Source organism: Ornithinimicrobium jinqii, from assembly GCF_045032595.1.
Taxonomy (GTDB): Bacteria; Actinomycetota; Actinomycetes; order Actinomycetales; family Dermatophilaceae; genus Ornithinicoccus.
In genome coordinates this window covers 56456-112491 of record NZ_JBJFZS010000018.1, presented here as the reverse complement: position 1 = coordinate 112491, position 56036 = coordinate 56456, and the positions used below count along the sequence as shown (strand labels likewise).

The following is a 56036-nucleotide window of genomic DNA, read 5'->3' as shown; positions in this document are numbered from 1 at the left end:
GCCTGCCGACGTTCGTGGTGCGGCTCGGGGACCACCCGGACCGGACGACCTGGGACCGCGCGCTCGCCGAGTCGATCGCGAGGCACGACCCCGCAGTCGTCGTCTCGGCGGGCTTCATGAAGATCCTCGGCCCACGCGTGCTCGAGCGGTTCACCGTGGTCAACACCCACCCCGCCCTGCTGCCCAGCTTCCCCGGCGCGCAGGCCGTCCGGGACGCACTGACCCACGGGGTGCGGGTCACCGGCTGCACCCTGCACGTGGTGGACGCCGGCGTCGACACCGGACCGATCGTCGCCCAGCGCGCCGTCGAGGTGGTGGAGGGCGACACCGAGGAGACGCTGCACGAGCGCATCAAGACGGTCGAGCGGACGATGCTCGTCGAGGAGCTGCCGCGCTTCGTGGAGCACTCCGCCAGACCCCACTAGACTGGCCGCAACACGACTGGCGCAGGTGGTCCACCACCGGGGAGTGACGTTCGTGGGCATCGTCCGCCTGGGTGCCCGCACGAGCAGTGCACCCGTCCCCGACGTGCCCCCAGGAGCGATCCGCCGTGACCCACACCCCCGACGTCACCCCCGACGCCACCACGACCGAGGCACGGCGGCCGCTGCGTCGCGCGCTCGTCTCGGTCTACGACAAGAACGGTCTCGCGGAGCTCGCGCAGGGACTTCACGCGGCCGGGGTCGCGATCGTCTCGACCGGGTCCACCGCCGGCCGCATCGAGGATGCCGGTGTCCCGGTGACCCGCGTCGAGGAGCTCACCGGCTTCCCCGAGTGCCTGGACGGCCGGGTCAAGACCCTGCACCCCCGCGTGCACGCAGGCATCCTGGCCGACACCACCAACGCCGAGCACCTGCGCCAGCTGTCCGAGCTCGGTGTCGAGCCCTTCGACCTCGTGGTCTGCAACCTCTACCCGTTCGTCGACACGGTCAGGTCCGGTGCCGAGCCCACGGAGTGTGTCGAGCAGATCGACATCGGTGGGCCGTCCATGGTCCGGGCGGCCGCGAAGAACCACCTGAGCGTCGCGGTGGTGACCAGCCCCACGGCCTACCCCGAGGTGCTCGAGGCGGTCGCCGCCGGCGGCTTCACGCTCGACCAGCGCCGACGGCTCGCGGCCCAGGCCTTCGTCCACACCGCGACCTACGACGTGCACGTCGCCTCCTGGATGGGCAACGTCGTCGCGGACACCAGCGACGGCACAGGCTTCCCGGCCTGGGTGGGCGCGACCTGGGACAAGAAGGCCGTGCTGCGCTACGGCGAGAACCCGCACCAGCGCGCCGCCCTCTACACCAGCGGGTTCCAGGCCGAGCCGGGGCTGGCACAGGCCGAGCAGCTGCACGGCAAGGAGATGTCCTACAACAACTACGTCGACGCCGACGCCGCGCTGCGGGCGGCGCACGACCACGGGGACCGGCCGACGGTGGCCATCATCAAGCACGCCAACCCGTGCGGCATCGCGGTCGGCAAGGACGTCGCCGAGGCCCACCGCAAGGCGCACGCCTGCGACCCCGTGTCGGCGTTCGGCGGCATCATCGCCACCAACCGGCGGGTGACCCTGGCGATGGCCGAGCAGGTCAAGGACATCTTCACCGAGGTCGTCGTCGCCCCCGGCTTCGACGAGGACGCCCTCGCGGTGCTCACCGCCAAGAAGAACCTCCGCCTGCTCCGCGCCGCCACGCCCGCGCGCGGCGGCATCGAGACCCGCCCCGTGTCCGGCGGGATGCTCATGCAGGTCGTCGACACGGTCGACGCGGAGGTCGAGGACGGCGGTGACGACGCGTCCCGCTGGCGCCTGGTGTCCGGGGAGGCGGCAGACGAGAGCACCCTGGTCGACCTGCAGCTCGCCTGGCGGGCTGTGCGCGCCACCAAGTCCAACGCCATCCTGCTCGCCCACGACGGCGCCAGTGTGGGGATCGGGATGGGGCAGGTCAACCGGGTCGACTCGTGCCACCTCGCCGTCAGCCGGGCGGGGGAGCGGGCGGCCGGCTCGGTCGCCGCGTCGGACGCGTTCTTCCCGTTCGCCGACGGGCTGCAGGTCCTGCTCGACGCCCGGGTCCGCGCGGTCGTCGCCCCCGGTGGGTCGATCCGCGACGACGAGGTCGTGGCTGCGGCCGAGGCCGCCGGGGTGACGATGTACTTCACCGGCACCCGCCACTTCGCCCACTGACCCGGTCGCTAGAGTCGCTCCCATGACCACCCTCGTCATCACCGTCGTCGGCGACGACCGCGCCGGCCTGGTGAGCGCCCTCGCCGACGCCATCGCCGAGCACGGCGGCAGCTGGGGACGCAGCCAGCTCGCCGAGCTCGCCGGCGTCTTCGCCGGCATCGTCACCGTCGACGTCCCGCCGGGCCGGGCCGAGGAGCTCACCGCCGCCCTCGAGCCGCTCGCCGGGGTGCTCGAGACGACCGTCCGGGAGGCCCCCGGCCCGCGAGGCGCGGCCGGCGGTCCAGGCGGCGACACCGGTGCTCCCGTCCTCCCGCGTGCGTCGTACCGTCTCGAGCTGGTCGGCAACGACCGGCCGGGCATCGTCCGCGACATCAGCGGGGTCCTGACGGCGCACGGCGTGAGCATCGACCTGCTGGACACCCGCACCGGCCCCGCTCCGATGGCAGGCGGCCAGATCTTCGAGGCGGACATCACGTTGCGCCCCTCCGAGCAGACCGACCTGACGGCACTGCGCGGCGCGCTGGAGGACCTGGCCGGCGAGCTCATGGTCGACATCACCCTCGAGACCGAGGGGGACCTGCCGTGAGCGCGACCGTGCTCGACGGCCGGGGCGTGCTCGCCACGATCAAGGACGAGCTGCGCACCCGGGTGGCGCGGCTCGCCGAGCTCGGCGTGGTCCCGGGCCTGGGCACCGTGCTCGTCGGGGCCGACCCCGCCAGCACCTGGTACGTCGGCGCCAAGCACCAGGACTGCGCGGACATCGGGATCTCCAGCCTGCGCCGCGAGCTGCCGGCCGACAGCGCGCTCGAGGACGTCCTCGCCGTGGTCGACGAGCTCAACGCCGACCCCGCCTGCACCGCCTTCCTCGTGCAGCAACCCACGGGACTGGACGAGTTCGCGATCCTCTCCCGCGTCCTGCCCGTCAAGGACGTCGACGGCCTGCACCCCTACAACCTGGGCTGCCTCGTCATGGGGCGCCCGGCTCCGCTCCCGTGCACCCCCGTGGGCGTCGTCGAGCTGCTCCGGCGGTACGACGTGCCGCTGGCGGGCGCGGAGGTCACCGTCGTCGGCCGCGGGCTCACCGTCGGTCGCCCGCTCGGCCTGATCCTCTCCCGGCGGTCCGAGAATGCCACGGTCACCCTGTGCCACACCGGGACCCGCGACCTGGCCGCCCACACGAGGCGCGCCGACGTCGTGGTCGCGGCCGCCGGCGTGCCCGACCTCATCACCCCCGACATGGTCAGGCCCGGGGCCGCGGTCCTCGACGTGGGCGTGGCCCGTCGGGACGGCAAGATCGCCGGCGACGTGCACCCGGGCGTGGTCGACGTCGCCGGCTGGGTCTCGCCCAACCCTGGCGGCGTGGGACCGATGACGCGCGCCATGCTGCTGAGCAACGTCGTCGAGGCCGCCGAGCGCGCCGCGGGGATCACCCCGGACGCGTGAGCCCCGCCCCCGAGCCGCACGGCCCGCTGGCCGACGACCCCGAGGCCGAGCGCCGGGCCGCGACCCTGCGCCAGCCGCTGGGCCTGTGGTGGCTGGGTGTGGTCGGGCTCGCCGTCGCGGGGGTGCTGCTGGTCACCGAGAACCTGCGCGCCTACGGGTATGCCGTCGGCGCGACCATGGGCGTGCTGGCCCTGGTGCGGGCGACGGTCCCCGAGGGCCGGGCGGGGGGCCTGGCGGTGCGGGGACGCTGGGTCGACGTGCTCACCCTGGCGCTGCTCGGCGGGGCGATCGCGGTGCTGGCCTCCACCCTGCGCCTGGGCTGACGACGACGGGCCCCTCCCGACCGGGAGGGGCCCGTCGTCGTGGGGTGTCCGGTCAGCCGATGAGGCCGAGCTCGGTGACGGCGTCGCGCTCCTCGGTGAGCTCGGCGACCGAGGCGTCGATCCGGCTGCGGGAGAAGTCGTCGATCTCCAGGCCCTGGACGATCTCGTAGCTCCCGCCGGAGGTGGTCACCGGGAAGGAGCTGATGACGCCCTCGGCCACACCGTAGGAGCCGTCCGAGGGCACCGCCATCGAGACCCAGTCGCCCTCCGCCGAACCCCGCAGCCAGTCGCGCGTGTGGTCGATGGTCGCGGACGCGGCAGAGGCGGCCGAGGACGAGCCACGGGCCTCGATGATCGCGGCGCCGCGCTTGGCGACCGTCGGGATGAAGGTGTTCTCCAGCCAGTCCTGGTCACCGACCGCCTCGGCGGCGCTCCTGCCGGCCACCTGGGCGTGGAAGAGGTCGGGGTACTGGGTCGCCGAGTGGTTGCCCCAGATCGTCATGTGCGTGATGTCGGTGACGGGCGCGCCGACCCTGGCCGCGAGCTGGGCGATGGCGCGGTTGTGGTCCAGGCGGGTGAGGGCGGTGAAGCGCTCGCGCGGGATGTCGGGGGCGTTGCTCATCGCGATGAGGGCGTTGGTGTTCGCCGGGTTCCCGGTGACGGTGATGCGGATGTCGTCGGCCGCGTGGTTGTTGAGGGCACGACCCTGACCGGTGAAGATCGCTCCGTTGGCCTCCAGGAGGTCGCCGCGCTCCATCCCCTTCGTGCGCGGGCGGGCACCGACGAGCAGAGCCACGTTGACGCCGTCGAAGACGACGTCGGGGTCGTCGCCGATCTCGATGCCGGCCAGCGTCGGGAACGCGCAGTCGTCGAGCTCCATGACGACACCCTCGAGCGTCTTGAGGGCCGGCGTGATCTCCAGCAGCCGCAGCTCGACGGGGGTGTCCTTGCCCAGCAGCTCCCCGGACGCGATGCGGAAGAGGAGGCTGTAGCCGATCTGGCCGGCGGCGCCGGTGACGGCGACCTTGACGGGGGTGCTCATGGGGAGGGTGGCCCTTCGCTCGGGGGGGTGGTGACAGCTGGTCCCGGCGTCCCTGTGGCGCCCGGGTCCGTCGCCTCGCACGCTAGCACCCGGCCGGGCGGGCGGCCGTGGCACCCGGTGCCCGTCCGGGCACGAGTGGCCGATCCCCCAGCAGCGGGTTACGGTTTCGGGCGGAGCAGGCAGGGACACCCGCGGGCGGAAGCCGCCCCGCCCCTGTCCGCCGGAAGGAGATTCGCATGGGATTCTTCGACAAGGTCAAGGACGCGCTCACGACCTCGGACTCCGAGCGGGTCGACAACGCTCGCGAGGACGCGGCCCGGGTCAAGGAGCAGGACGGGACGGACACGGCTGACGCGCAGCAGCGCGCCGACGAGGGTCAGCAGGCTGGCCAGGAGGCCGAGGCGGACACGGACAGGGCGGAGGAGAAGGTCGAGAAGACTCACCGGACCTACACCGTCAAGTCCGGCGACACCCTCTCCGGCATCGCCGCGCGGGAGGGCGTGAGCTGGCAGGAGATGGCGCGCCTGAACAACCTGGACAACCCGGACCTCATCTACCCGGGCCAGGTCTTCAAGGTGCCCCACGGCTGAGCATCGTTCCTGTGCCGCACCACGTCCCGCACCGGCCCGGTAGTGTGGCCGCGTGACGACCCCCGGATCCCCCGGCTCGGCGCGGCCCGGCAACGGCGAGCTCGCCGGCCCGGTCGTGGGGGTGGCCCTCCCGGTTCCCGAACCCTGGGGGAGCCACCTGCAGCGGCTGCGCCAGAACTACGGCGAGGACCGGGCCGCGCACATCCCGACCCACATCACGCTCATGCCCCCGACGCCGGTCGCGCCCGAGCAGGTGCTCCCCCTGCGCCAGCACCTCGCCGCGGTGGCCGTCTCCCACGCACCGTTCTCCGTGATGCTGCGCGGCACGGGCACGTTCCGCCCGGTCTCCGAGGTCGTCTACGTCCAGGTGGCGCAGGGCGTCTCGAGCTGCGAGCGGCTGGAGGGCGCCGTCCGCGCGGGACCGGTGGAGCGCTCGCTGGCCTTCCCCTACCACCCGCACGTCACGGTCGCCCACGACAACCCGGCGCAGGTCCTGGACCGCGCCTTCGCCGACCTCGCGGCGTTCACCTGCACGTTCACCGCCTCGTCCTTCCGCCTCTACCTGCACGGCGGCGACGAGGTCTGGAACGTGGTCCAGGAGTTCCAGCTGGGCGGATGACCTGGCCCCCTCCTGACGGGCGGCGTCAGGCGGCGCTGCGCGAGGTGGCGTGGATGGCCTCGGCGTAGTAGTCGAGCAGCTGGTCCACCAGCGCCGGCCAGGAGCGCTCGACCACGTGCGCGCGACCGGCCGCACCGAGCCGCTCGCGCAGCGCCGGGGCGTCGGCGCCCACGACGAGCGGCTGCACGGCGGCGGCCAGGGCACCGGGGACGTCCGGGTCGAAGAGGAAGCCGGTGCGCCCCACCTGGACGAGGTCGAGCGGGCCGCCCCGGGCCGGCGCGACGACAGGCAGCCCGGCCGCGGCAGCCTCCTGCAGGGTCTGTCCGAAGGTCTCCCGGGTGCCGGTGTGCACGAAGGCGTCGAAAGCGGCATACGCCCGGGCCAGGTCCATCCCCTCCTGTCGGCCGAGGAAGGCCGCCGAGGGAAGGAGAGCCTCCAGGGCCTCGCGGCTGGGCCCCTCGCCCACGAGCACCAGCCGGGTGCCCGGTGTGCGCGCCAGCTCGGCCAGGCGGTGCAGCTCCTTCTCGGGGGCCAGGCGACCGACGTAGCCGAGCAGCACCTCGCCGTGCGGCGCCAGCCGGCGCCGCAGTGCCGCCGTCTCGGGGTCGGCCCGGCGGGCCGGGTCGAAGAGGTCGGCGTCGACGCCGCGGCCCCACAGCGCGACCCGGGGCACGTCGTGCGCGGCGAGGTCCGCGAGGGCAGCGCTGGAGGGGGCCAGCGTGAGGTCGGCCTGCTGGTGGATGCGACGGATCCAGCGCCACACCGCGCGCGCCGTGACGTCGCCGGCCGGCCCCATGTGCTGCTTGATGTAGGACGGCATGTCGGTCTGGTAGACCGCGACGGAGGGGATGCCCAGCGCCCGCGCCGCCGTCAGCCCGCGCACGCCCAGCACGAAGGGTGAGGCCACGTGCATGACGTCGGGCCGGAAGCGGTGCAGCACGGTCTCCAGCTCGTAGGAGGGCAGCCCCACCCGGAACTGCCGGACCGGCACGCTGGTGACCGAGTGCACGGGGAAGCCGGCGTAGCGTTCCGGCGTCATCGTCGGGCTCCACGGGCTGGTGCCCGGCGCGACGACGAGCGCCTCGTGCCCCAGCGCGCGCAGGCACTCCAGCACCTTGCACACGCTCGTGGTGACACCGTTGAGCGCGGGCAGGAACGACTCGGTGACGATGACGACCCTCACGCGCTCCAGCCTCGGGGGCGGGGATGTGTCGTGGGCGACGTCGCGGGGTGTGTCGGGTGAGCGTCGGGTGACCAGATGGTGGCCGAGGGCGTCGCGGAGCCCCCGGGTGCGGGCAGGGACCGGGCGGTGGGCAGGAGCCGACGACGCGGGGGAGGGTAGGGCGTGCGCGTTCAGGTCAGGTCCTCCCGTCCGAGACGCTGCAGCGTGGCCACCACGCCACGGACGTCCTGACACCGCTCGCGCGTCGTCACCAGCAGCGCGTCGGGAGTGTCCACCACGACGACGTCGTCCAGGCCCAGGGCCACCACGGTCCGGCCGCCGTGGGCCGCGACGATCCCCGTCGAGCCCTCGTTGACCACGAGCCGCTCGTCCCCGAGCACGCGCAGTCCTGGCTGCGACCCGGACTCCGGCAGGAGGGTCGCGAGCGAGGCGAAGTCGCCGACGTCGTCCCAGGCGAAGTCGGCCGGGACCACCGACACCCGCCCGGCGGCGGCGGCCGGCTCGGCCACGGCGTGGTCGATCGCGATGCGGGTCAGCGACCCCCACCCGGCGTCGATCGTGGACCGGTCGGCGGCCATCCGGCGCAGGAGGGTCACCATCTCCGGGTGCTCCAGGGCGAGCAGCTCCAGGAGGGTGGTGGCACGCACGACGAACATGCCGGCGTTCCACAGGTGGTCCCCGGCCGCGACGTAGGCCCGGGCGCGCTCCGCGTCCGGCTTCTCCACGAACGCCTCGACGTGGCGCACGTGCGGTGCCCCTGGCACGTCCTGGGGGGCGCCCACCTGGATGTAGCCGAAACCGGTAGAAGGGTAGGTGGGTCGGATCCCCAGGGTCACCAGCGAGCCCCCGCGCGCCGCGTGGACCGCTTCACGGACGCAGGCCGCGAAGACGTCCAGGTCGCCGATCACGTGGTCGGCGGCGAACGAGCCGAGCACCGCGTCGGGGTCGCGGCGCTCCAGCACGGCCGCGGCCAGGCCGATCGCCGGCATCGACTCGCGCGGCTCCGGCTCGACCAGCAGGTCGGCCTCGGAGAGGTCCGGCAGCTGGGTCCGCACCGCGTCGGCGTGCCGGACACCGGTGACCACCACGAGCCGGCCGCCGACGAGCGGGCGCAACCGGTCGGCGGTCGACTGCAGCAGCGAGCGCCCGGTGCCGGTCAGGTCGAGCAGGAACTTGGGGGAGGAGGCCCGCGACAGCGGCCACAGCCGGCTGCCGACGCCCCCGGCCGGGATCACGGCGGTGAGGTCGTGCAGCGTCTGGTCCGCGGCGGCGCTGTCCCCTGATGGCATGACCGCCAGTCTAGGGTTGCGCCCATGAGTGCGTCCCGCGCCCCGCAGCCCCTCCTTGGGGCGATCACCGGCCTGGCCCGGCGCGGCGCGCACGAGGCGGCAGGCACGGCATACCTGCGGGTGGCCCGTCCCCTCCTGTGGCGTGCCGACGTCGAGACCGCGCACCACGGCGCCGTCGCCGCCGCCGAGCTGCTCGGGGCCACCTGGCCGGGGCGGGTGCTGGCCGGACTCGGCGGGTATGCCGTCGGGCCGGCAGGCGCGCCCGAGCCGGTCGAGCTGCTCGGGCTGCGCTTCCCGCACCGGGTCGGCCTGGCTGCCGGGATGGACAAGGACGGGCGCGGCGTGGCGACCTGGGCGGCGCTCGGCCTCGGCCACGTCGAGCTCGGCACCGTCACCGCGCTGGCGCAGCCGGGCAACCCCCGACCCCGGCTGTTCCGGCTGCCGGAGAGCCGCGCGGTGATCAACCGGATGGGGTTCAACAACGACGGGGTGCACGCGCTCGCCGGCCGGCTGCGCGCCGCGCGGGAGGCGGGGCTGGTCGGGGTGCCCGTGGGCGTGAGCATCGGCAAGAGCAAGGTGACACCGGTCGAGGACGCCGTGCAGGACTACCTCACCTCGGTGGCGGCGCTGGAGGGCCTGGCCGACTACCTCGCCGTGAACGTCTCCAGCCCCAACACGCCGGGCCTGCGCTCCCTGCAGGACGCGGGACCGCTGGCCGAGCTGCTCTCCGCGGTCGTCGGCGCTGCCGGCCGCGTGCCGGTCCTCGTCAAGCTCGCGCCGGACCTCACCGACGCCGCCCTCGACGAGGCGCTGGACGTGGCGCTGGCCGCCGGGGCGGGCGGGGTCATCGCCACCAACACCACGCTGTCCCGCAACGGGGTGGCCCCGCGTGAACGGACGCGGGCCGAGGCGGAGGCCGGCGGGCTGTCCGGGGCGCCGCTGACGCTGCGTGCGCGCGAGGTGGTGCGGCACGTCGCCGTGCACACCGACCTGCCGGTCATCGGCGTGGGCGGGGTGATGACCGGTGCCGACGCCCGCGCCCTGGTCGACGTCGGCGCGAGCCTCGTGCAGCTCTACACCGGCCTCGTCTACGCCGGGCCGACGCTGGTCGGCGACGCGGTCGACGCCGTCCGGGGGGCCGCCGGGGCCCGGGGGGCCGGTCAGTAGGCTTGACCCCATGTCAGAGGCGACGACGGAGTCCGGGCTGCCGATGAGGGCGGTCTACGGACCGGAGGACCAGCAGGGCTTCGACCCCACGACCGCGCTCGGGAAGCCGGGCTCCTACCCGTTCACGCGGGGGGTGTACCCGACGATGTACACCGGCCGGCCGTGGACGATGCGGCAGTACGCCGGGTTCGGGACGGCAGCCGAGTCCAACGCCCGCTACAAGGAGCTCGTCGCCAACGGCACCGGCGGCCTCTCGGTCGCCTTCGACCTGCCCACCCAGATGGGCTACGACTCCGACCACCCGCTCGCCTCCGGAGAGGTCGGCAAGGTCGGCGTGGCGATCGACTCGGTCGAGGACATGCAGGTCCTCTTCGACGGGCTGCCCCTCGACGAGGTCTCCACGTCGATGACGATCAACGCACCGGCCGCCTCGCTGCTGCTCATGTACCAGCTCGTGGCGGAGGGCAACGGCATACCCGCCTCGAAGCTGACCGGCACGATCCAGAACGACGTGCTCAAGGAGTACATCGCCCGCGGCACCTACATCTACCCGCCTGCCCAGTCGCTGCGGCTGATCAGCAACATCTTCGCCTACTGCCGCACCGAGATCCCGCGGTGGAACACGATCTCGATCTCCGGCTACCACATGGCAGAGGCGGGCGCGACGCCCGTGCAGGAGGTCGCGTTCACGCTCGCCAACGCCAAGGCCTACGTCCAGGCGGCGATCGACGCGGGCCTGGCGGTCGACGACATCGCACCCCGGCTGTCGTTCTTCTTCGTGGCCCGCACGACCCTGCTGGAGGAGGTCGCGAAGTTCCGGGCGGCCCGCCGGATCTGGGCGCGGATCATGAAGGAGGAGTTCGGCGCGCAGGACCCGAGGTCGCTGATGCTGCGCTTCCACACCCAGACGGCCGGGGTCCAGCTGACCGCGCAGCAGCCGGAGATCAACCTGGTCCGGGTGGCGCTCCAGGGCCTCGGGGCGGTCCTGGGCGGCACCCAGTCGCTGCACACCAACTCCTTCGACGAGGCGATCGCGCTGCCGACCGCCAAGGCCGCCCGGCTGGCGCTGCGGACCCAGCAGGTGCTGGCTTTCGAGACGGACGTCACCAAGACCGTGGACCCCTTCGCCGGGTCCTACGTGATGGAGGCCCTCACCGACGACCTCGAGGAGGCCGCGCTGGAGCTCATCCGCGCGGTCGACGAGCGCGGGGGAGCGGTGCACGCCATCGAGCAGGGTTTCCAGAAGGGCGAGATCGAGCGCTCGGCCTACGAGTACGCGCTGCAGATCGACACCGGCGAGCGGGTCGTGGTGGGTCAGAACCGGTTCACGATCGACGAGGAGGAGCACTACGAGCCGCTCCGCGTCGACCCGGCGATCGAGGCGCAGCAGGCCGACCGGCTGGCGCGGCTGCGCGCCGAGCGCGACGGCGGCGAGGTCGAACGGCGTCTTGACGCGCTTCGCGCCGCCGCCCGGGGCACCGACAACCTGCTCCCGCCGATGCGCGAGGCGCTGCGCGCGCGGGCGACGGGCGGCGAGGTGGCCGACGCCCTGCGGGAGGTGTGGGGCCGCTACGTCCCCCGCGAGACCTTCTGAGCAGTCAGCGGGGGTTGCTACCCTGGGAACCTCGGCCCGTCGTCGCTCCCCGATGCCGTCGTGGCCTACCCGTGAGGTCGGGCCCGCGGCCGGAGCGTGGCGCGGGCCACCCACCGACGACGAGACCGATGTGAAGTGACGCCTGTGACCGCAGAGACCACCCGCAAGCCGCGCCGCACCCCGGCCACCTCCGGGGGCGCCCCGCGGGGGGTCGGCGACGAGCAGGGGACGCGCGCCAGCGTCCTTCAGCGCATCGACGCCGAGGTCGACCGCCTGGCCGCGGAGCTGCAGGGGTGGCGCCACGAGGTCCACGCGCACCCCGAGCTGTCCTGGCAGGAGCTGCGCACGACCGCCCTGGTCACCGACGTCCTCACCCGCGCCGGCGTGAAGGTCACCTCGCTCCCGGGGACGGGCGCCATCGCGGACCTGGGCGCCCCCGAGCCCAGGGTGCGGATCGCGCTGCGCGCCGACCTCGACGCCCTGCCCCTGGACGAGGCCACCGGCTTGTCCTTCGCCTCCCGGACACCGGGCGCCTGCCACGCCTGCGGGCACGACGTGCACACGGTCGGGGTGCTCGGGGCGGGCCTGGCGCTCAGGGCGGTCGAGGACGAGCTGATCGCCGGCGGCATCGGTGTCCGCCTCGTCTTCCAGCCGGCGGAGGAGACGATCCCCGGTGGCGCCCACGCGGTGATGAAGCACGGCGGCATGGAGGGCGTCGACCGTCTGCTCGCCGTCCACTGCGACCCCTCGATCGACGTGGGCACCGTGGGGCTGCGCGTGGGGCCGATCACCGCCGCGTCCGACTCCGTGCACGTCACGCTCACCGGGCGGGGCGGGCACACCTCCAGGCCGCACCTGACCCAGGACCTCACCTTCGCCCTGGGCAAGGTCGTGACCGAGGTCCCGGCCGTGCTCTCCCGGCGGGTCGACCCGCGGGCCGGCACGACCCTGGTCTGGGGCGTCGTGCGGGCCGGCTCGGCCCCCAACGTCATCCCCACCCGGGCCGAGGCGCTGGGCACGATCCGGATGCTCGACGCGGAGACGTGGGACGCCACCGGTCCCCTCATCGACGAGATCGTCCAGGCCGTCGTGGCCCCCTACGGCGTGAGCGCGAAGGTGCAGTACGTCCGGGGGGTGCCCCCGGTCGACAACGACAACGCTGCGGTCGTCGCCCTGTCCAAGGCGGCGATGGCGCTCTTCGGGGTGGCCTCGGTCGTGCCGACGAAGCAGTCGATGGGCGGGGAGGACCTCGGCTGGTACCTCACCGACGTGCCGGGGGCGATGGCCCGGCTGGGCACCCGGACACCGGGCGGCCCGACCCACGAGCTGCACCAGGGCGACCTCGTCGTGGACGAGTCGGCGGTGCTCGTCGCTGCCAAGCTCCTGGCGGCCAGCGTCGTCACCTCGGTCGGGGTCGACGGGCTGAGCTGAGCCGGTCCACGCGCACCGCCCCCGTGACCACGGGGGCGGACGGGGTGCCTGTGACCGTGGGGACGAGGTCGGTCACCTTTTGGTCACCTTCGCGGTGCCGCGTGGCTACCGGGAAGTAGGGCGCGCTAGGATCGGCTCGTTCCACCCCACCTCATGAAGGAGTACCCCCTTGCGTCGGGTTCTGAAGCTCGCGGCCCTTGGTGCGGCCGCCTCCCTGGCACTCTCCGCGTGCGGCGAGGCCCCTGAAGACAGCGACACCGGTTCCCCCGGCGCCGCCACCAGCGACGGCGCGGACGCCACCGGCGCGGCGGGCGCCGAGGACTTCAAGGCCTGCATGGTCTCCGACTCCGGCGGGTTCGACGACCAGTCCTTCAACCAGTCGGGCAAGGAGGGGCTGGACCTCGCCGCCGAGGAGCTGAGCATCGAGGTTGTCGAGGTCGAGTCCCAGTCCGACGCCGACTACGCGACCAACGTCAACAACCTGGTCACGCAGGGCTGCAACCTGACGATCGGGGTCGGCTTCCTCCTCGAGGACGCGATCGAGACCGCGGCCACCGAGAACCCGGACACCAACTTCGCGTTGATCGACTCCGCGTTCTCCGACGCGAGCTTCGCGCCGATCACCCTGGACAACGCCAAGCCGATCCTCTTCAACACCGCCGAGGCCAGCTACCTGGCCGGCTACCTGGCCGCCGGTGTCACGGAGTCCGGCACGGTCGCCACCTTCGGCGGCATGCAGATCCCCTCGGTGGCGATCTTCATGGACGGCTTCGCCGACGGTGTGGCGAAGTACAACGAGGACAACGGCACCGACGTGCAGCTCCTCGGCTGGGACAAGGAGACCCAGGAGGGCGCCTTCTCGGGTGACTTCGAGAACCAGAGCCAGGGCCAGACCCTCACCGAGCAGTTCATCGCGCAGGGTGCCGACATCGTCATGCCGGTCGCCGGTCCCGTCGGCCTGGGCGCCGCGGCGGCTGCCTCGGAGAGCGACAACGTCAAGATCATCTGGGTCGACTCCGACGGCTACGTGACCGCGTCCGAGTACGCCGACATCATGCTGACCTCGGTCATGAAGCAGATCGGCCCGGCCGTCCAGGACACCGTCACGGAGACCTACGAGGGTGGGTTCACCAACGAGCCCTACGTCGGCACCCTCGAGAACGAGGGCGTCGGTCTCGCGGAGATCCGGGGCACCGAGGTGCCGCAGGAGCTCTCCGACAAGCTCGAGGAGTACACCCAGGCGATCATCTCCGGCGACCTGGTCATCGAGACGCCGAACGCCCCCGCCCAGTGACGCACCGCGTCTAGAGGCACAGGTACACGGAGCGGGCCGACCCCACCAAGGGCGGATCCCCTCTCTTTTCCCTCCTCGCATGCCCCACTCCCCCCCCCCCCCCCCCCCCCCCCCCCCCCCCCCCCCCCCCCCCCCGCTACGCTGTCCCCCCGTGACGTGCACACCACTCACCCACGACCCGTGACCGGGAGCGCCCTGCGATGAAGCTGGAACTGCGCGGCATCACCAAGGTGTTCGGCACCTTGGTCGCCAACGACCACATCGACCTCGTCGTCCAGCCGGGCGAGATCCACGCCCTGCTCGGGGAGAACGGGGCCGGGAAGAGCACGCTGATGAACGTCCTCTACGGGCTCTACGACCCCGACGGCGGGCAGATCCTGCTCGACGACCACCCGGTCAGCTTCGTGGGTCCTGGCGACGCGGTCGCCGCCGGCATCGGCATGGTCCACCAGCACTTCATGCTGGTCCCGGTCTTCACCGTGGCAGAGTCGGTCGCGCTGGGCTACGAGCCGACCGGGCCGGCGGGGATCCTCAACCTCGAGGAGGCCCGCGACCGGGTCCGGGAGATCTCGGGGCGGTTCGGCTTCGACGTCGACCCCGACGCGCTGGTCGAGGACCTGCCGGTCGGCGTGCAGCAGCGGGTCGAGATCATCAAGGCCCTGGCCCGGGACGCCAAGGTCCTCATCCTGGACGAGCCCACCGCCGTGCTCACGCCGCAGGAGACCGACGAGCTCATCGGCATCATGCGCGAGCTCAAGGAGTCGGGCACCTCCATCGTGTTCATCACCCACAAGCTGCGCGAGGTCCGGGCGATCGCCGACCGGATCACGGTGATCCGACGCGGCAAGGTCGTGGGGGAAGCCAGCCCCACCTCGACCGAGACCGAGCTCGCCTCGCTCATGGTCGGCCGCTCGGTCAGCCTCACCGTGACCAAGGACCCCGCGCGAACCGGTGACCCCGCGTTCGTCGTCGACGGGCTCTCGGTGATCAGCCCCGCCGGCGTCGTGCTCGTCGACGACATCTCCTTCGAGGTCCGCAGCGGTGAGATCTTCTGCCTCGCCGGGGTCCAGGGCAACGGCCAGACCGAGCTCGCCGAGGCCATCCTGGGCCTGGAGGAGGTCGACGGGGGACGGATGCTGCTGGCGGGCAAGGACATCGCCGGGATGTCGGTGCGCGAGCGGCTGCGGGCCGGCATCGGCTTCGTCCCGGAGGACCGGTCCACGGACGGCGTCATCTCCAGCTTCACGATCGCCGAGAACCTCGTGCTGGACCTCTACGACGCCGAGCCCTTCGCGCGCGGCGTGAGCATGCGCCCGGCCAAGGTCGCCGACAACGCGACCCGGCGGGCCGAGGAGTTCGATGTCCGCTACACGGACGTCCAGGACCCGATCTCCACCCTCTCGGGCGGCAACGCGCAGAAGGTGGTGCTCGCCCGTGAGATGTCGCGCTCGCTGCAGCTGCTCGTCGCCTCCCAGCCCACGCGCGGCCTGGACGTCGGCTCGGTCGAGTTCGTCCACCAGCGGATCGTCGCGGAACGCGACCGCGGCACGCCCTGCGTCATCGTCTCCACCGAGCTGGACGAGGTGCTCGGGCTGGCAGACCGGATCGCGGTCATGTACCGCGGGCGCATCGTCGGCATCGTCGACAACGTGCCCGTCGACGGAGCCTCGAGCGGCACCAGTCGCGACATGCTCGGGCTGATGATGGCCGGTGTCCCGCTGGAGGAGGCACGCACCCAGGCTGCCGAGCACCACTCGGTCCTGGGGCAGGCCGACCTCGACGGCGACGGCATACCCGACGCGCAGCAGCACGGGACGACCACGCACACGACCACGGAGGAGCGGCCGTGACCGACCACCCCAGCCAGTCCCAGGGCTCCGACGCCGGCCAGGGGCAACCGGCCGCCGCGGCGCCGCCGGCGGAGACCGGGACCGCCCCGCCCGAGGGCGGGGCCACGCACCGCGACGACGAGCGTCCGGGGGTCCTGCACCAGATCCTGTCCGGCAGCGCGCTGATGTCGGTCCTGGCGTTCGTGATGGCGCTGCTCATCGGAGGCCTGCTCATCGCCTTCGCCGACGAGGACACGAGGGCAGCGGCGACCTACTTCTTCGCCCAGCCCCTCGACACCCTGTCCGCGGGGTGGACGGCGATGACCGAGGCCTACGTGGCGATGTTCCGGGGCTCCGTCTTCGACTGGCAGGCAGCCTCCTTCGCGGCGGCGATCAAGCCGCTGACCGAGTCGATGGTGTTCTCCGTGCCGCTGATCCTCGCCGGCCTGGGCATCGCCGTCGGCTTCCGGGCAGGGTTGTTCAACATCGGGGCCCAGGGCCAGATCATCGTCGGCGCGATCGTCTCCGCGTACCTGGGCTTCGCGCTCGACCTGCCGCCCGTCGTCCACCTGCTGGTCGCGATCCTCGGAGGTGCCGTCGGAGGCGCCGTCTACGCCGGGATCCCCGGCGTGCTCAAGGCCAGGTTCGGCGCCAACGAGGTGATCGTCACGATCATGCTCAACTACATCTCCGTCTACCTCATCAGCTACATGCTCAAGCAGCCGAGCTTCAACCCGGGGCGCACCGGGCAGCGCAGCCCCGCGGTCTCCCCGGACGCGACCTACCCGTTGCTCGTCCCGGACTGGCTGATCCCCGGCAACACCTTCCGGCTGCACTGGGGGTTCGTGGTCGCGATCCTCGCCACGGCCTTCGTCTGGTGGTTGATCGAGCGGTCCACGATCGGCTTCGAGCTGCGGGCCGTCGGCTCCAACCCGGCCGCCGCCCGCACCGCAGGGATGTCGGTGGGTCGGATCACCGTCATCACGATGGTCATCGCCGGGGCGCTGGCCGGCCTGGCCGCCACCGCCCAGGTGCTGGGGACGGAACGCTCCCTCACCGCCGGGGTGGCCGCCTCCTACGGCTTCGACGCGATCACGGTGGCGCTGCTCGGCCGCTCCCGACCGTGGGGCACCTTCTTCGCCGGACTGCTCTTCGGGGCGCTCAAGGCCGGAGGCTTCCTCATGCAGTCGCTGACGTCCACGCCGATCGACATCGTGCTCGTCGTCCAGTCCCTCATCGTCCTGTTCATCGCCGCGCCGCCGCTGGTGCGCGGGGTGTTCCGGCTGCCCGACCCCGGGAGGCCCCGGGCCAGGGCCTCCCGTCCGACCACCGAGGAGGTCACGGCATGAGCGCCACCACCGAGCGTCCCCCGTCGCCCGTCCCCGGCGGTGGCTCCACCACGGCGACAGGGCCGACCGTGACCCGGCGCCGGGTCGGCCCGAAGATCCCCGTCGTCTACGCGTTGGCGACCCTGGCGTCACTGCTCGCGTTCGTGCTCAACACACCGGCCGACGCGAGGACGACCTACCAGGTGGGCTCGTCCGCCGAGTTCATCGCGATCCCCAACTTCGAGGTGCCCTCGCTGGTCGGCGTGCTCGTGCTCACGCTGGTGATGGCGGCAGCGACCGTGTGGGCGTTCCTGCTGATGCGCCAGGGCCGTCCGGCGCCCGGCTGGCTGCACGTGGTGGTGGGGCTGGCGCTCGTGCTGGCCTTCCTGACCTACGTCGGCGCCGGGCGGTCGACGGTGATCCCGATGATCTCGCTGCTCGCCGGGGCCCTGGCCCTGTCGGTGCCGCTCGTCTTCGGTGCCATGTCGGGCCTGATCTGCGAGCGCTCGGGGATCATCAACATCGCGATCGAGGGTCAGCTGCTCTTCGGGGCCTTCGCCGCCGCGGTCGTCGCGTCGGCCGCCGGCAGCGGCTACGCCGGCCTCGTCGCCGCGCCGGTCGCAGGGGCGCTGGTGGGTGCGGTGCTCGCGTGGTTCGCGGTCTCCTACCGCGTCAACCAGATCATCGTGGGTGTCGTGCTCAACACCTTGATCATCGGCCTGACCGGATTTTTCTTCTCCACGGTGCTCTCGGACGACAAGGCGCTGTGGAACACCCGCATGCCCCTGCCGCGCCTTCGGATCCCGGTCCTGGCGGAGATCCCGGTGCTCGGCCCCGTGCTGTTCAACCAGACCGTCCTCGTCTACCTCATGTACGTGCTCGTGGTCGCGCTGCAGTTCATGCTCTTCCGCAGCCGGTGGGGCCTGCGCACCCGCGCGGTGGGGGAGCACCCCAAGGCGGCGGACACGGTGGGCATCAGGGTCAACCGCACCCGCGTGTGGAACACCATCCTCGGCGGCGCGGTCGCCGGGCTGGGCGGGGCGTTCTTCACCGTCGGCTCCGGGCTGGCCTTCGGCCGCGAGATGTCCGCCGGCAACGGCTTCATCGCGCTGGCAGCCATGATCCTGGGCAAGTGGAACCCCAAGGGCGCCGTGCTCGCTGCGCTGCTCTTCGGCTTCTCCAAGAACCTGGGCAACGTGCTGTCGAGCATCGGCAGCGGGGTGCCCTCCGAGCTGCTGCTCATGCTTCCCTACCTCATCACGATCCTCGCGGTCGCCGGGTTCGTCGGCAAGGTCCGACCTCCCGCGGCCGAGGGCATCCCCTACACCAAGAGCTGAAGAAGGTATGCCGTGACGCCCCACGAGGTGGACTGGGACGCCCTGCACGGCGCGGCCGTGGAGGTCAGCGCCCGGGCCTACGTGCCCTACTCCCGCTTCCCGGTCGGCGCCGCCGGCCTCGTCGACGACGGGAGGGTCGTGCGCGGGTGCAACGTCGAGAACGCCGGCTACGGCGTGACACTCTGCGCCGAGTGCGGCATGGTCTCGGACCTGGTCGCCGGGGGTGGAGGGCGGCTGCTCGCCGTCGTCTGCGTGGACCGCGACGGCCGGGTCATCACGCCCTGCGGCCGCTGCCGCCAGCTGATCTGGGAGCACGGCGGGGCTGCGTGCCTGCTGCAGACGCCGCGCGGCGTGCTGCCGATGGACGAGGTGCTGCCGCAGGCGTTCGGTCCCGAGGACCTGGCGGCCGTCGAGAGCTGAACGGCGCGAGCGCGGGGCGTGCGGGGGTCAGACGTCCTTGCCGGTGGTGTCGACGGCGGCGGTCCAGTCGGCCCCGGTGACCAGCGCCTGACGGGGCAGCCCCGCCCCGAGGGCCAGTCTGCCGGCCTCGGGGCTGCGTGGCAGGTAGAGAGCCTGGCCGGCGATGCCCCGGACGCTCTCGTGCAGCGTCGTCATCGTGCCCGCGTCGACCACGACCCGCCCCTGCTCGGCCGGGAGGAAGGTCTGCTCGCCGAAGGTCCCGCCGCGGTCGGTCCGCGCGACCCGGGTCACGTCGACCGGACGCTGGCCCATGGCCTCGGCGAGGGCGCGGAGGAGGGTGGCGTCCTGAGGTTCGCCCGCGTCCAGCGGGCGGTCGCTGACGAGCTCGTCGTCGCGCAGGGCGACCGGCTGGATGAAGAACTTGGCCTGGCGCTCGCGGGTCATCACCGAGTAGGTCAGCGCCGGCCGGCCCTGCAGCTGGACCTGGGCCACCACGACCAGGGCGTCGGCGTCCAGACCCACGGCGAGGGTCTGCGCGCAGGACAGGGTGGCCGCCATCCGCGGCGTGACGACGGCGGCGACCACACGCTCGTTGCGGACCGCGATGATGGTGGGGAACATGGGCTGCTCACCGTGCGTCCCAGCCCTGGTGCGCGTGCGGCGCAGCAGGTCGGTCGCAGGAGGTATGACGAGGTCCATGATGGCAGCGATGAGCACGTCCCCGAGCATGTCACACCGTTCCGGAGGTCCACGATGACACGTCCCTCGCTCCCGCCCTGGCTGTGGTTCGTCGGCGGGCTGCTTCTCCTGTCCATCCTCAGCGACAACGACTTTCCCGTCGTCCCGGCGCTGTTCGTCGGGTTCATCGTGCTGAGAGTCCTGGGACAGCGGAACCGTTCTCGTGGCAGTGGGACCGGGCCTGCTCGGGTGGACGCGCCCGTCCACGACGAGGGCGGTCCGATGCCGACGATCGACATCCCCCGCTACCCGGGGGCCGGCGGGCCGGTGAGCTCGACGCCGCCGCCCCCGCCCACGCCATACCCCTCGATGGCCGCGCCGGTGTCCACGCCGTTCGGCGGTGCTCCCGAGGACCCGGCCGTCTCGATGGCGCGGCTCCAGCTCGCCAGCTGCGCACGTGACCTCGACCTTGCAGCCCGGCACGGCCACGACGCCGAGGTGCAGCGGGTGGTGGCGGACATCCGCGGGGAGGTGGCGCGGCTCAAGGGGATGCGGGAGTCCGGGCTGGGCACGCCCGGCACCGGTGGCGCCACCTTCGCGGCGGGGCTGGGCACCGTGGGTCGACTGGCCGACGAGGCCGCCGGGGAGCGACCTCCTGGGCCCGCGGTGGCGCGGCTCGTCCAGGCGTGCCGGGCGATGGGCGAGACTGGTCGACATGAGTGAGTCCTTCGACGCCGTCGACGTCATCCGCACCAAGCGCGACCGGTCCGAGCTGTCCTCCGAGCAGATCGCCTGGGTGGTGGACGCCTACACCCGAGAGGTGGTCGCCGACGAGCAGATGTCGGCGCTGGCGATGGCGATCCTGCTCAACGGCATGTCCCGGCGCGAGATCTCCGACTGGACGGCGGCGATGATCGCCAGCGGTGAGCGGATGGACTTCTCCGCGTTGTCCCGGCCCACCGCGGACAAGCACTCCACCGGCGGTGTGGGGGACAAGATCACGCTGCCGCTGGCGCCGCTCGTCGCCGCCTGCGGCGTCGCCGTGCCCCAGCTGTCCGGCCGCGGGCTGGGACACACCGGCGGCACGCTCGACAAGCTCGAGGCGATCCCGGGCTGGTGCGCGTCGCTGTCGAACGAGGCGATGCTCGAGCAGCTCGAGCACGTCGGCGCGGTCGTCTGCGCGGCGGGCTCGGGCCTCGCGCCGGCCGACAAGCGCCTCTACGCGTTGCGCGACGTGACCGGCACCGTCGAGGCGATCCCGCTCATCGCGTCCTCGATCATGAGCAAGAAGATCGCCGAGGGCACCGGGGTGCTCGTCCTCGACGTCAAGGTGGGGTCCGGCGCGTTCATGAAGACAGAGACGGACGCCCGCGAGCTGGCCGAGACGATGGTCGCGCTCGGCACCGACGCCGGCGTCCGCACCGTCGCGCTCCTGACCGACATGTCCACCCCGCTCGGGCGCACGGCCGGGAACGGGCTCGAGGTGCGCGAGTCGGTGGAGGTCCTCGCCGGCGGGGGACCGGAGGACGTCGTCGAGCTCACCCTCGCTCTGGCCCGCGAGATGCTCCAGGGAGCCGGGGTCACGGACGTCGACCCCGCGGACGCCCTCGCCGACGGCCGCGCCATGGATGTCTGGCGGCGGATGATCTCCGCCCAGGGCGGCGACCCCGACGCGCCGCTGCCGACCGCCCAGGAGACCCACCAGGTGGTGGCCGACGCGGACGGCGTGCTCACCCGTCTCGACGCGCTGGCGGTCGGGGTCTCGGCGTGGCGCCTCGGTGCGGGCCGTGCCCGCAAGGAGGACCCCGTGCAGGCCGGGGCCGGCGTCGAGATCCACGCCCGTCCGGGGGAACAGGTCCGCGCAGGTCAGCCGCTGCTGACCCTGCACACCGACACGCCCGAGCGCTTCGCGCGTGCGGTCGAGGCCCTCGACGGTGCGTGGGGGATCGGGACCGCAGACGAGGTGGTGCCCACCCCGATCGTCATCGACCGGATCGCCTGAAGGCCTTCTCGCTCCCCCTCGAGCCCGCCCGTGGTGTCGCCACCACGGCCCACGACGCGCTCAGTAGTCCTGACCGTCGGGGTCCGTCACGTCGGCACCGGGCTCCGGCACCACGAGGGTGCCGGCCGCCTCGCGCTCCCGGGCGCCGGCGAGCAGAGCCTCGGTCGAGGAGGTGCCGATGCGGGTGACGCCCTCGGCCACCATCGCCAGCAGCGTGTCGATGTCCCGCACCCCGCCTGAGGCCTTGACCTGCACGTCGGGGCCGGTGCTGGCCCGCATCAGCCGCACGTCCGGCAGCGTCGCGCCGCCGCCGGCGAACCCGGTGGAGGTCTTGACGAAGTCGGCCCCGGCCTCCTGGCTGGCCCGGCACGCCGCCACCTTCTGAGCGTCGTCGAGGAGCGCGGTCTCGAAGATGACCTTGACCAGCGCCCCGGCAGCATGGCCCACCTCGACGACGGCGGCGATGTCCTCGCGCACGAGGTCGGCGTCCCCGCCGCGCAGGCAGCCGATGTTGAGGACCATGTCGAGCTCGGTGGCGCCGTCGGCGAGCGCCTGCTTCGCCTCGGCCACCTTGGTCGAGGTCGTCGTGGTCCCGTGGGGGAAGCCGATGACGGTGCACACCCGCGTGGAGTGCCCCTCGACCGCCGCACGGGCCATGGCGACGTCGCTGGGGCGCACGCACACCGACCAGATCTCCTGCTCGGCGAGCTCGCGGCAGGCCCGCTCCACCTCGGCGGGCGTGAGCTCGGGCTTGAGCAGGGCGTGGTCGATGAGGTCGGCGACGTCCTGGACGGTGAGGGTCTGACCGGGGGCGAGGGTCTGCGGCATACCCCTCATCGTAGGTGTCCGACCCGGCCCGGCCGGGCCCTCCCTAGGATGAGGTCATGCCAACGATGCTGCAGCCGGTGCGCGTCCCCGACACCTCCGACAAGCTCATCCTGGAGCTGGTCGGGGCCGCGAGCACGGGCCACGAGGGTGTCTCCGTCGCGCGGATGACCGCTCCACCGGGGTGGGACGAACCGGGGCAGCGTCCGGACTTCGACGAGATCACCTACGTGCTGGCCGGCGAGATCGTGGTCGAGCACGAGGGGGGCAGGACGAGCGTCACGGCCGGCGAGTGCATCCTGACCCGCGCGGGCGAGTGGGTCCGCTACTCCGTCGGGGCGTCCGGCGCAGACTACCTCGCGGTCTGCTCACCGGCCTTCACCCCGCAGGCGGTGCACCGCGATGCCTGAGCGGTCCCTCGCGTCGCTGCCCAAGGTCCTGCTGCACGACCATCTCGACGGTGGCGTGCGCCCGGCCACCGTCCTGGACCTCGCCCGCGGCCAGGGGTATGGAGCGCTCCCGGCCCAGGAGGTGGACGCGCTCTCCGCGTGGTTCGCCGAGGCCGCAGACTCCGGCTCGCTCGTGCGCTACCTGGAGACGTTCGCGCACACCGTGGGGGTCATGCAGACGGTCGAGGCGCTGAGCCGGGTCGCGCGCGAGTGTGTCCTCGACCTCGCGGCCGACGGCGTGGTCTACGCCGAGGTCCGCTACGCCCCCGAGCAGCACCTGGAGCAGGGGCTGACGCTCGACGAGGTCGTCCGGGCGGTCAACGCGGGGTTCCGGCAGGGGGAGGAGGAGGCGGCCGGCGGCGGGAGCACGATCCGGGTGCGCGCGATCCTCACCGCGATGCGCCACGCCGCCCGGTCCCTGGAGATCGCCGAGCTCATGGTGCGGCACCGCGACGAGGAGGTCTGCGGCTTCGACATCGCCGGGGCCGAGGACGGCTTCCCGCCGACCCGGCACCTGGCCGCGTTCGAGTACCTCCGTCAGGAGAACGAGCACTTCACCATCCACGCCGGCGAGGCGTTCGGCCTGCCCAGCATCTGGGAGGCGATCCAGCGGTGCGGCGCCGACCGGCTCGGTCACGGCGTGCGGATCGTGGACGACATCACCCTCGGCGGGGTGCCGGTCCGGGCGGACCTGCCGGCGGCGATCGCGCGCGGTGCGACCGACCCCGGTGCGTTCGTGCTCGGGCCGCTCGCGGCCTACGTGCGCGACCGGCGCATCCCGCTGGAGATGTGCCCGAGCAGCAACGTGCAGACCGGCGCGGCCGCCTCCGTCGAGGCCCATCCGATCACGCTGCTCAAGGACCTGCACTTCCGCGTCACCCTGAACACCGACAACCGGCTGATGAGCGCGACGTCGATGACGCGCGAGGCCGAGCTCCTCGTCGAGCGGGCGGGCTGGACGCACCGGGACCTTCGGCGCGTCGCCGTCAACGCGATGAAGTCGGCCTTCCTGCCCTTCGACCAGCGGCTGGCGATCATCGAGGACGTGCTCAAGCCGGCCTACGACGGGGAGTGACCGCTCTGGGGGGCGCGGTGCGGCTCAGGTGAGGTCGAGAGGTGTTCTGCGGGACACCGACGGCGGCAGGTGTTCCGCGGAACACCCGGGAAGCCTGGCCGCCCGGCAGGGGGTCTGCTGGTGCAGACCGCACGCTGCACGACGTGCGCCACTGCGCACCTGCCGCAGCGTGCCTCGTGCACGCGGGGCGAGGGTGCGCGGGCGAGGGTGCGCGGGTCTGGGCGCGGCCCGCCCAGGCGGTGGAGGGGCAGCCTCACACCTCGGGCAGCAGTCGCGCCCGCAGCTCGTCCGCCCGGGCCAGCCTGACCTCGTCGCGACGACGGCGCTCTCCCAGCACCGCGGCCAGCACGTCCTCGGGGTGGCTTCCGGGCGGTGGCGCTGGAGCCACGTGCGGCAGCACGGCACCGACGAGCTCGGCGGCGGTCCGTGCCCGGGCCTCGGGCGAGAGGTCGCCCGCCCGGAGGAGGAACTGGCGCACCGCCACGACCAGCCCGTCGGGCAGGACGCCGAGGTCCGTGCTGCCGGCCCAGCCGGCCAGCTGGGGCGAGGCCGGCGGCGCCGAGGTCAGCCGTAGACGGACCCGGTCGCGCACGACGTACGTCCCCGCGAGGAGGTCCCCGATCCGCCGGGCACGCTCGTTCGTCATCGCCACGATGAGCGCCAGGCCGCCCAGCGTCATCCACAGCTCGACCGTCCCGGCCAGCGCCCGGATCGTCGCGTGGCGCAGCCCGATCGGGCCGGTGTCGTCCCGCACGGTGCGCAACCCCATGACGATCTTGCCGACGGTGCGTCCGTGCAGGAGCGTCTCCAGGGCGATCGGCACACCCGCCATCACCATCGCCACGACGACGATGCCGAAGGCCTGGCCGAGCGCGGCGTCTGCCGCCGTCGGGTCGAAGGGGAGCAGCCAGACCAGGAGGAGCACACCGACCGCGACCACGACGAGGTCGATCAGACCGGAGACCATCCGCAGCGGCAGGCTGGCCGCCGGCAGCTCGACCTCGACCGCCTCGCCCGTGACGAAGCGCTCGGTGTCGAAGATGCCCCGGGCCGCCATGGGCCTCACCCTAGTGAGCGCGGCCGGTGCACCACGCGTGCGGTGGGGAACCCGTCGCCGCACCGTGCGTCCGGTGGGGCGGGGCCGCATACAGTGTGCCCGTGGACCTCGACGCGCTGGTGGGACGGCGGCGGGCGGCGTGGGCGCGGCTGGACGCCCTCTCGCGGCGGTCGCGGCTGAGCGGTGCGGAGGCCGACGAGCTCCTCGACGGCTACCAGCGGGCCGCGACCGACCTCTCCGTGGTGCGCTCCAGCGCCCCCGACGCGACCGTCGTCACCCACCTCTCCACGCTCGTCGCCCGCGCCCGGGCGCGGGCCTCACGGGTGCCGACCTTCTCTTGGGCCGGCATCGGCCGCTTCTTCGCCGAGGACTTCCCGGCGGCGCTCTACCGGCTGCGGTGGTGGTGGGGGGTCACCGCGGTGCTCAACGTCGTCGTCGGTCTGGTGCTGGGGTGGTGGCTCTACGCGCACCCGGTGGTGGAGAACACGCTGCTCACCCCCGAGGAGGTGCAGCTGCTGGTCAACGTGCAGTTCGAGTCCTACTACACCGAGAACACCGCCAGCAGCTTCTCCACGCTGGTGTGGGTGAACAACGCCTGGGTGGCGGCGCGGTGCATCGGGATGGGGGTGCTCGGGTTCCCGGTCGTGTGGCTGCTGTGGCAGAACATCGCGAACGTCGCCGTCATCGGGTCGCTCATGCACCTGAACGGCCGCGGCGACGTCTTCTGGGGGTTGATCACCCCGCACGGACTGCTCGAGCTGCTGGCGATCTTCGTGGCGGCCGGCGTCGGGCTGCGCCTCTTCTGGGCCTGGGTGGCGCCCGGACCCCGGGCCCGGCTGGCCAACCTCGCCGCCGAGGGCCGTACCGCAGCCGGAGTGGCCATCGGGCTGGTCTTCGTGCTGCTGCTCTCCGGCGTGATCGAGGGGTTCGTCACGCCGTCGTCGCTGCCGACCTGGGCCCGCGTGGGGATCGGGGTGGCGGCGCTGCTGCTGTTCCTCGTCTACGTCTTCACCCTGGGCCGTCGGGCCGTGCTGCGCGGCGCGACCGGCGACGTGGGTGCTGAGCAGCAGGCTGCTCAGATCCCCATGTCCTCGTAGGACCGGGGGTCCTCGATGGGCTCGAGGTGGCAGTTGACCCGCAGGTCGGGGTAGGCCTGGAGCAGGTGGTCGGTGATGTCCTCGGCGAGGTCGTGGCCGCGCTTGACCGACCACTCCCCGGGCACGAGCAGGTGCATCTCCATGAACCGGCGGTTGCCCGACTCGCGGGTCCGCACGGCGTGGAACTGGATCTCCTCGGAGACGTAGCCGTCCAGGATCTCCTGCAGCCGCGCGTTGTCCTCCTTGGGCAGGCTGACGTCCATCAGCCCGGCGGTGGAGCTGCGGATCAGGCCCCATCCGGTGACCAGGATGTTGACGCCCACCGCGAAGGCGACGATCGGGTCCAGCCGTTCCCACCCGGTCACCCAGACCAGCAGCACGCCCCCGACGACGCCGACGGAGGTCCACACGTCGGTGAGCAGGTGCTTGCCGTCGGCGGTGAGGGTGATCGAGCGGTGCTTCCTGCCGGCCCGCAGGAGGACCCAGGCGACGCCTCCGTTGATCAGGGAGGCGACCACCGAGATGGCCAGGCCGGTGCCGAGGTTCTGCAGCGGTTGCGGGTCGAGGAATCGCTGCACCGAGGTCATCAGGATGAGGGCCGCGGCGACGAAGATCATCAGGCCCTCGAGCGCCGCGGAGAAGTACTCCGCCTTGCTGTGCCCGTAGTTGTGCTTCGTGTCCGGCGGCCGCAGTGCGACGCGGAGGGCGACGAGGGCCACGACGGCAGCGACCAGGTTGACGAGCGACTCGGCCGCGTCCGAGAGCAGGCCGACGGATCCGGTGAGCAACCACGCCGAACCCTTGAGCCCGATCGTGACCAGCGCAGCGGCGATCGAGAGCCACGCGAAGCGGGTGAGGTCGACGGGGCGGGGGTGGCGCGTGCTGGTCGGGTCGGTCCCGTCGCCGGTCACGGGCGGGTCAGCGGGTGGCGGGCGGGCTGGAGCACGTGAGCCAGGGTAACCCGGGCCCCGGCCTCAGAGCAGCCCTCGGCTCTTGAGCAGCAGGTAGTGGTCCACGAGCGCCACCGGCAGCTCCTCGGGCAGCGCGTGCACGACGGTGACGCCGAGCTGGGCGAGCGCGGTCGAGGTGCGCTGCCGCAGGGTCTCGGTGCGCTCGGCGGCCGCCGCGTCGTAGACCGCCCCGACGGTGCCCAGGTCCTGCTGCAGGTCGCGCAGCGCGGGGTCGGCGACGGAGGCCACCACCACCCGGTGGTGGGCGGTGAGGGTGGGCAGCACGGGCAGCAGCCCCTCCTCGACGGCCGCGGGCTCCAGCGCCGTCAGCAGCACGACCAGGGAGCGGCGCCGGGTCAGGCCGGTGACCGCGCCAGCGAGCAGCGGCCAGTCGGCCTCGAGCAGAGCAGGCACCAGGGGAGCCATGGCGGTCACGAGCCGGTGCAGCAGGGCCGAGCCGCCCGGCCCGCTGCCGGACCCCGACCCCACCCGGGCCCGCACCGTGCGGTCGCCGGCGAGCAGGTCGACGCGGTCGCCGGCCCGTGACGCGAGCGCCGCCAGCAGCAGCGCGGCGTCCATGGCGGCGTCCAGCCGGGGCTCGTCCCCGACCCGGGCGGCGCTGGTCCGCGAGGTGTCGAGGACCAGGATCACCCGCCTGTCGCGCTCCGGCTGCCAGGTGCGCACCACGACGTGCTGGCGCCGGGCGGTGGCCCGCCAGTCGATGGACCTCACGTCGTCGCCCTCGACGTAGTCCCGGAGCGAGTCGAACTCCGTGCCCTGCCCGCGCGTCCGCACGGCCGAGCGCCCGTCGAGCTGGCGCAGCTGGGACAGCTTGCCGGGCAGGTGGCGCCGGGACCGGAACGGCGGCAGCGAGCGGACAGCACCCGGCACGAGGGTGGTGACCTGGCGGCCCGCGAGGCCGAGGGGGCCGTGGGTGCGGACCGTGGTGCCCGCCGCCGGTCGGTCACCGCGCCGCGTGGGGGTGAGCGTCGTCGTCACCGTGCGCCGCTCCCCGGCGGGCAGGTCGAGGGTATGCCGGTCGCGCGCGGCGCCCGCGGACGGCACCCACGCGTCGCGCAGCATCCCGCGCAGGTGGCGCACCCCGGGGTTGTGCAGGGTGAGCGTCGTGGTCGTGGTCTCGTGCAGCCGCACCTGCGGCACCGTCGCGCGGGTGACCCCCACCGTCCGCGGGGACGGCGTCAGCAGCACGTCGACGAGGACCAGCAGCGCGATCCCCAGCAGCCACAGCGCAGCGACCTGCCCCGCGCGTCCCGGCCACAGCGCGGCGGGAACCAGCCCCAGCAGCACCAGGGCGACGACGGGACCGCGCAGGACCATCGGAGGCGCTCAGCGGGGGACCGGCACGGCGGCCAGCACCGAGTCCAGGACCGACGCGGTCGTGACCCCCTCCAGCTCGGCCTCCGGCCGCAGCTCGAGGCGGTGGGTGAGGGTGGCCTGGGCCAGCGCCTTGACGTCGTCGGGGGTGACGAAGTCGCGGCCGGAGAGCCAGGCCCAGGCGCGGGCGGTCGTCATCAGGGCCGTCGCCCCGCGCGGGCTCACCCCCAGCTGCAGGGAGGGGGAGGTGCGGGTCGCGCGGGCCAGGTCCACGACATACCCGATGACCTCGGGGGAGACCTGGACGGTGCGGACCGCTGCCGACCCGGCGGCGAGGTCGTCCGCGGAGGCGACCGCGCGCACCCCCGCTGCGGCCAGGTCGCGCGGGTCGAAGCCGGCGGCGTGCCGGCCGATGACCTCCACCTCGTCCTCGCGCGGGGGCAGCGGCAGCAGCACCTTCATGAGGAAGCGGTCGAGCTGGGCCTCGGGGAGGGGGTAGGTGCCCTCGTACTCGACCGGGTTCTGGGTCGCAGCGACGAGGAACGGCGCCGGCAGCTGGTGGCTGGTGCCGTCGACCGTGACCTGCCGCTCCTCCATGGCCTCGAGCAGGGCGGCCTGCGTCTTGGGCGGGGTCCGGTTGATCTCGTCGGCGAGCAGCAGGTTGGTGAAGACCGGCCCGGGGCGGAAGGCGAAGTCGCTTCGGCCAGCGTCGTAGACCATCGATCCGGTCACGTCGCCGGGCATGAGGTCGGGGGTGAACTGCACGCGCTTGGCGTCGATGTCCAGCGCCGCTGCGACGGTCCGCACCAGGAGGGTCTTGGCGGTCCCCGGCACGCCCTCGAGCAGGATGTGCCCGCGCGCGAGCAGCGCCACGACGAGCCCGGAGACGGCCTGCTCCTGGCCGACGACTGCCTTGGCGACCTCCTCGCGGACGGCGTGGAGCGCGGCACGCGCTCGCTCGGCGTCGCCGGGCGGTCGGGCGTCGCGCACCGGTTCGCGGGAGGGGTCGGTCATGGCTGGAGTCCTTCCTCGAGGGAGCGCAGCTCCCGGGCGGTGGTGACGAGCGCGTGGTCGTCCGGGGCGGCGGGGTCGGTGAGCAGGCGGGTGGTCTCGGTGACCGGGCGGTCGGTCGCCGCCGCGACCGCCCGCGCCAGGGCCTGCGGGTCCGTGCGGTGCGGGAGCCCCAGGCGCGGGGCGAGCCGGTGCCGTGCCCCGGCCTGCAGGGCGGCGAGGGCGTGGTCGCGGTCGCGTGCCTGGCGGTAGAGCCGGCCGCGGCTGCGCGTGGTCTCGGCCGCGGGCACGACCGCCGGCAGCGGCTCGACGACCACCGGACCGAGGCGGCGGCCCTGCCACAGGGCCAGCACCAGGACGGTCGCGCCCAGCAGGACGACCGACGCGGTGAGGTTGCGGGGCAGCACGTCCCACAGGCCGAGGGAGGCGTCGAGACCGGCGTCGGCGGGCACCGGGACGACCCACAGGAGCGTCGGGCTCTGCCCGAGCAGGCGCAGGGCCAGGGCGGCGTGCGCGTCGTCGGTGATCTCGGCGTTCGTCAGTGCCCGACCGAAGCCGAGGACCGTGGTCTGGGCCCGTCCCGCGGTGGCGGGGAACGTCAGCATCGCCGCGTCGCGGGCCCCGCCGGCGTTGTGCCCGGGCGTCGGCGGGAAGCAGGCCCCGACCGAGCGGCGGTCCACGCCGTCCGCCTGGAGCACCACGTCCCAGCCGGAGAGCACGTCGCCCTCGCGGACCCGGGGGTCGTCGCAGGCGCCGGTCAGCTGCTGGCCCGACCCCCAGGTCACGTCGAGGTCGAGCCCGAGCGCGGCCCCGGGGGAGCTCTCGGCGTCGGGGGCGACCACGACCAGCCCGTCCGCCGAGCGGGTGCGCGCGACCAGGTCCGCACCGCCCTCCGGACCCAGGTATGCCGTGCTCGCCAGGAGCACCGTCGTGCCCGGCCCGACCGTGTCGGGCAGGGCGGTCAGGCCCTCGACCACGCGGACGTCGACGCCCTGCTGCTCGAGCACCTGGACCAGGGCACGGGCACCCTCCCGCCCAGGGTCGTCGGGGCCGAGCGGCTCGCCAGGGGGCCGCGCGGACAGCAGGAGGGCGACCACGGCGGCGGCGAGCAGGAGCAGGAGCGGGGGGACCCAACGCCGGAGGCGCCGCCGGGACGGCGTCGTGGTCACGGCGCCACCACGGTGCCGGGCGCGGTGCCGGCGCGGTGGAGGGTGGGCCGGGTGGCCGTCAGCCGTCCGCCGAGGTCGAGGACCTGCCGGGCGTCCTCGGGGCGGGCCCGGCCGTCGCCGTAGCGGACCGCGTCGAAGCGGTCCGCCGCTGCCGCGAGCGGCGCCGCGTCGACGGGGAAGACGGGCTCCAGCGCGAGCGCGACCTCGTGGGCGGTGCGACCCGGGCGGTCGTCGAGCAGCGTCCGCTCGACCGCTCCGGCCGCGATCGCCCGGTAGCCGTCGAGCAGGGCGGCGTCGTGGTCACCGGCCACCAGTGCCGCGGTGGCACGCGTGCGGTAGTCCTCGGCCCGCAGGCCCTCCTCGTCCAGGACCGACCCGGTGCTGCGCGCGGTCAGCGCTGCCCGTCGCCAGCGGTCGCGCTGGGCAAAGGTCAGCACCGCCAGGACGGCACCGAGCACCACGCCGAGGACGACCCACGTCGTCCACGCCGGCAGCGCCCCGACCGGGCCGAGGGACGGCAGGCGGTCCTGGACCCACGTCCACGCCCCGACGACGAACGACTCGCGCAGCTGGTAGCCGGGACGGGCGAGCTCCTCCTCCAGCCAGGCGCGGGCCTGGTCGCGGTCGGGGTCGACCGGGACGCCGACGGAGAGCAGCATCAGGGTGGTCAGCGGGCTCGCCCGGCCGCGCGGGCCTGGGCCGCCCGTCCCAGCGCGAGGTCCAGGCCCTCCCGGCGGATGCGCTGGTCGAGGTAGAGCAGCGCGGTGACGCCGGCCGTGAACGGGATGACGAGTGTGGACACGACCAGCTGGACGACGTGGTCGACGACGAGCACGGCGGGGGCGACGGGCGAGAGGCCCTCGCTCAGGCTGCCCATGACCCCCATGGTCACGAAGGAGACCGGGACCTGCACCGCGGTGGTGAAGATGCCGGTGAGGACCCCCGCGAGCAGCGTGATGCCGACGATGCGCCAGGCCTGCCAGCCCGAGGTGAGGGACCAGACGCGCCGGATGGCACGCCAGGGGCCGGCCCGCTCCAGCACCACCGCGCACGGTGCCAGCCCGACCCGGCACGCCGCCCAGACGAGCGCGACGACCAGGCCCAGGGTGGCGAGCACGACGAGCGCCACCAACCAGCCGTCGCCGATCGCCGGGGCGCCCAGGGCGAGCGCGACCACACCCAGCACGAAGACGGCGGCGGCGAGGACGAGGAGCAGGACGATGAGCAGCAGGTTGCCCACGAGCGCGGGCAGGCGGCCCCGGACGGCGGTCCAGGTCTCGGCGAGGTCGACCTTGTCGCCGAGCACGGCCTCGCTGACCACGTAGACGATCATGCCGGTCAGCGCGACGGAGGCCAGCGCGTTGGAGAGGCCGTTGATGCCGAGCGCGGCGACCTGCTGGTCCTCCACCGCCAGCCCGGCCCAGCGGGTGACGGCCAGGGAGGCCAGCAGCGAGGGCACCAGCAGCACGACCAGCACGACGAGGGCCGCCCCGATCGTGGCCTGCGGGTTGCGCCGCATCGTCTGCAGCGCCCCGTTGAAGATGTCGCCGACCGTGAGGGGGCGCAGCGGCACGACCCCCGGCTGGTGCATCCGTGCCAGCTGCTCCGGCGGGAGGTGCTGCCAGGCGGGCGGACCCGACCCGGGCGGTGGTTCCCACCCGGGTTGCGGACCGGGACCGGGGGGCGGTGCCCCATACCCCGGTGGTGGTGGTTGCGTCATCCCCCGACCCCTCGTGTCGTGCGTCTGTCCTGGGCGCCGGGCTGCACCAGCTCCTCGACCCGGCGCTCCGCCTCGTGGGCGGTCACCGGCTCTGCCCCCAGGGCCTGCTGGGCCGCCACGATACCCGGCTCTGCGCGGCGCAGGAGCAGGCCCCGGCGCCACAGCGTCAGCGGGGGCTTGCGGCGCTCCGCGAGGTCGCGGACCAACCGACGACCGAAGGTCAGCCAGGGGCGGTTGCGCACGCACCAGGCGTGCGCGAGCAGCCCCCGCGCGCGCAGGCCGGCCACGGCGTGGGCGGCGAAGATGCCCTCCGCGACCACGAGCGGGTGGTCGCCGCGCTCCAGCACCCGGTGCCCGGTCACGCTGGAGGTCGAGATGTCGTAGACGGGCACGTCCGCGCGCCCCTCCACGCACAGCTGCTCCAGGGCGGCGAGCGCCGCCGGGAGGTTCCAGGAGCGGACGTCGTCCCAGTCGACCAGGCCGAGCGGGCTCATCGGCAGGTCGGCGTGCGACAGCTCGTGGTAGAAGTCGTCCAGCTCCACCAGGGGCCACCCGTGGCGGGAGTGCAGCCGACGGGCCAGGCGCGACTTGCCGGCCCCGCTCGGACCGGCGAGCACGAGGACCCGGGCCCGGGGGAGATCGGCGTCGTCCATGACCGCCCAGTCTAGGACGCGGCCCGACCGTAGACTCTGGCAGCGTGAAGCCTGCTCCGAGCCCCCTGTCCGGCGACCTCGTCGGGGTCTACCGCACCCTGCCCGCCCGCATCATCGGCTGGGTGCTGGTGGCGGGTGCCGCCCTGCTGGCGACCCTGACGGTCGTCGACGTCGTGGCCGGTCGGCACGTGGGCGCGGGGCTGGCGTGGCCGCTCGCGCTGGTCGTGGGTCTGGGGTCGGGGGCTTGGGCGCTCTTCCTGCGACCGCACGTGCGGGTCTACGACGACGGCGTGGTGCTGGCCAACGTGGTGACGGACTCGGTGGTGCCGCTGGCCGTGGTCGAGGAGGTCACCCACCAGTGGGCGCTCGAGCTGCACGACCGCGAGGGCCACCGGCACAGTGCGTGGGCCGTGCCGGTCCGCAGGGACCGGGTGCGGCGTCGGAGCCTCGACGACTTCGCCGAGACGACCCGCCGCCGCGGGTCCGCCGGGGTGACCGCGCAGGGCGTCGCCGACGTCGTGCTGCGCACCCTCCAGCGCTTCCGGCTCGACGGTGGTGAGCTGCGTGACGACGGTGCCGGCACCGCGGCCGTGGTCCAGCGGGTCGCGTGGTCGGCGGTGACCGCCCTGGGTCTCGCCCTCGCGCTGGGCGTCGTGGCGCTCCTCGGCTGACCCCGAGGGCACGAGCGGACGCGCCCGGGTGGACGCTCAGACCCGGGTGAGCTGCTCCATACCTGCGCGGGTGGCGGCCAGGCGGCGCGAGGCCTCCTCGCGGGCGGCGGGCAGCCCGTCGGGGCCGTCGACGGGCACGATGGCCTCGAGGTAGACCTTGAGCTTGGGCTCGGTGCCGCTGGGCCGGACGACGACACGCGTGCGGTCGGCGAGCAGGTATCGCAGACCCTCGGTCGGGGGAAGTCCCTGCACCCCCTCGGCCAGGTCCTCGGCGGCGACCACCTCGACGCCGCCGAGCCCTGTCGGGGGCCGCTGGCGCAGGCGGGCCATCACCGGCGGGATGAGGGCAAGGTCGGGGACGCGCACCGAGAAGGCGTCGGTCTGGTGGACGCCGTGCGCGAGGGCCAGGTCGTCGAGGAGGTCCAGCAGCGTGCGGCCCTGGGTCTTGAGCGTGGCGGCGAGCTCGGCGGCCATGAGCGCCGCCGTCACCCCGTCCTTGTCGGGCACCCTGGCCGGGTCGACGCAGTAGCCGAGCGCCTCCTCGTAGCCGTAGGCCAGCCCCTCGACGCGACCGATCCACTTGAAGCCGGTCAGCGTCTCCTCGGCGCGCAGGCCGGCCGCCTCCGCCATCGCCCCGAGCAGGCGGGAGGACACGATGGAGCGTGCGAGCACCGGCCGCTCGCCGCCCGCGCGGCCCCGCGCGATGACGTGGTGGCCCAGCAGGGCGCCGACCTCGTCGCCGCGCAGCATCCGCCAGGTCCCGTGGTCCTGGACGGCGAGGGCGCACCGGTCGGCGTCGGGGTCGTTGGCGACGACGAGGTCCGGGTGCAGCTGGGCGGCGAGCTCGAGCGCGGCGTCGATCGCCCCGGCCTCCTCCGGGTTGGGGAAGGCGACGGTCGGGAAGTCCGGGTCGGGCTCGGACTGGCTGGCGACGGCCGCCGGGGTGGGGAAGCCGGCCCGCTCGAACGCCTGCCGGACGACCTCCGACCCGACCCCGTGGAGGGCGGTGTGCACGACCGACAGGTCGCGCGGGCCGTCCGGGTCGAGGACCGCGACGGCGGCGTCCAGGTAGGCCTCGACGACGCTGTCGTCGAGGGTGACCCAGCCGTCCTGGGTCATCGGCACCTGGGCCACCGAGGTCACACGCGCGATCTGCGCACAGATGTCGTCGTCCACGGGCGGCACGATCTGCGAACCGTCGCCGAGGTAGACCTTGTAGCCGTTGTCCTCCGGCGGGTTGTGGCTGGCGGTGACCATCACGCCGGCGTCGGCGCCCAGGTGCCTGACCGCGAACGCCAGCACCGGCGTGGGCAGGGGGTGCGGCAGCACCATCGCGCGACCGCCGGCCGCCTCCACGACCGCCGCGGTGTCCCGGGCGAAGACGTCGGAGTTGTGGCGGGCGTCGAAGCCGACGACGACCGCCGGGCCGGGGGTGCGGTCGCCCGCCGCCTCGAGGCGGTCCCGCAGGTAGGCCGTGAGCCCGGCTGCGGTGCGGATCACGACGCTGCGGTTCATCCGGTTGGGGCCGGCGCCCAGGGCGCCCCGGAGCCCGGCGGTGCCGAACTCCAGGAGGCCGACGAAGCGGTGGGCCAGGTCCGCGCGGGACTGCTCGTCACCGGCCTCGGTCCGCTCGACCAGACCGGCGAGCTCGGCACGGGTGACCTCGTCAGGGTCGTCCGCGAGCCAGGCACGGGCCTGCTCGAGGAGGGCGGACGTCTCGGGGGCGGGCGCGTGCGGCATACCGTGTGCTCCTGGGGGTGCGGGTGGTCCTCGGTCAGATCTTGGCGACGATGCGGGCCAGCAGGTCGCCGCAGCGCGCGGCGGCGGCGCGGCCGGCCCTGATGACCTCCTGGTGGTCCAGGGGGGTGGGGCTGATGCCGGCGGCGTGGTTGGTGACCAGGGAGATGCCGAGGACCTCCATCCCGGCCTCGCGGGCGGCGATCGCCTCCAGCGTCGTGGACATGCCGACGAGGTCGCCGCCGAGGATCCTGGCCATCCGGACCTCGGCGGGCGTCTCGTAGTGGGGGCCGCGGAACTGCACGTAGACGCCCTCGTCGAGGGTCGGGTCGACCTGCCGGGCGAGCTCGCGCAGCCGCGGTGCGTAGAGGTCGGTGAGGTCGACGAAGGTCGCCCCCTCCAACGGCGAGGCGGCCGTGAGGTTGAGGTGGTCGCTGATGAGGACGGGCGTGCCGGGGCGCCACTCGGGGCGCAGACCGCCGCAGCCGTTGGTCAGCACGATCGTCGAGCACCCGGCGGCGGCCGCGGTGCGGACCGCGTGCACGACCGAGCGGACGCCCCGGCCCTCGTAGAAGTGGGTGCGGGTGCCGTAGACGAGCACCCGGCGACCGTCCGCGAGCGGGATCGAGCGCATGGTGCCGGTGTGACCCTCGACGGCGGCGGCGGTGAACCCGGGGACGTCGGTGTTCTCGATCTCCGCGTCCGCCTCGCCGAGGAGGTCGGCGGCCGGCTTCCAGCCGCTGCCCAGGACGAGGGCGATGTCGTGGCGGGGGGCGCCGGTGCGCTCGGCGATCACCGCGGCGGCTGCCTCGGCGACCTGTCGGGGGTCCGTGCTGGGGTCGAGGAGGTCCGTGCTCACCGGCACACCCTAACGGTGGTTGGATAGGGGCCGTGAGTGCTGCGAACAGGTCGGTCGTCGTCATCGGTGGGGGTCCCGGGGGATACGAGGCTGCGCTGGGCGCGGCCCAGCTCGGCGCGGAGGTGACGGTCGTCGAGCGGTCGGGGATGGGGGGTGCGGCGGTGCTGACCGACTGCGTGCCCAGCAAGGCGCTCATCGCCACCGCGGACTTCATGGAGCGTTTCAGCGCGGCTCGACGGATCGGCGTCCACTTCGACGGGGACGAGGTGCGGGGCGACCAGGGCGTCACCGCCCACATCGCCGACGTCAACGCCCGGATCATGGAGCTCGCGCAGGCCCAGAGCCGCGACATCGTCGAGCGGCTGGAGTCGGCGGGCGTGGAGATCGTGCAGGGGGCGGGACGGCTGCTGGGGGGCGGCCAGGTCGAGGTCGTGCAGGGGGTCGGGGCGGTCGCGTCGGGCGAGGAGCCCGCCCCGCACGGTGCGGACCGTGACTCCGGGGAGAGTCTCGTCCTCGAGGCCGACCTCATCCTGGTCGCCACCGGTGCGCGCCCACGGGTGATGGACACGGCGGTGCCGGACGGCGAGCGGATCCTGACCTGGCAGCAGATCTGGGACCTCACCGAGCTGCCGGAGCACCTCATCGTCATCGGCTCCGGCGTGACCGGTGCCGAGCTGGCCCACAGCTATCTCGGGCTCGGGTGCGCCGTCACGCTCATCTCTTCCCGCGACCGGGTGCTGCCCGGCGAGGACGCCGACGCGGCCAACGTCGTGGAGGAGGTCTTCCGGCGCCGCGGCATGGCGGTGCTCAACCGCTCGCGGGCCGGGGGGGTGCGCAGGGACGGGAACGGGGTCGTGGTCACCCTCGAGGACGGTCGCGAGGTGACCGGGTCCCACGCCCTCCTGGCCGTGGGCTCCATACCGAACACGACCGACATGGGGCTGGAGGAGGCGGGGGTGCGCGTGAGCCGGTCCGGCCACATCGAGGTCGACCGGGTCTCGCGCACCAGCGTGGCCGGGGTCTACGCCGCCGGTGACTGCACCGGGGTGTTCCCGCTGGCCTCGGTCGCGGCGATGCAGGGGCGGATCGCGGTCGCCCACGCCCTCGGCGACGCCGTGGCGCCCCTGTCCCTGGGCAAGGTGAGCTCGAACATCTTCACCGACCCCGAGATCGCCACCGTCGGCGTGAGCCAGGCCGACATCGACGAGGGGCGCGTCGACGCCCGGTCGGTGATGCTGCCGCTGACCAAGAACCCGCGCGCCAAGATGCAGAACGTGCAGGACGGGTTCGTCAAGCTCTTCGCCCGCAGCGGCAGCCACACGATCGTCGGCGGCGTGGTCGTGGCCCCCCGCGCGAGCGAGCTGATCTTCCCGATCGCCCTGGCCGTGGCGAACCGGCTCAACGTCGACCAGTTCTCCTCGACGTTCACGGTGTACCCGTCGATGAGCGGGTCGCTGGCCGAGGCTGCCCGTCAGCTCCACGAGATCGCCGACTGACCCACCGGACGCGCGGTGGGCCCGGTCAGTCCTTGAGCTCGCAGACCACCGCGCCGTTGGGGACGGTCTCGCCGACGGTCGCCGTCAGGCCCGTGACGGTGCCGTCCTTGTGCGCCTTGATCGGCTGCTCCATCTTCATCGCCTCGAGCACGACCACGACGTCGCCGGCACTGACCTGCTGACCCTCCTCGACGGAGATCTTCACGATCGTGCCCTGCATCGGGGCGGTCACCGCGTCGCCCGACGCGGCGGCAGCGCCACCGGCCCCGCGGGAGCGCTTGGGCGCCTTCTTCCGGCCCGCTGCGCCGCCGCTGCCGCCGTTGGTCCCGCCGAGCGCGAGCCCGGCGGGCAGCGACACCTCGAGGCGCTGGCCGCCGACCTCGACGACGACCCGCTGGCGCTCGCCGTCCTCGCCCGGCGCCTCGGCCGTCGGGCCGGAGTAGGCGGCGATCCGGTTGTCGAACTCGGTCTCGATCCACCGGGTGTGCACGGTGAACGGCTCGTCGCCCTCCGGGGCGAACGCGGGGTCGGAGACCACGGCACGGTGGAAGGTGAGCGCGGTCGGCATACCCTCCACGGCGAACTCCGCGAGGGCCCGGCGGGAGCGCTCGATCGCCTCGCGACGGGTCCGGCCGGTGACGATGAGCTTGGCGAGCATCGAGTCGAAGGCGCCCGCCACGACGTCGCCCTCGACCACGCCGGAGTCGACGCGCACGCCCGGTCCCGAGGGTGGACGGAAGACCAGCGCGGTGCCCGGGGCGGGCATGAAGTCGCGGCCCGGGTCCTCGGCGTTGATGCGGAACTCGATCGAGTGCGCGTGCGGGACCGGGTCGTCGTACCCGAGCTCCTCGCCGTCGGCGATGCGGAACTGCTCGCGCACGAGGTCGATGCCCGTGACCTCCTCGGTGACCGGGTGCTCGACCTGCAGCCGGGTGTTGACCTCGAGGAAGGAGATGTCGCCCTCCGGTCCCACGAGGAACTCGCAGGTGCCGGCGCCGACGTAGCCCGCCTGCCGCATGATCTCCTTGCTGGCGCGCACGATCTCGGTGCGCTGCGCGGGCGTCAGGAACGGGGCGGGGGCCTCCTCGACGAGCTTCTGGTTACGGCGCTGCAGCGAGCAGTCGCGCGTCGAGACGACGACCACGGTGCCGTGCTGGTCGGCGAGGCACTGGGTCTCGACGTGGCGTGGACGGTCGAGGAAGCGCTCCACGAAGCACTCACCGCGGCCGAAGGCGGTCACGGCCTCGCGGACCGCCGACTCGAACAGGTGCGGGATCTCCTCCATGGTGCGCGCGACCTTGAGGCCGCGGCCACCGCCGCCGTAGGCCGCCTTGATCGCGACCGGCAGCCCGTGCTCCTCGGCGAAGGCGACGACCTCGTCGGGGCCGTCGACCGGGTCCGCGGTGCCGGGGACGAGCGGTGCCTGCGAGGAGAGCGCGATGTGACGGGCCTTGACCTTGTCGCCGAGGGCGTCGATGGCCGCGGGCCCGGGGCCGATCCAGGTCAGCCCGGCGTCGATCACCGCCTGGGCGAACGAGGCGTTCTCGGCGAGGAAGCCGTAACCGGGGTGCACAGCGTCAGCGCCGGTGGCCCGGGCGACCTCGATCAGCTTCTCCTGCACCAGGTACGACTCACCGGGCGTCGAGCCGCCGAGGGCGTGGGCCTCGTCGGCGACCCTGACGTGGAGGGCATCGCGGTCGGGCTCGGCGTAGACGGCGACCGACGTCAGGCCGGCGTCCTTGCAGGCGCGGGCGATGCGGACGGCGATCTCGCCACGGTTGGCGATGAGGACCTTGCGGATCGGCATGGGGTCACCCTAATGGCAGGGGTATGGCGTGAGCGCGGAGGTCTGGCGCGGCGTCAGACCAGCTCGGCCAGGTCCTCCTCGCACCGGCGCTCCAGCTCGTCGAGCTCGCGCAGCGAGTCCTCGATGTCGCGACGGCGGCGTTCGAGGTCGCCGCGGCGGTCGTCGATCTGGCTCAGCAGGTAGCGCAGCTGACCGGCCTCGCCCGGCTGGTCGTCGTACATCCCCAGGATCGTGGCGATCTCCTCGAGCGGGAAGCCCAACCGTCGACCCCGCAGGATGAGCGCCAGCCGGGTCCGCTCCCGGCGGTGGTAGAGCCGGCGCTGCCCGTCCCGCTCCGGGCTGAGCAGCCCCAGGTGCTCGTAGTGGCGCAGGGCGCGGTGGGTCACGTCGTAGTCGTCGGCCATCTGCGCGATGGTCCAGGTGGGCTCGACCTCGTCGGTCACGTCTTGTCCTAACGTCAAGTGAGCCACCATCGTGCTTGACCTTTCCGTGAACGTCAAGCACGATGGGCGAACCCAGACCCACGCACCACCCCAGCCCCCTTAAGGACCGGACACCGATGTTCGAGCTGACCCAGGACCACGAGGACTTCCGTCGACTCGTCCGCGACTTCGCCGAGGCCGAGGTCGCCCCGCACGTCGAGCAGTGGGACCGGGACGCCCACTTCCCGACCGACCTCGTGCCCAAGATGGGCGACCTCGGGCTGTTCGGCCTCAACGCGCCCGAGGAGTTCGGCGGCGCCGGCCTCGAGGAGGGCGGGTTCACCTATCTGTGCCTGGCCATCGAGGAGCTGGGCCGGGTCGACCAGTCCGTCGGCATCACCCTGTCCGCAGGGGTGGGCCTGGGCATCAACCCGATCCTGTCCTTCGGCTCGCAGGAGCAGAAGGAGCGCTTCCTGCCCGACCTCGTCGCCGGGCGCTCGCTCGCCGGGTTCGGTCTCACGGAGCCCGAGGCCGGGTCCGACGCCGGCGCCACCAAGACGCGCGCCCGCCTCGACGGCGGCCAGTGGGTGGTCAACGGGGCCAAGGCCTTCATCACCAACTCCGGCACCGACATCACCTCGGTCGTCACCGTCACCACCAGGACCGGCGAGACTGCCCAGGGGCGCCCGGAGATCAGCGCCATCATGGTCCCGTCGGGCACCGAGGGGTTCACGGTCGAGCCGGCGTACCGCAAGCTCGGCTGGCACATCTCCGACACCCACGGTCTGACCTTCGAGGACTGCCGTGTGCCCGAGGGCAACCTGCTGGGTGCCCGCGGGGAGGGCTTCAAGCAGTTCCTCAAGACCCTCGACGACGGGCGCATCGCGATCTCCGCGCTCGCCGTCGGCTGCGCGCAGCGGATGCTCGAGGAGGTGACCGCCTACAGCAAGGAACGGATCGCCTTCGGCCGCCCCATCGCGGTCAACCAGGGCATCTCCTTCCAGGTCGCCGACCTCGCGGTCATGGTCGAGGCCGCGCGCGTGCTGACCTACAAGGCCGCGTGGCTCAACGACGAGCGCGAGGCCGGTCGCCGCTCGCTGGCCGAGGTCAAGCAGGCCGCGGCGATCGCCAAGCTCTACTCCACCGAGGCCGCCGTCAGCGCGACCCGGATCGCCACCCAGGTCTTCGGGGGCAACGGTTTCATGGAGGAGTACCCCGTGGCCCGGTTCTACCGCGACGCCAAGATCCTGGAGATCGGCGAGGGCACCTCCGAGGTCCAGCGGATGGTCATCGCCCGCGGCCTCGGCCTCCCGTCCTGACCGGGGCTGGCACCATGACGGGTATGGAGCACGCCGCCACCGAGGGCAACCCCTATCCCGACCCCCGGGTCGGCGACCTGCGCGCCCGGCTCGAGACGGCTTACCAGGAGTCGGCGAAGCCCTCGCCGAAGGCGCGCGCCAAGCTCGACTCCCAGAACAAGCTCTACGTGCGCGAGCGGATCGCGCTGCTCTTCGACGAGGGCACCTTCGTGGAGGACGGGCGCTACGCCAACGCGACCGCCGCCGGCCTGCCCGCCGACGGCGTGGTCACCGGGCGGGGCGAGGTCGACGGGCGCCCGGCGATCGTGGTGGCCAACGACCCGACCGTCAAGGCCGGTTCGTGGGGTGCGCGGACCGTGGAGAAGATCATCCGGGCGACCGAGGCGGCGTTGCGCGAGGAGCTGCCGCTCTTCTGGTTCGTCGACTCCGCAGGTGCCCGCATCACCGACCAGGTCGACCTCTTCCCCGGCCGCCGCGGGGCCGGACGCATCTTCCACAACCAGGTCGCGCTGTCGGGACGGGTGCCGCAGATCTGCTGCCTCTTCGGGCCGAGCGCGGCCGGCGGGGCCTACATCCCCAGCTTCACCGACCTGATCATCATGGTGGAGGGCAACGCCTCGATGTACCTGGGGAGCCCCCGGATGGCCGAGATGGTCGTGGGGGAGACCGTGAGCCTGGAGGAGATGGGCGGTGCCCGGATGCACTGCACGGTCTCCGGGGTGGGGGACCTGCTTGCCGCCGACGACGCCGAGGCCATCGAGCTGGCCAAGCACTTCTTCTCCTACCTGCCCGAGACCTGGCACGACCCGGTGCCGCACTACGAGGGCGAGCCACCGGCACAACCGCTGACCCGGTCGACGGTCCCGGAGGCCGAGTCGGTGCCCTTCGACGTCCACGAGGTGATCGACGGCCTCGTCGACGACGACAGCTTCTTCGAGGTCAAGCCGCTGTTCGCAGCCGAGCTCGTGGTCGGGCTCGGGCGGGTCGAGGGGCAGACCGTGGGGATCCTCGCCAACAACTCGGCGATCAAGGGCGGGGTGCTCTTCACCGACTCGGCCGACAAGGCCGCGCGCTTCATCTGGCTGTGCGACGCGTACGGCATACCGCTGCTCTACCTCGCCGACGTCCCCGGCTTCATGATCGGCTCGGAGGTCGAGCGCGGCGGCATCATCCGGCACGGCGCCAAGATGGTCTCGGCCGTCTCGGAGGCGACCGTGCCGCAGCTGTGCGTGGTGGTGCGCAAGGCCTACGGTGCCGGTCTCTACGCGATGGGCGGTCCAGGCTTCGGACCGGAGGCGACGATCGCCCTGCCGACCGCGCGGATCGCGGTCATGGGTCCGGAGGCGGCGGTCAACGCGGTCTACGCCAACAAGATCGCCGAGATCGCCGACGAGGGGGAGCGGGCCGCGTTCGTCGGCGCACGGCGGGCGGAGTACCTGGAGGACGTGGACCTGGAGCGGCTGGCCGCCGACCTGGTCATCGACGCGGTCGTGGAGCCGGAAGACCTGCGCGAGGAGATCGTGCGGCGCTTCCGGTACGCCGCCCGCCGCGACCGGCACTTCTCCACCCGGCACCGCTCCATCCCGCCGGTCTGATCCCGGTGGGCCCGGGTCAGGCGCCCGGGTCCTCCGGCAGCGCGTGGCGGTACGTCCACGAGGTCAGGGCGGTCCCGAGCATGGCGACCAGGACGCCGAGGAAGATGTGCAGCGCCCGCTGCCCGGTGTGACCGAGCGTGAACTGGGCGACCACCGCACCGGCGAGCACGACCGCCAGGGCCACGTTGACCGCTCCGGCAGACGTCCGCAGGAGGACGTAGAGAAGCGCTGACCCGACGGTGGCGGCCAGCGTCACCCACGCGCCGACCTCGTGGTTCCGGGCGAACTGCGCCTCGCCGCCGAGGACCGCCGCGGCCCAGCCCGCCTGCGCGATGAGGCAGCTGAGCACCACCGTGGCCGCGCTGCGGAGCACGATCAGGTGGGGGTGCGGCATCATGGGCAGGGCCATCGCACCACTGTGGCAGAGGCGGGCTCCTGCGTGCGGGCGCCGTGCTGCGCCGAGCCCACGCTCGTGGGTGAGAGGCTTGCCCGCATGCTGGACGCACTGGCCTCCTCACCGCTGCTCACGATGATGATCGTCGTCGCGGTGGGCACTCTCCTCGGTGCGATCCCCTTCGGCCCGCTGCGCTTCGGCCCTGCGGGTGCCCTGTTCATCGGGCTGGCCGTCGGGGCGCTGGACCCGCGGCTCGGGGAGGGGCTCGCGCTGGTCCAGACCCTGGGTCTGGCGCTGTTCGTCTACACCGTCGGCCTCTCGGCGGGCCACACCTTCGTCCGCGACCTGCGCACCCAGCTGCCGCTGATGGCTGGTGCGAGTCTCGTGCTGGTCGTCATGACGGCTGTGACCGTGGTCGTCGGCGGGATCCTGGGTCTGACGCCGGCCATGTCCGCAGGGACGTTCGCGGGTGCTCTCACCTCGACCCCCGCCCTGGCCACGGCCGCCGAACGCACGGGCAGCGACGAGCCGGCGGTCGGCTACTCACTGTCCTACCCGGTGGGGGTGGTCGTGACGATCCTGCTCGTCGGCCTCATCCTGAGCCGACCGTGGGCCGCCCGCCGCGACCCCGACTCGGCCGCCCGTCGGGGTCTGGTGGACATCTCCGTGGAGGTGGAGCGACCCACCCCGCTGGTCGACGTGCCCGGGGTCACCGACGGCTCGGTGCGCCTGTCCTACCTGGCGCGTGGGGGGAGGGCGCGCGTGGTACGCCCGGTGGACGAGCTGCGGGTCGGTGACCGCGTGGTGGTGGTGGGCCCGGCGGAGGCCGTGGCCCGCGCCCGTGAGCACCTGGGCCACCGCGTGGACCAGCACCTCGCGCACGACCGCAGCGAGGTGGACTACCGCCGGTTCGTGGTCTCCGACCCACGCGTCGCGGGGCGCACCATCGGTGAGCTGGACGTGCCGGGTCGGCTCGACGGCATCGTCACCCGGGTCCGGCGCGGGGACCTCGACCTGCTGGCGTCCGAGGAGTTCGTCCTGGAGCTGGGGGACCGGGTGCGCGTAGTCGTGCCACGTGGACGGCTGGGCGAGGTGTCCGAGCTCTTCGGCGACTCCGAGCGGAAGGTCAGCGAGATCGACGCCCTGACCCTCGGGGTCGGCCTGGCCGTCGGTCTGGCCGTCGGTCTGGTGGCGCTCCCCCTGCCCGGGGGAGTGCGCTTCGCGCTCGGCTCGGCCGCCGGGCCACTGGTCGTCGGCCTCGTGCTCGGCCGGCTGGAGCGCACCGGTCCGCTGGTCTGGGGTCTGCCCATGGCCGCCAACCTCACCATCCGGCAGCTCGGGCTGCTCCTGTTCCTCGGTGCCACGGGACTGATCTCGGGCCAGGCGTTCGCGTCCGAGGCGTTCAGCTGGACCGGTCTGCGCGTGGTCACCGCCGCCGTGACCATCACCCTGGTGGCCGGCCTCCTGTTCATGCTGGTCGCCCGACTCGCCGGTGTCAGCTCGGCACGGGCAGCCGGAGGGCTCGCCGGGTTCGTCGGTCAACCGGCGATCCTGGCCTACGCCAACGGTCGGGTCACCGACGAGCGGGTCGAGGCCGGGTATGCGGCGATGTTCGCCCTGGGCCTCATCCTCAAGATCCTGCTGGTGCAGGTCATCGCCACCTGACAGCTGTTCCGCGGAACACCTGTCGGGCGACCCGCCCTGCTGCGGCGGCAGGGGTGGGTCATACTCGTGACGTCTCGTCAGACCGCACGAACGAACGGGGAGAGCTGTGAAGGTTCTCGTCACCGGCGCCACCGGCTACGTCGGCGGACGGTTGGTGCCCCGGCTGCTGGACGAAGGTCACGAGGTCCGCACGACGACGACCGACCTGACGCGGCAGGGCCCGTGGTGGTCCGACCGGGTCGAGACCGTCGAGATGGACATCGCCGACCCCGACCAGGTCGACGCTGCGCTCGACGGTGCCGACGCGGTCTACTACCTGGTCCACGGCATGGGCGGCGGCAGCGACTTCGCCGAGAACGACCGTCGCGCCGCCCAGAACGTCTCCCGAGCGGTGACGAGACGTGGCACGTCCCGGGTGGTCTACCTGTCCGGGATCGTCCCACCCGTGGAGCCGGCGGAGCTGAGCGAGCACATCACGTCCCGTCTCGAGGTGGAGGAGATCCTCAGCTCCACCCCCGCGACCGTGCTCACCCTGCGCGCGGCGGTGCTGCTGGGCAGCGGGTCCACGTCGTTCGAGATCATCCGGCAGGTGAGCGAGCGCATCCCCGTCCAGACGGTGCCCACGTGGATGAACTCCGACGTCCAGCCCATCGCCGTCGTCGACGCGATCGCCGCCCTCGTGGGTGCGCTCACCGCCGAGGTCCCCACGCGCAGCTACGACATCGGCGGGTCGGACCGTCTGCCCTACGCGGACCTGCTCGACCGGTATGCGGTGATCGCGGGCCTGGACCGCCCGCAGGTGCAGGTGCCGCTGCTGCCCACGGACCTCGTGGGGGCCCTCGTCGGTGCGCTGACCGACGTTCCGACCTCGACCGTGCAGGCGCTGGTCGAGAGCCTCCACCACGACATGGTCTGCGCCGACGACGACTTCCGCCGTGACCTGCTCCCCCCCGGCCACGCCCTGGTCGGGCTCGACGAGGCGATCCGCCGGTCGCTCGCCGACCCCAGGAGCGAGTCTCCCCCCCACCCGGACACCGCCGACCCGATGGGTCCGCTGCCGCAGGACCCCTCCTGGGCAGCCGGCGGCGACGACCGGCCCCTTCTGGCCAAGGCGGTGGACGTGGTCCAGGACACCATCGACCGGGTGCGCTCGGACTAGGACAGGTCCTCCGGGTAGGGCGGGACGTCGTCGGCGACCGCGGCGCCGCGCTGGCCCGCCGGGCGCTCGGCCCCCACGGTCGAGTCGCGGGCTGTCTGCCGTTCCGCCTCGGCGTTGACCGCCGCACCGAGGACGACGAGGAGGACGGTGAGCCAGAGCCAGAACATGCTGATCGCCACCCCGGCGAGCGAGCCGTAGGTGCGCTCGTAGGTGCCGATGTTCTGCACGTAGGCGAAGAGACCCGCCGAGGCACCGAGCCACACCGCGGTCGTCGCGGTGGCGCCCCCGCGGATCCAGCGCCACCTCGCCCTGCCACGGCGGTCCGGCGCGAACCGGTACAGCAGCGCCAGGCTCAGTGCCATCACCGCGGCGAGACCGATCCACACGGCCGCGAGGACCAGAAGACGCAACGCCCCGGGCGTCTCGGCGAGGGCCCGGGAGACCAGGGCGCTGCCGGTGATCACCGCACCCAGGACCACCGCACCGCCCAGCACGAACGCCAGGGCCAGGACGGTGCGGCGCCGCAGGCCGCGGGTCTCCTCCTCCCGGTAGGCGACGGTCAGCGCCTCGATGAGGAAGGACATGGCCGTCATCGCGGTGCCGAGGGCCACGACGAGGGCCACCAGGCCCCGGAAGGTCAGCAGCTGGGTGGAGGCTGCCGTGATCGACACCAGCTGGTCGGCCAGGACGCCACCGAGGGCGGGCGGCATCACCTCGACCACGCCGGACAGGTGCTCCATCGCCTGGGCCGGGGTGTTGACCGCGCCGTACACGGACAGGGCGGTGAGCAGCACCGGCGCCACGGAGAGCACCGCGAAGAAGGCGACGGCGGCGCTGTAGAGCGAGAAGTTGTCGCCCCCCACCCGGCCGACGACACGGCGGAGGATCTGCAGCCACCCGCGCAGGGGGATCTGGCGCGGCTCGACCGCCCCGGCGCCCTGGTCCGCAGGCGTCGGCTCACGGTCCGCGACAGGTGCCATGCGCACAGTGTCACCGGAACCGGTGCGGCACGCACCATGGGGCCTGGACGCGTCCGGTGCGCCGCTCCCGGGCACTGCTGGCAGGATGGCCGTCCATGAGCGGGCTGTCGGGATCGAGCACTCCAGTGGACGCAGGTCCAGGCCGGTCGTCGGACCGGTGCTGACGGGCGCTCTCGAGACCCTCAGCCTCCCGCAGGTGACGCTGCGCGGGCTGGGCCTGGGCCTGGGTGTGCTCGTGGTCGCCCTTCTCCTGGGGCGGGTGGCCCGCGCGCTGGTCTCGTCCACCATGCGCTGGCGCGGTCGCAGCGAGGGTTCCGCGCGTGTCTTCGGTCGCCTGGTCGGCTGGATGTTCGTGCTGCTGGGGGTCGCGGCGCTGCTGACCATCGTCTTCCCGAGCGTGAAGCCGGTGAACATCCTCGGCGGCGTCGGCGTGATCTCGATCGCGGCCGGCATCGCCTTCCAGACGGTGCTGGGCAACATGTTCGCCGGGATCGTGCTGCTCGCCCGCGACCGCTTCCAGAAGGGGGACCAGATCGCCGTCGAGGGGCACCGCGGGACAGTCGTGCAGATGGGTCTGACGTCCACCTCCGTGCGCACCTTCGACGGTCGCCTCGTCATCGTGCCCAACGGCACCCTGCACTCCGAGGTCGTCACCGTCCAGACCGGGTTCGAGCACGTCCGCAGCTCGGTGCTGGTCGAGCTGGCCGACGACGCGGACCTCGAACGAGCACGCCGCGTCGCCGTCGAGGCGATCGGCGACCTGTCGGCGGTCCTCGACCAGCCCGAGCCTGAGGCCTTCCTGACGACGATCGGCACGGCGACGGTCGAGATGGAGCTGCGCTTCTGGTCCGGCTCGCAGCAGCTGGAGACCAAGGCGGCCACGCACGCGGTCATCGCCGCGGTGCTGGAGGCGCTGCGCCGCGAGGGAATCCAGTCCGGCTCCGACGTGGTCACCATCGACGCCGCCGCCGGGCTCCGCGAGCTCCTGAGGCCCGACCCGGGACCCTCGCTCCGGAGGCCCGGACCGGACCCGGCCGGCTCCGTCCGCTGACGCTCGGGCCAGGTGCTCGGCCCAGGTGCTCAGCCCAGGTGCTCGGCCCAGGTGCTCAGCCCAGGTGCTCGGCCCACCAGTCGAGGATGTGCTCGAAGCGCTGCACCCGGTGCCGAGGCTGGCCCGCGCGGGAGAGCTCGTGCCCCTCGCCGGGGAAGATCAGCAGCTTGGTGGGCACCCCGTTGCGCCGCAGTCGCGCGAACAGCCGCTGACCCTGCTCCAGCGGGCACCGGAGGTCGCGCTCGGAGTGGATGACGAGGGTCGGCGTGGTGATCCGGTCGGCCCAGGTGAGCGGCGCCTGCTCGTGCTGGTGGTCGCCGGCGTACTCGTCGGCGAAGAACCAGCCGATGTCGCTGGTCCCGGCGAAGGAGTCCCACGCGTTGACGGCCCGCTCGCTGATCGCGGCGGTGAAGCGGTCGGTGTGCCCGACCACCCACGTCGTCATGAGCCCGCCGTAGGACCCGCCCTGCACACCCACCCGCGTGCCGTCGAGCCCGGGCAGGGTGAGCGCGTGGTCGAGGAGCGCGGTGAGGTCGGCGACGTCGACCGTGCCGATGGCCTCCTTGACCGCCCGCCCGTGCGCCTCGCCGTACCCGGAGCCGCCGCGCGGGTTGCCCATCACCACGGCATACCCGGCGCCGGCGAGCACCTGCGCCTCGTCGAAGAGGTTGCCGGTGTACTGGGTGAAGGGGCCCCCGTGGATCAGGAGCACCACGGGGTGGCCCTCGGCGGCCGCGGCCTCGGAGCGGGGCCGGACGAGCCAGCCGTGCACGGGGTAGCCGTCGGGGGCTGCGGTCTCCAGCTCCTCCGGCTCGATCGGCGCGGCGGTGCCGGTGAGGTGGCGGCCCAGGTCTGTGCGCTGGACCAGCCGCTCGCCGCGGCGGCCCACGAACAGCTCGGAGTACGACGTGCGCGTCCCGGCGGCCACGACGACGACGTCCCCGCCGGCAGCCACGTCTGTCACGGTGACGTGCCCGTCGAGCAGCACCTCGCCGTCCGGGACGACGCGCACGACCGTGTCACCACGGTGCTCGACCGCTGCCACCACCGTGCCGTCGGCGAGCAGGGCGGGAGCGCAGGCCGGGTGGTCGGTGGTGGGATCGGTCAGCGGACGGTCGTCGGCGAGGCGGCACAGCCGCGCGCTCCGGGCGACGAAGTCCTGCCGGCTGCGGCCCAGGTCACCCACCCCGTAGACGCCCTGACCGTCGGGCAGCACGTGCAGCACCCCGACCGAACCCGTGCCGTCGGTGTGGCGGCGGAAGTGCTTGCCGTCCAGGTCGACCGAGCACACGTCGCTGACGAGGGTGTCCGGCCGCCACGCCCCTCGTGCTGAGCGGGCCGCGACGAACGCCACCCGCTCCCCACCGTCGAGGAAGGCGGGGGAGCCGTCGTCGCCGCCTCCGCGGGTGAGCTGGCGGCTCTCCGGCAGGGCGTCGGCGTCCGGGTCGTCACCGTGGGGCAGGGCTCCGAGGTCGAGAAGGAAGAGCTTCGACGGACGGTCCAGGGTGTAGCCGAGCCCGTCGGCGAGGTACCTGCTGTGCTCGATGAGACGGGGGGCCTCCTGGTCGGGCTTGACGTCGTCGTCGGTGCCGTAGCGGCCCTGCTCCGGGACCCTGGCCGCGTGGACGACGCGTCGACCGTCCGGGGACCAGGCCGGGCCGCTGGCGCCGAGGCGGTGGTCGGTGAGCCGGCGCGCGTCCCCGCCGTCGGCGGCCATGACGTGCAGCTGCGCCGGTCCGTCCTCGCCTGCGCGCAGGAACAGCAACCGGCGGCCGTCGGGGGAGTAGAGCGGTGAGCTGTCGCGGGTGCCGTACGTGAGCCGTACCGGCTCGGCGTCCGGCGTGGTCAGGTCCAGCCGCCAGAGGCTGGAGCGGTAGCGGTTCTCCTCGACGTCGGGCCGGGTGACGACGAAGACGACGTCCCGGCCGTCCGGGTGGACGGTGGGGGAGGAGACGGTGCGGATCGAGGGAAGGTCGCTGGGCTGCACCCGTCCGACCCTACGTCGTGCGTCGTCGCTCCCAGGTCACCCAGGCGACGACGTCCCCCTCGCCGGGCAGGCGCGAGACCTCGCGCCACTGCGCGGGGTCCACGTGGGGGAAGCGGGTGGCGCCCTCCGGCTCCAGCGCGACCTCGGTGAGGACGAGACGGGTGGCGTGGTGGATGGTCTGGGCGTAGACCTCTCCGCCTCCGGCGACGAACACCTCGCCGTCGCCCGCGAGAGCCAGGGCCTCCTCGATCGAGTGTGCGACCTCGGCGCCGGGAGCGGACCAGTCGCGCCGACGGGTCACCACGATCGTGCGGCGGCCTGGCAGGGCCCGGCCGATGGAGTCCCAGGTGCCGCGCCCCATGAGCAGGATGCCGCCCGTCGTCGTCTCCTTGAAGAACCGCAGGTCCGCCGGCAGGTGCCAGGGCATCCGTGCGCCGTCGCCGATGACCCCGTTGCGGCCCACGGCGGCCACGAGCGTGAGGGTCTGGTCGAACCCTCGCGTCAGGAGCACGGGCGGCGGCCCGGACATCGGGGGGTGTGCCGCGGCTCGGGCGAGCGCGTCGAGCGCGCCGCCCTCGTGGGGCACGACGTCGGGGGGCAGCGCGGCGAGGGGCCACCAGCGCAGCTCGGCCACCTTCTCCGGCTCCAGGACGGTGGGCTCGCCCGCCCACGAGCGAGCGGTGAGGAAGAGGTCGATCCGCTCCTCGACCGGCTGGTGCACCGCGATGGTGCGGTGACCGGTGGCCACGTGCTGCAGGTCCGTGGGGTCCACGACGACACCGAGCTCCTCCTCCGCCTCCCGCGCCGCCGCCTGCAGCACGCTCTCGCCGAGCTCGACGTGCCCGGCGGCGCCGTGCGCCCAGCGCCCGTCCAGGTAACCCGTGCCGCGGCGCAGCTGCAGCAGCACCTCCGGCCCGGTGACGCCGTCCCGCACGAGCGCCACGTAGGCGGCGGGGACCACCTGGAAGCGCGACGTCATACCGCGATCGGGGCCTTGATCGTCGGGGCCGCGACGTAGTCGCGGACCTCGACGTCCTCGAGCTCGAAGGCGTCCAGCTCCCGGACGTCCGGGTTGAGCCAGAGCGTCGGCAGCGGTCCGGGCGGGCGCCGGAGCTGCTCGTCTGCCTGGTCGAGGTGGTTGAGGTAGAGGTGCGCGTCCCCGAGGGTGTGCACGAAGTCCTTGGGCCGCAGGTCGGTCACCTGGGCGACCATGTGCGTCAGGAGGGCGTAGCTGGCGATGTTGAACGGCACCCCGAGGAAGGTGTCGGCGCTGCGCTGGTAGAGCTGGCAGGACAGCCACCCCCGCCGGTCGGGGTCGTCGGAGGCGGGGGGCGCGACGTAGAACTGGAACAGCGTGTGGCACGGCGGCAGGGCCATCTGGTCGACCTCGGCCACGTTCCAGGCCGAGACGATGTGCCGGCGCGAGTCGGGGTTGGTGCGCAGCGAGCGGACGACCCGGTCGATCTGGTCGATCGAGTCCCCGGACGGGGTCGGCCACGACCGCCACTGGTGCCCGTAGACGGGGCCCAGGTCCCCGTTCTCGTCCGCCCACTCGTCCCAGATGGAGATCTTGCGCTCGTGCAACCAGGCCACGTTGGTGTCGCCGCGGAGGAACCACAGCAGCTCGCCGACGACCGAGCGCAGGTGCAGCCGCTTGGTCGTCAGGGCGGGAAACCCCTGCGTGAGGTCGAAGCGCATCTGGTGGCCGAAGACCGACAGGGTGCCGGTCCCGGTCCGGTCGCTCTTCTCCACCCCCTCGGTCCGGATGCGGCGCACGAGGTCCAGGTAGAGCTGCATACCCGCAGCGTAGTCGGCGCGCCCAGGAGGCCCGATCCGGCGGCGTTATCCTGCCTGCATGAGTCACCCGCACCCCGAGCTGACCGCCCCCGGCCCCCTCGCGGACGGGGGCGTCCGCGTCATCCCGCTCGGCGGGCTGGGCGAGATCGGGCGCAACATGGCGGTCGTCGAGCACCTCGGGAAGCTGCTGGTCATCGACTGCGGCGTGCTCTTCCCGGAGGAGCACCACCCCGGCGTGGACCTCATCCTGCCCGACTTCGGCCCCATCGAGGACCGGCTCGACGACGTCGTCGCGATCGTCCTGACGCACGGGCACGAGGACCACATCGGCGCGGTCCCGTACCTGCTGCGTCTGAAGAACGACATCCCCCTGGTCGGCTCGCAGCTGACGCTCGCGCTCGTCGAGGCCAAGCTCAAGGAGCACCGCATCACCCCGCTCACGCTCGGCGTGCACGAGGGGCAGCGCGAGGTGCTGGGCCCCTTCGACTGCGAGTTCATCGCGGTCAACCACTCGATCCCCGATGCGCTCGCGGTCTTCGTGCGCACCTCGGGCGGCACCATCCTGCACACCGGCGACTTCAAGATGGACCAGATCCCGCTCGACGACCGCATCACCGACCTGCGGGCCTTCGCCCGGATCGGCGAGGAGGGGGTCGACCTGTTCATGGTGGACTCGACGAACGCCGACGTGCCGGGCTTCACCACGCCCGAGCGCGAGATCTCCCCGGCGATCGAGCGGGTCTTCCACAAGGCGCGCCGGCGCATCATCGTCGCCTGCTTCTCCTCGCACGTGCACCGTGTGCAGCAGGTGCTGGACGCCGCGGAGGAGTCCGGGCGCAAGGTCGCCATGGTCGGCCGCTCGATGCTGCGCAACATGGGCATCGCCGCCGAGCTGGGCTACCTCAAGGTCCCCGACGGTGTGCTCGTCGACCTGGGCCGGCTGACCCGGCTGCCCGACGACCAGCAGGTGCTCATCTGCACGGGGTCGCAGGGGGAGCCGATGGCGGCCCTGTCGCGGATGGCCAACCGTGACCACAAGATCGACGTGGGGGAGGGCGACACGGTCCTGCTGGCCTCCTCGCTCATCCCCGGCAACGAGAACGCCGTCTACCGGGTCATCGACGGGCTGACGAGGCTGGGAGCCACCGTCGTGCACAAGGGCAACGCGCTCGTGCACGTCTCCGGGCACGCCAGTGCCGGCGAGCTCCTCTACTGCTACAACATCCTGCGCCCGCGCAACGTGATGCCGGTGCACGGGGAGTGGCGGCACCTGGTCGCGAACGGCCACCTCGCGGTCCAGACCGGGGTGCCACGGGAGCGGGTGATGCTGGCCGAGGACGGCGTGGTCGTCGACCTGGTCGACGGGGTGGCCCGGATCGCCGGGGCGGTCGACTGCGGCTACGTCTACGTCGACGGCATGCTCGTGGGGGCGACGGACGAGACGATGCTCAAGGATCGGCGGATCCTGCGCGACGAGGGTTTCGTCACGGTGATCGTCGTGCGCGACGCTTCGAGCGGCGCGATCGCCGCCGGGCCCGAGATCCAGACCCGCGGCTTCGCCGAGGGGCAGGAGGCCTTCGAGCGCGTCCGTCCCCGGCTGGTCACCGCGCTGGAGGAGGCCCAGGCGAACGGCGTGATCGACAGCTACCAGCTGCAGCAGGTCATCCGACGGACGGTCGGGTCGTTCGTCGGCAGCACGCTGCGGCGCCGCCCGATGATCATCCCGGTGGTGATCGACGCCTGACGGTCGGTCGCCGGGCCTGGCCGGCCCCTCGTTCCCTCAGCGGTCGTCCTCGGGCCGCGTGGTCCGGGAGCCTCGCTCCTGGAGCTTGCGGGCCTCGCGGACGATCTCATCCTCGGTCGGCGGCTTGTCCCAGCCCAGGGAGGCGAAGTGCAGCCCGAGGCCCAGCCCCCACCCCATGGCCGGCCAGATGGGCCAGAAGTTGCCCGCGCCGGTGACCAGCCAGATGGCGGTGAGGAAGCCGATGACGGCCACGTAGACGGTGAGGTGGACCCGGAAGTCGGCCCTGTCCTTGAGCCGCTTCAGCGCGCTCGCCCGCAGTGCGGGGTCGGAGGCCGGGTCCGCTGGGGCGGCCGGCGGCCGGTAGGTGGGCGGTCGGTAGGCCGGCAGCGGCGGCCCGACGTCGTCAGGACCGGGTCCGCCCCCCGACGGAAGCTGGTGGTCGGACATGGTCTCCCCTTGGTGTCGTCGTTCTTCCGGAGACTACTCTCGCCGCTCCCGGCTGACCAGCGCCCCCCGTGCCCGATGTACGTCGCGACCGCGTGTAACGCGTGGTGCTGCTGGGGATGTGGCGTACGGTGCGACCGTGGCCAAGTCTGCAACCTCGTCCAGCCGTCCTCGCGGTGGCGGCTCCCGTGGAGCCACCACCCGCGTCTCGTCGGCGCGCCCGTCCGGGCGGTCCGCGACCCGTGCGCCGTCGCCGTCGCGCAGCGGCGGGTCCGGTGGTGAGTCGTTGCCGGCCAAGGCCGCCCGGGGCGTCGCCGAGGCCACCGGTGGCACCGCCCGCGCCGTCGGCAAGGCCGCGAAGGACCTCGAGCCCGAGCACCGTCGCGACGGCGTCGGCTTCGTGCTCCTCGCGCTCGCCGTCGTCGTCGCGCTGCGTGAGTGGTGGCAGCTGGACGGGCTGTTCGGCGACGCCGTCCATGCGGTGGTCGCCGGCACCTTCGGGCGGGTGGCGCTCGTCCTGCCGCTCGTGCTCGTCCTCTTCGCCGTCCGGGTCTTCCGTCGACCGCAGGACTCCCAGGGCACCCACCGGATGACGATCGGGATGACGGCCCTGCTGCTGGCGGCGGCCGGCATCACCCACCTGGCCACCGGGGCTCCGGACTACGCCGAGGGCGCGGCCGCCCTCCAGCGCTCCGGCGGCATCCTCGGCTTCATCGCCTCCTCGATGCTGTCGGCGGCGATCACGGCGATCGGCGCCTACGTGGTGCTGGGCCTGCTCGCAGTCTTCGGCCTGCTCGTGCTCACCCGCACGCCCGTCCACCGCATCCCCGACCGGCTGCGCGAGATCGAGCAGCAGCTCTTCGACTCGGCCCGCTTCGACCACGTCGATCCCGAGACCGGCGAGGTCCTGCCCCGGGGGCGCCAGCGGCGCTCCCGTGCCGACCTGGACGAGCGCGACGGCGACATCGCCTTCGAGCAGGCGGCCGTCGTCGAGCGGACCAAGGGCAGGAACGCCCGCTCGCTGCGTGCCGGAGCCAGGTCCGCCGCGGAGCAGCGCACCGACCCCGAGGGTGCGGGCACCGACGCGCCCTTCGACGTCGACGCCAAAGGTGAGGCCTCCCGTGCCGGGCGGGCCTCCTCGCGTGCCGACCGGGCGCCGGACCGCACCGCTGCGCGCGCGGACGAGCGGACCGCCGGCCACGGGGAGAGCACCGAGGAGATCCCCACGGTGCGCCCCGGCGAGAAGCGCCCGGCGGTGGCGTCGGCCAAGACCCCGCTGGAGGCCCCGCCGACCAACCCCCCGCCGCAGCGGGTGGAGCAGCTGCAGCTGGCGGGCGACGTCACCTACGCGCTGCCCGACCCGTCGCTGCTCAAGGCGGGCGCGCCCCACAAGGAGCGCTCGGCGGCCAACGACCGGATCGTCGACGCCCTCACCGGGGTCCTCGAGGACTTCAACATCGACGCTCAGGTCACCGGTTTCATGCGCGGCCCGACCGTGACCCGCTACGAGGTCGAGCTAGGCTCGGGCGTCAAGGTCGAGCGGATCACGGCCCTGTCCAAGAACATCGCGTATGCCGTGGCCTCCGCGGACGTGCGCATCCTCTCCCCGATCCCCGGCCGGTCCGCGGTCGGCGTGGAGATCCCGAACACCGACCGGGAGAACGTCAACCTCGGCGACGTCCTGCGCAGCCAGGCGGCCCGCAACAACACCCACCCGATGGTGATGGGCGTGGGCAAGGACGTCGAGGGCGGCTACGTCATCGCCAACCTCGCCAAGATGCCCCACCTGCTCGTCGCGGGCGCCACCGGCTCCGGCAAGTCGAGCTTCGTCA

At 73.3% G+C, this 56036-nt stretch carries 52 protein-coding genes and 1 riboswitch (2 of these 53 running past the window's edge); of the genes, 29 read left to right on the top strand and 23 right to left on the bottom strand.

Annotated elements, in window-relative coordinates; translation table 11 throughout:
* The 5 genes from purN to ACI3ET_RS08215 all read left to right on the top strand — a co-directional run.
* A protein-coding gene (gene purN / locus ACI3ET_RS08235) for a phosphoribosylglycinamide formyltransferase (RefSeq protein WP_405032529.1) crosses the window boundary here: on the top strand, positions 1 to 425 show its 3' portion. It extends 172 nt beyond the left edge of the window; 425 of the gene's 597 nt are visible here — the last part of the coding sequence; the start codon falls outside the window, past its left edge; it ends in the stop codon at positions 423 to 425.
* A 2-nt stretch (positions 426 to 427) separates the two neighbouring features.
* A riboswitch (ZMP/ZTP riboswitch) is annotated at positions 428 to 505 on the top strand.
* Between the two features lie 45 nt (positions 506 to 550).
* On the top strand, positions 551 to 2167 hold the full coding sequence (gene purH, locus ACI3ET_RS08230; protein WP_405032528.1) for a bifunctional phosphoribosylaminoimidazolecarboxamide formyltransferase/IMP cyclohydrolase: 1617 nt from the start codon (positions 551 to 553) through the stop codon (positions 2165 to 2167).
* A gap of 22 nt (positions 2168 to 2189) precedes the next feature.
* Positions 2190 to 2753, top strand: a complete 564-nt coding sequence (locus tag ACI3ET_RS08225) for a glycine cleavage system transcriptional repressor (protein ID WP_405032527.1) — start codon at positions 2190 to 2192, stop codon at positions 2751 to 2753.
* Positions 2750 to 3610, top strand: coding sequence for a bifunctional methylenetetrahydrofolate dehydrogenase/methenyltetrahydrofolate cyclohydrolase (locus ACI3ET_RS08220; protein ID WP_405032526.1), 861 nt, complete (start codon positions 2750 to 2752; stop codon positions 3608 to 3610). Before ACI3ET_RS08225 ends, ACI3ET_RS08220 begins: the two co-directional genes overlap by 4 nt.
* Complete coding sequence (locus tag ACI3ET_RS08215; RefSeq protein WP_405032525.1) at positions 3607 to 3933, top strand: DUF3017 domain-containing protein; 327 nt, start codon at positions 3607 to 3609, stop codon at positions 3931 to 3933. The genes ACI3ET_RS08220 and ACI3ET_RS08215 overlap by 4 nt, the downstream gene beginning before the upstream one ends.
* 52 nt (positions 3934 to 3985) lie before the next feature.
* Here the strand turns inward: ACI3ET_RS08215 and ACI3ET_RS08210 are convergent, their stop codons facing one another.
* Positions 3986 to 4975 carry a malate dehydrogenase gene (locus tag ACI3ET_RS08210; RefSeq protein WP_405032524.1) on the bottom strand — a complete coding sequence of 330 codons (990 nt, stop codon included), beginning with the start codon at positions 4973 to 4975 and terminating at the stop codon, positions 3986 to 3988.
* A gap of 236 nt (positions 4976 to 5211) precedes the next feature.
* Between ACI3ET_RS08210 and ACI3ET_RS08205 the strand changes: the two genes are divergently transcribed.
* Both ACI3ET_RS08205 and ACI3ET_RS08200 read left to right on the top strand, forming a co-directional pair.
* The gene (locus ACI3ET_RS08205; protein WP_405032523.1) at positions 5212 to 5565 is read left to right on the top strand and encodes a LysM peptidoglycan-binding domain-containing protein; all 354 of its coding nucleotides are present in this window, start codon (positions 5212 to 5214) and stop codon (positions 5563 to 5565) included.
* Positions 5566 to 5617: 52 nt separating this feature from the next.
* Entirely contained in the window at positions 5618 to 6184 is a 567-nt protein-coding gene (locus ACI3ET_RS08200; RefSeq protein WP_405032522.1) for a 2'-5' RNA ligase family protein, read from the top strand.
* A 25-nt stretch (positions 6185 to 6209) separates the two neighbouring features.
* Here ACI3ET_RS08200 and ACI3ET_RS08195 read toward each other — a convergent pair whose 3' ends face one another.
* Positions 6210 to 7367, bottom strand: a complete 1158-nt coding sequence (locus tag ACI3ET_RS08195) for a glycosyltransferase family 4 protein (RefSeq protein WP_405032521.1) — start codon at positions 7365 to 7367, stop codon at positions 6210 to 6212.
* A gap of 170 nt (positions 7368 to 7537) precedes the next feature.
* Positions 7538 to 8656, bottom strand: a complete 1119-nt coding sequence (locus ACI3ET_RS08190; RefSeq protein WP_405032520.1) for a mannose-1-phosphate guanylyltransferase — start codon at positions 8654 to 8656, stop codon at positions 7538 to 7540.
* A gap of 24 nt (positions 8657 to 8680) precedes the next feature.
* Between ACI3ET_RS08190 and ACI3ET_RS08185 the strand changes: the two genes are divergently transcribed.
* The 8 genes from ACI3ET_RS08185 (at position 8681) to ACI3ET_RS08150 (ending at position 19056) form a co-directional block, all read left to right on the top strand.
* Positions 8681 to 9823, top strand: coding sequence for a quinone-dependent dihydroorotate dehydrogenase (locus tag ACI3ET_RS08185; RefSeq protein WP_405032519.1), 1143 nt, complete (start codon positions 8681 to 8683; stop codon positions 9821 to 9823).
* A 10-nt stretch (positions 9824 to 9833) separates the two neighbouring features.
* Positions 9834 to 11417, top strand: a complete 1584-nt coding sequence (locus ACI3ET_RS08180) for an acyl-CoA mutase large subunit family protein (RefSeq protein ID WP_405032518.1) — start codon at positions 9834 to 9836, stop codon at positions 11415 to 11417.
* A gap of 144 nt (positions 11418 to 11561) precedes the next feature.
* The gene (locus tag ACI3ET_RS08175) at positions 11562 to 12848 is read left to right on the top strand and encodes an amidohydrolase (protein WP_405032517.1); all 1287 of its coding nucleotides are present in this window, start codon (positions 11562 to 11564) and stop codon (positions 12846 to 12848) included.
* Positions 12849 to 13017: 169 nt separating this feature from the next.
* Entirely contained in the window at positions 13018 to 14142 is a 1125-nt protein-coding gene (locus tag ACI3ET_RS08170; RefSeq protein WP_405032516.1) for a BMP family lipoprotein, read from the top strand.
* Positions 14143 to 14342: 200 nt separating this feature from the next.
* Positions 14343 to 15992, top strand: a complete 1650-nt coding sequence (locus ACI3ET_RS08165; protein WP_405032515.1) for an ABC transporter ATP-binding protein — start codon at positions 14343 to 14345, stop codon at positions 15990 to 15992.
* A complete protein-coding gene (locus ACI3ET_RS08160) occupies positions 15989 to 17320 on the top strand; it encodes an ABC transporter permease (protein WP_405032514.1) in 1332 nt (443 codons plus the stop codon). The genes ACI3ET_RS08165 and ACI3ET_RS08160 overlap by 4 nt, the downstream gene beginning before the upstream one ends.
* The gene (locus tag ACI3ET_RS08155; RefSeq protein WP_405032513.1) at positions 17317 to 18636 is read left to right on the top strand and encodes an ABC transporter permease; all 1320 of its coding nucleotides are present in this window, start codon (positions 17317 to 17319) and stop codon (positions 18634 to 18636) included. Before ACI3ET_RS08160 ends, ACI3ET_RS08155 begins: the two co-directional genes overlap by 4 nt.
* A gap of 12 nt (positions 18637 to 18648) precedes the next feature.
* Positions 18649 to 19056 carry a cytidine deaminase gene (locus ACI3ET_RS08150; RefSeq protein ID WP_405032512.1) on the top strand — a complete coding sequence of 136 codons (408 nt, stop codon included), beginning with the start codon at positions 18649 to 18651 and terminating at the stop codon, positions 19054 to 19056.
* Positions 19057 to 19083: 27 nt separating this feature from the next.
* On the opposite strand, the gene ACI3ET_RS08145 is transcribed toward ACI3ET_RS08150, so the two are convergent.
* Positions 19084 to 19785: a hypothetical protein gene (locus tag ACI3ET_RS08145; protein ID WP_405032511.1), complete on the bottom strand. Its 702-nt coding sequence runs from the start codon at positions 19783 to 19785 to the stop codon at positions 19084 to 19086.
* A 24-nt stretch (positions 19786 to 19809) separates the two neighbouring features.
* Here ACI3ET_RS08145 and ACI3ET_RS08140 point away from each other — a divergent pair, with 24 nt between their 5' ends.
* Both ACI3ET_RS08140 and ACI3ET_RS08135 read left to right on the top strand, forming a co-directional pair.
* The gene (locus tag ACI3ET_RS08140) at positions 19810 to 20457 is read left to right on the top strand and encodes a hypothetical protein (protein WP_405032510.1); all 648 of its coding nucleotides are present in this window, start codon (positions 19810 to 19812) and stop codon (positions 20455 to 20457) included.
* Positions 20450 to 21736 carry a thymidine phosphorylase gene (locus ACI3ET_RS08135; RefSeq protein WP_405032509.1) on the top strand — a complete coding sequence of 429 codons (1287 nt, stop codon included), beginning with the start codon at positions 20450 to 20452 and terminating at the stop codon, positions 21734 to 21736. The genes ACI3ET_RS08140 and ACI3ET_RS08135 overlap by 8 nt, the downstream gene beginning before the upstream one ends.
* Before the next feature lie 60 nt (positions 21737 to 21796).
* Here the strand turns inward: ACI3ET_RS08135 and deoC are convergent, their stop codons facing one another.
* Positions 21797 to 22564, bottom strand: coding sequence for a deoxyribose-phosphate aldolase (gene deoC / locus ACI3ET_RS08130; protein WP_405032508.1), 768 nt, complete (start codon positions 22562 to 22564; stop codon positions 21797 to 21799).
* 56 nt (positions 22565 to 22620) lie between these two features.
* On the opposite strand from deoC, the gene ACI3ET_RS08125 reads away from it, so the two are divergent.
* Together ACI3ET_RS08125 and ACI3ET_RS08120 are read left to right on the top strand one after the other, a co-directional pair.
* Entirely contained in the window at positions 22621 to 22971 is a 351-nt protein-coding gene (locus tag ACI3ET_RS08125) for a cupin domain-containing protein (RefSeq protein ID WP_405032507.1), read from the top strand.
* Positions 22964 to 24085 (top strand): adenosine deaminase, encoded by a 1122-nt coding sequence (locus ACI3ET_RS08120; RefSeq protein ID WP_405032506.1) that lies wholly within the window; start codon positions 22964 to 22966, stop codon positions 24083 to 24085. Before ACI3ET_RS08125 ends, ACI3ET_RS08120 begins: the two co-directional genes overlap by 8 nt.
* A gap of 253 nt (positions 24086 to 24338) precedes the next feature.
* Here ACI3ET_RS08120 and ACI3ET_RS08115 read toward each other — a convergent pair whose 3' ends face one another.
* Positions 24339 to 25142 carry an RDD family protein gene (locus ACI3ET_RS08115; RefSeq protein WP_405032505.1) on the bottom strand — a complete coding sequence of 268 codons (804 nt, stop codon included), beginning with the start codon at positions 25140 to 25142 and terminating at the stop codon, positions 24339 to 24341.
* Positions 25143 to 25243: 101 nt separating this feature from the next.
* Here ACI3ET_RS08115 and ACI3ET_RS08110 point away from each other — a divergent pair, with 101 nt between their 5' ends.
* Entirely contained in the window at positions 25244 to 26239 is a 996-nt protein-coding gene (locus ACI3ET_RS08110; protein WP_405032504.1) for a stage II sporulation protein M, read from the top strand.
* Here the strand turns inward: ACI3ET_RS08110 and ACI3ET_RS08105 are convergent.
* From ACI3ET_RS08105 to ACI3ET_RS08075, 7 genes are all read right to left on the bottom strand, one after another.
* Entirely contained in the window at positions 26218 to 27150 is a 933-nt protein-coding gene (locus tag ACI3ET_RS08105) for a cation diffusion facilitator family transporter (protein WP_405032503.1), read from the bottom strand. The genes ACI3ET_RS08110 and ACI3ET_RS08105 overlap by 22 nt on opposite strands.
* Positions 27151 to 27213: 63 nt before the next feature.
* A complete protein-coding gene (locus tag ACI3ET_RS08100; RefSeq protein WP_405032502.1) occupies positions 27214 to 28527 on the bottom strand; it encodes a DUF58 domain-containing protein in 1314 nt (437 codons plus the stop codon).
* Between the two features lie 9 nt (positions 28528 to 28536).
* Positions 28537 to 29538: an AAA family ATPase gene (locus ACI3ET_RS08095; RefSeq protein ID WP_405032501.1), complete on the bottom strand. Its 1002-nt coding sequence runs from the start codon at positions 29536 to 29538 to the stop codon at positions 28537 to 28539.
* Positions 29535 to 30704: a DUF4350 domain-containing protein gene (locus ACI3ET_RS08090; protein WP_405032500.1), complete on the bottom strand. Its 1170-nt coding sequence runs from the start codon at positions 30702 to 30704 to the stop codon at positions 29535 to 29537. The genes ACI3ET_RS08095 and ACI3ET_RS08090 overlap by 4 nt, the downstream gene beginning before the upstream one ends.
* Positions 30701 to 31363, bottom strand: coding sequence for a DUF4129 domain-containing protein (locus ACI3ET_RS08085; protein ID WP_405032499.1), 663 nt, complete (start codon positions 31361 to 31363; stop codon positions 30701 to 30703). Before ACI3ET_RS08085 ends, ACI3ET_RS08090 begins: the two co-directional genes overlap by 4 nt.
* 8 nt (positions 31364 to 31371) lie before the next feature.
* Complete coding sequence (locus ACI3ET_RS08080) at positions 31372 to 32295, bottom strand: hypothetical protein (RefSeq protein WP_405032498.1); 924 nt, start codon at positions 32293 to 32295, stop codon at positions 31372 to 31374.
* 125 nt (positions 32296 to 32420) lie between these two features.
* The gene (locus tag ACI3ET_RS08075; RefSeq protein WP_405032497.1) at positions 32421 to 33077 is read right to left on the bottom strand and encodes a uridine kinase family protein; all 657 of its coding nucleotides are present in this window, start codon (positions 33075 to 33077) and stop codon (positions 32421 to 32423) included.
* A gap of 44 nt (positions 33078 to 33121) precedes the next feature.
* Between ACI3ET_RS08075 and ACI3ET_RS08070 the strand changes: the two genes are divergently transcribed.
* Positions 33122 to 33748, top strand: coding sequence for a hypothetical protein (locus ACI3ET_RS08070; protein ID WP_405032496.1), 627 nt, complete (start codon positions 33122 to 33124; stop codon positions 33746 to 33748).
* A gap of 36 nt (positions 33749 to 33784) precedes the next feature.
* On the opposite strand, the gene ACI3ET_RS08065 is transcribed toward ACI3ET_RS08070, so the two are convergent.
* Complete coding sequence (locus ACI3ET_RS08065) at positions 33785 to 35488, bottom strand: phospho-sugar mutase (RefSeq protein ID WP_405032495.1); 1704 nt, start codon at positions 35486 to 35488, stop codon at positions 33785 to 33787.
* A gap of 34 nt (positions 35489 to 35522) precedes the next feature.
* Positions 35523 to 36344 carry a purine-nucleoside phosphorylase gene (locus ACI3ET_RS08060; RefSeq protein ID WP_405032494.1) on the bottom strand — a complete coding sequence of 274 codons (822 nt, stop codon included), beginning with the start codon at positions 36342 to 36344 and terminating at the stop codon, positions 35523 to 35525.
* A 23-nt stretch (positions 36345 to 36367) separates the two neighbouring features.
* Here ACI3ET_RS08060 and ACI3ET_RS08055 point away from each other — a divergent pair, with 23 nt between their 5' ends.
* The gene (locus ACI3ET_RS08055) at positions 36368 to 37840 is read left to right on the top strand and encodes an NAD(P)H-quinone dehydrogenase (RefSeq protein WP_405032658.1); all 1473 of its coding nucleotides are present in this window, start codon (positions 36368 to 36370) and stop codon (positions 37838 to 37840) included.
* A 25-nt stretch (positions 37841 to 37865) separates the two neighbouring features.
* On the opposite strand, the gene ACI3ET_RS08050 is transcribed toward ACI3ET_RS08055, so the two are convergent.
* Positions 37866 to 39647, bottom strand: coding sequence for an acetyl/propionyl/methylcrotonyl-CoA carboxylase subunit alpha (locus tag ACI3ET_RS08050; RefSeq protein WP_405032493.1), 1782 nt, complete (start codon positions 39645 to 39647; stop codon positions 37866 to 37868).
* 53 nt (positions 39648 to 39700) lie between these two features.
* Positions 39701 to 40120: a MerR family transcriptional regulator gene (locus ACI3ET_RS08045; protein ID WP_405032492.1), complete on the bottom strand. Its 420-nt coding sequence runs from the start codon at positions 40118 to 40120 to the stop codon at positions 39701 to 39703.
* Between the two features lie 86 nt (positions 40121 to 40206).
* On the opposite strand from ACI3ET_RS08045, the gene ACI3ET_RS08040 reads away from it, so the two are divergent.
* Entirely contained in the window at positions 40207 to 41388 is a 1182-nt protein-coding gene (locus ACI3ET_RS08040) for an acyl-CoA dehydrogenase family protein (RefSeq protein ID WP_405032491.1), read from the top strand.
* A 23-nt stretch (positions 41389 to 41411) separates the two neighbouring features.
* Positions 41412 to 42983 (top strand): acyl-CoA carboxylase subunit beta, encoded by a 1572-nt coding sequence (locus ACI3ET_RS08035; RefSeq protein ID WP_405032490.1) that lies wholly within the window; start codon positions 41412 to 41414, stop codon positions 42981 to 42983.
* Positions 42984 to 42999: 16 nt separating this feature from the next.
* On the opposite strand, the gene ACI3ET_RS08030 is transcribed toward ACI3ET_RS08035, so the two are convergent.
* A complete protein-coding gene (locus ACI3ET_RS08030; RefSeq protein ID WP_405032489.1) occupies positions 43000 to 43392 on the bottom strand; it encodes a hypothetical protein in 393 nt (130 codons plus the stop codon).
* 84 nt (positions 43393 to 43476) lie between these two features.
* On the opposite strand from ACI3ET_RS08030, the gene ACI3ET_RS08025 reads away from it, so the two are divergent.
* Together ACI3ET_RS08025 and ACI3ET_RS08020 are read left to right on the top strand one after the other, a co-directional pair.
* On the top strand, positions 43477 to 45042 hold the full coding sequence (locus ACI3ET_RS08025; protein WP_405032488.1) for an aspartate:alanine exchanger family transporter: 1566 nt from the start codon (positions 43477 to 43479) through the stop codon (positions 45040 to 45042).
* Positions 45043 to 45148: 106 nt separating this feature from the next.
* Positions 45149 to 46201, top strand: coding sequence for an NAD(P)H-binding protein (locus ACI3ET_RS08020; RefSeq protein WP_405032487.1), 1053 nt, complete (start codon positions 45149 to 45151; stop codon positions 46199 to 46201).
* Here ACI3ET_RS08020 and ACI3ET_RS08015 read toward each other — a convergent pair.
* Positions 46198 to 47181: a YihY/virulence factor BrkB family protein gene (locus ACI3ET_RS08015; RefSeq protein ID WP_405032486.1), complete on the bottom strand. Its 984-nt coding sequence runs from the start codon at positions 47179 to 47181 to the stop codon at positions 46198 to 46200. The genes ACI3ET_RS08020 and ACI3ET_RS08015 overlap by 4 nt on opposite strands.
* 196 nt (positions 47182 to 47377) lie before the next feature.
* Between ACI3ET_RS08015 and ACI3ET_RS08010 the strand changes: the two genes are divergently transcribed.
* Positions 47378 to 48232, top strand: a complete 855-nt coding sequence (locus ACI3ET_RS08010; RefSeq protein WP_405032485.1) for a mechanosensitive ion channel family protein — start codon at positions 47378 to 47380, stop codon at positions 48230 to 48232.
* A 55-nt stretch (positions 48233 to 48287) separates the two neighbouring features.
* On the opposite strand, the gene ACI3ET_RS08005 is transcribed toward ACI3ET_RS08010, so the two are convergent.
* Genes ACI3ET_RS08005 through ACI3ET_RS07995 form a run of 3 tightly spaced genes read right to left on the bottom strand, consistent with a single transcriptional unit; the run spans position 48288 to position 52016 of the window.
* Positions 48288 to 50219 (bottom strand): S9 family peptidase, encoded by a 1932-nt coding sequence (locus tag ACI3ET_RS08005; RefSeq protein WP_405032484.1) that lies wholly within the window; start codon positions 50217 to 50219, stop codon positions 48288 to 48290.
* Between the two features lie 10 nt (positions 50220 to 50229).
* Positions 50230 to 51198, bottom strand: coding sequence for a dihydrofolate reductase (locus ACI3ET_RS08000; protein WP_405032483.1), 969 nt, complete (start codon positions 51196 to 51198; stop codon positions 50230 to 50232).
* Positions 51195 to 52016: a thymidylate synthase gene (locus ACI3ET_RS07995; protein ID WP_405032482.1), complete on the bottom strand. Its 822-nt coding sequence runs from the start codon at positions 52014 to 52016 to the stop codon at positions 51195 to 51197. Before ACI3ET_RS07995 ends, ACI3ET_RS08000 begins: the two co-directional genes overlap by 4 nt.
* A 58-nt stretch (positions 52017 to 52074) precedes the next feature.
* Here ACI3ET_RS07995 and ACI3ET_RS07990 point away from each other — a divergent pair, with 58 nt between their 5' ends.
* On the top strand, positions 52075 to 53760 hold the full coding sequence (locus ACI3ET_RS07990) for a ribonuclease J (protein ID WP_405032481.1): 1686 nt from the start codon (positions 52075 to 52077) through the stop codon (positions 53758 to 53760).
* A gap of 36 nt (positions 53761 to 53796) precedes the next feature.
* Here the strand turns inward: ACI3ET_RS07990 and ACI3ET_RS07985 are convergent, their stop codons facing one another.
* Positions 53797 to 54207: a 2TM domain-containing protein gene (locus tag ACI3ET_RS07985; protein ID WP_405032480.1), complete on the bottom strand. Its 411-nt coding sequence runs from the start codon at positions 54205 to 54207 to the stop codon at positions 53797 to 53799.
* On the opposite strand from ACI3ET_RS07985, the gene ACI3ET_RS07980 reads away from it, so the two are divergent.
* A protein-coding gene (locus ACI3ET_RS07980) for an FtsK/SpoIIIE family DNA translocase (RefSeq protein WP_405032479.1) crosses the window boundary here: on the top strand, positions 54206 to 56036 show its 5' portion. Its footprint extends 1190 nt past the window's final position; the window shows 1831 of its 3021 coding nt (coding positions 1–1831); its start codon is at positions 54206 to 54208; the stop codon falls past the right edge of the window. The genes ACI3ET_RS07985 and ACI3ET_RS07980 overlap by 2 nt on opposite strands.

Excerpts from the sequence above, each read along its gene's own strand:
- ACI3ET_RS08000 (WP_405032483.1), bottom strand. The coding sequence starts at position 51,198 with ATGACGTCGCGCTTCCAGGTGGTCCCCGCCGCCTACGTGGCGCTCGTG.
- ACI3ET_RS08155 (WP_405032513.1), top strand. The coding sequence starts at position 17,317 with ATGAGCGCCACCACCGAGCGTCCCCCGTCGCCCGTCCCCGGCGGTGGC.
- ACI3ET_RS08085 (WP_405032499.1), bottom strand. The coding sequence starts at position 31,363 with ATGCTGCTCTCCGTCGGCGTCCCGGTCGACCCCGACCGCGACCAGGCC.
- ACI3ET_RS08185 (WP_405032519.1), top strand. The coding sequence starts at position 8,681 with ATGAGTGCGTCCCGCGCCCCGCAGCCCCTCCTTGGGGCGATCACCGGC.
- ACI3ET_RS08030 (WP_405032489.1), bottom strand. The coding sequence starts at position 43,392 with ATGGCCCTGCCCATGATGCCGCACCCCCACCTGATCGTGCTCCGCAGC.
- ACI3ET_RS08015 (WP_405032486.1), bottom strand. The coding sequence starts at position 47,181 with ATGGCACCTGTCGCGGACCGTGAGCCGACGCCTGCGGACCAGGGCGCC.
- ACI3ET_RS08225 (WP_405032527.1), top strand. The coding sequence starts at position 2,190 with ATGACCACCCTCGTCATCACCGTCGTCGGCGACGACCGCGCCGGCCTG.
- deoC (WP_405032508.1), bottom strand. The coding sequence starts at position 22,564 with ATGCCGCAGACCCTCGCCCCCGGTCAGACCCTCACCGTCCAGGACGTC.
- ACI3ET_RS08095 (WP_405032501.1), bottom strand. The coding sequence starts at position 29,538 with ATGACCGACCCCTCCCGCGAACCGGTGCGCGACGCCCGACCGCCCGGC.
- ACI3ET_RS08075 (WP_405032497.1), bottom strand. The coding sequence starts at position 33,077 with ATGGACGACGCCGATCTCCCCCGGGCCCGGGTCCTCGTGCTCGCCGGT.
- ACI3ET_RS08080 (WP_405032498.1), bottom strand. The coding sequence starts at position 32,295 with ATGCACCAGCCGGGGGTCGTGCCGCTGCGCCCCCTCACGGTCGGCGAC.
- ACI3ET_RS08190 (WP_405032520.1), bottom strand. The coding sequence starts at position 8,656 with ATGCCATCAGGGGACAGCGCCGCCGCGGACCAGACGCTGCACGACCTC.
- ACI3ET_RS08025 (WP_405032488.1), top strand. The coding sequence starts at position 43,477 with ATGCTGGACGCACTGGCCTCCTCACCGCTGCTCACGATGATGATCGTC.
- ACI3ET_RS08065 (WP_405032495.1), bottom strand. The coding sequence starts at position 35,488 with ATGCCGCACGCGCCCGCCCCCGAGACGTCCGCCCTCCTCGAGCAGGCC.
- ACI3ET_RS08115 (WP_405032505.1), bottom strand. The coding sequence starts at position 25,142 with ATGGCGGCCCGGGGCATCTTCGACACCGAGCGCTTCGTCACGGGCGAG.
- ACI3ET_RS08120 (WP_405032506.1), top strand. The coding sequence starts at position 22,964 with ATGCCTGAGCGGTCCCTCGCGTCGCTGCCCAAGGTCCTGCTGCACGAC.
- ACI3ET_RS08210 (WP_405032524.1), bottom strand. The coding sequence starts at position 4,975 with ATGAGCACCCCCGTCAAGGTCGCCGTCACCGGCGCCGCCGGCCAGATC.
- ACI3ET_RS08205 (WP_405032523.1), top strand. The coding sequence starts at position 5,212 with ATGGGATTCTTCGACAAGGTCAAGGACGCGCTCACGACCTCGGACTCC.
- ACI3ET_RS07985 (WP_405032480.1), bottom strand. The coding sequence starts at position 54,207 with ATGTCCGACCACCAGCTTCCGTCGGGGGGCGGACCCGGTCCTGACGAC.
- ACI3ET_RS08145 (WP_405032511.1), bottom strand. The coding sequence starts at position 19,785 with ATGCTCGGGGACGTGCTCATCGCTGCCATCATGGACCTCGTCATACCT.
- ACI3ET_RS08180 (WP_405032518.1), top strand. The coding sequence starts at position 9,834 with ATGTCAGAGGCGACGACGGAGTCCGGGCTGCCGATGAGGGCGGTCTAC.
- ACI3ET_RS07990 (WP_405032481.1), top strand. The coding sequence starts at position 52,075 with ATGAGTCACCCGCACCCCGAGCTGACCGCCCCCGGCCCCCTCGCGGAC.
- ACI3ET_RS08125 (WP_405032507.1), top strand. The coding sequence starts at position 22,621 with ATGCCAACGATGCTGCAGCCGGTGCGCGTCCCCGACACCTCCGACAAG.
- ACI3ET_RS08135 (WP_405032509.1), top strand. The coding sequence starts at position 20,450 with ATGAGTGAGTCCTTCGACGCCGTCGACGTCATCCGCACCAAGCGCGAC.
- ACI3ET_RS08035 (WP_405032490.1), top strand. The coding sequence starts at position 41,412 with ATGGAGCACGCCGCCACCGAGGGCAACCCCTATCCCGACCCCCGGGTC.
- ACI3ET_RS08045 (WP_405032492.1), bottom strand. The coding sequence starts at position 40,120 with ATGGTGGCTCACTTGACGTTAGGACAAGACGTGACCGACGAGGTCGAG.
- ACI3ET_RS08140 (WP_405032510.1), top strand. The coding sequence starts at position 19,810 with ATGACACGTCCCTCGCTCCCGCCCTGGCTGTGGTTCGTCGGCGGGCTG.
- ACI3ET_RS08165 (WP_405032515.1), top strand. The coding sequence starts at position 14,343 with ATGAAGCTGGAACTGCGCGGCATCACCAAGGTGTTCGGCACCTTGGTC.
- ACI3ET_RS08100 (WP_405032502.1), bottom strand. The coding sequence starts at position 28,527 with ATGGTCCTGCGCGGTCCCGTCGTCGCCCTGGTGCTGCTGGGGCTGGTT.
- ACI3ET_RS08050 (WP_405032493.1), bottom strand. The coding sequence starts at position 39,647 with ATGCCGATCCGCAAGGTCCTCATCGCCAACCGTGGCGAGATCGCCGTC.
- ACI3ET_RS07995 (WP_405032482.1), bottom strand. The coding sequence starts at position 52,016 with ATGCAGCTCTACCTGGACCTCGTGCGCCGCATCCGGACCGAGGGGGTG.
- ACI3ET_RS08040 (WP_405032491.1), top strand. The coding sequence starts at position 40,207 with ATGTTCGAGCTGACCCAGGACCACGAGGACTTCCGTCGACTCGTCCGC.